Source organism: Cyanobacterium stanieri LEGE 03274 (assembly GCF_015207825.1).
GTDB classification, from domain to species: Bacteria; Cyanobacteriota; Cyanobacteriia; order Cyanobacteriales; family Cyanobacteriaceae; genus Cyanobacterium; species Cyanobacterium stanieri_B.
Genome location: NZ_JADEWC010000004.1, coordinates 1 through 57,671, shown reverse-complemented (window position 1 = coordinate 57,671; position 57,671 = coordinate 1). Strand labels below are relative to the sequence as shown.

56 protein-coding genes, 2 pseudogenes and 2 CRISPR repeat arrays (1 of these 60 running past the window's edge) are annotated in these 57,671 nt (G+C 35.7%); of the genes and pseudogenes, 26 read left to right on the top strand and 32 right to left on the bottom strand.

The window, feature by feature from the left end; genetic code table 11:
- The 5 genes from IQ215_RS02890 to IQ215_RS02870 all read right to left on the bottom strand — a co-directional run.
- On the bottom strand, window positions 1-704 hold the 5' portion of the coding sequence (locus IQ215_RS02890; RefSeq protein WP_193799823.1) for a DNA cytosine methyltransferase. 529 nt of this gene lie to the left of the window's left edge; the window shows 704 of its 1,233 coding nt (coding positions 1-704); it begins with the start codon at window positions 702-704; its stop codon lies beyond the left edge, outside the window.
- 130 nt (window positions 705-834) lie between these two features.
- The gene (gene psaB, locus IQ215_RS02885; protein WP_193799822.1) at window positions 835-3,036 is read right to left on the bottom strand and encodes a photosystem I core protein PsaB; all 2,202 of its coding nucleotides are present in this window, start codon (window positions 3,034-3,036) and stop codon (window positions 835-837) included.
- Window positions 3,037-3,293: 257 nt separating this feature from the next.
- Window positions 3,294-5,546: a photosystem I core protein PsaA gene (gene psaA / locus IQ215_RS02880; protein WP_193799821.1), complete on the bottom strand. Its 2,253-nt coding sequence runs from the start codon at window positions 5,544-5,546 to the stop codon at window positions 3,294-3,296.
- Window positions 5,547-5,759: 213 nt separating this feature from the next.
- Window positions 5,760-6,566 carry a Cof-type HAD-IIB family hydrolase gene (locus tag IQ215_RS02875; RefSeq protein ID WP_193799820.1) on the bottom strand — a complete coding sequence of 269 codons (807 nt, stop codon included), beginning with the start codon at window positions 6,564-6,566 and terminating at the stop codon, window positions 5,760-5,762.
- 14 nt (window positions 6,567-6,580) lie between these two features.
- Window positions 6,581-7,030, bottom strand: coding sequence for an ATP-dependent zinc protease family protein (locus IQ215_RS02870; RefSeq protein WP_193799819.1), 450 nt, complete (start codon window positions 7,028-7,030; stop codon window positions 6,581-6,583).
- A 93-nt stretch (window positions 7,031-7,123) separates the two neighbouring features.
- Here IQ215_RS02870 and IQ215_RS02865 point away from each other — a divergent pair, with 93 nt between their 5' ends.
- Window positions 7,124-7,858, top strand: coding sequence for a sirohydrochlorin chelatase (locus tag IQ215_RS02865; RefSeq protein WP_193799818.1), 735 nt, complete (start codon window positions 7,124-7,126; stop codon window positions 7,856-7,858).
- A 464-nt stretch (window positions 7,859-8,322) separates the two neighbouring features.
- Window positions 8,323-9,081 carry an alpha/beta fold hydrolase gene (locus IQ215_RS02860; RefSeq protein ID WP_193799817.1) on the top strand — a complete coding sequence of 253 codons (759 nt, stop codon included), beginning with the start codon at window positions 8,323-8,325 and terminating at the stop codon, window positions 9,079-9,081.
- 186 nt (window positions 9,082-9,267) lie between these two features.
- Here the strand turns inward: IQ215_RS02860 and IQ215_RS02855 are convergent, their stop codons facing one another.
- From IQ215_RS02855 to IQ215_RS14460, 6 genes are all read right to left on the bottom strand, one after another.
- A complete protein-coding gene (locus IQ215_RS02855) occupies window positions 9,268-10,332 on the bottom strand; it encodes a mannose-1-phosphate guanylyltransferase (protein ID WP_193799816.1) in 1,065 nt (354 codons plus the stop codon).
- A gap of 180 nt (window positions 10,333-10,512) precedes the next feature.
- Window positions 10,513-10,767, bottom strand: coding sequence for a Txe/YoeB family addiction module toxin (locus IQ215_RS02850; RefSeq protein WP_193799815.1), 255 nt, complete (start codon window positions 10,765-10,767; stop codon window positions 10,513-10,515).
- 5 nt (window positions 10,768-10,772) lie between these two features.
- On the bottom strand, window positions 10,773-11,030 hold the full coding sequence (locus tag IQ215_RS02845; RefSeq protein WP_193799814.1) for a type II toxin-antitoxin system Phd/YefM family antitoxin: 258 nt from the start codon (window positions 11,028-11,030) through the stop codon (window positions 10,773-10,775).
- Between the two features lie 181 nt (window positions 11,031-11,211).
- Window positions 11,212-12,591 carry an MATE family efflux transporter gene (locus tag IQ215_RS02840; RefSeq protein ID WP_193799813.1) on the bottom strand — a complete coding sequence of 460 codons (1,380 nt, stop codon included), beginning with the start codon at window positions 12,589-12,591 and terminating at the stop codon, window positions 11,212-11,214.
- A 142-nt stretch (window positions 12,592-12,733) separates the two neighbouring features.
- Window positions 12,734-13,615 carry a lipoyl synthase gene (gene lipA / locus IQ215_RS02835; protein ID WP_193799812.1) on the bottom strand — a complete coding sequence of 294 codons (882 nt, stop codon included), beginning with the start codon at window positions 13,613-13,615 and terminating at the stop codon, window positions 12,734-12,736.
- Window positions 13,578-13,712 carry a hypothetical protein gene (locus IQ215_RS14460; RefSeq protein ID WP_277815519.1) on the bottom strand — a complete coding sequence of 45 codons (135 nt, stop codon included), beginning with the start codon at window positions 13,710-13,712 and terminating at the stop codon, window positions 13,578-13,580. Before IQ215_RS14460 ends, lipA begins: the two co-directional genes overlap by 38 nt.
- Before the next feature lie 151 nt (window positions 13,713-13,863).
- On the opposite strand from IQ215_RS14460, the gene IQ215_RS02830 reads away from it, so the two are divergent.
- Both IQ215_RS02830 and IQ215_RS02825 read left to right on the top strand, forming a co-directional pair.
- Window positions 13,864-15,192 (top strand): FAD-binding oxidoreductase, encoded by a 1,329-nt coding sequence (locus tag IQ215_RS02830; protein ID WP_193799811.1) that lies wholly within the window; start codon window positions 13,864-13,866, stop codon window positions 15,190-15,192.
- 90 nt (window positions 15,193-15,282) lie between these two features.
- Window positions 15,283-17,424, top strand: a complete 2,142-nt coding sequence (locus tag IQ215_RS02825) for a caspase family protein (RefSeq protein ID WP_193799810.1) — start codon at window positions 15,283-15,285, stop codon at window positions 17,422-17,424.
- A gap of 18 nt (window positions 17,425-17,442) precedes the next feature.
- Here IQ215_RS02825 and IQ215_RS02820 read toward each other — a convergent pair whose 3' ends face one another.
- The 3 genes from IQ215_RS02820 to IQ215_RS02810 form a co-directional block, all read right to left on the bottom strand.
- Window positions 17,443-18,087 (bottom strand): class I SAM-dependent methyltransferase, encoded by a 645-nt coding sequence (locus IQ215_RS02820; RefSeq protein WP_193799809.1) that lies wholly within the window; start codon window positions 18,085-18,087, stop codon window positions 17,443-17,445.
- 101 nt (window positions 18,088-18,188) lie between these two features.
- Entirely contained in the window at window positions 18,189-19,472 is a 1,284-nt protein-coding gene (gene glyA, locus IQ215_RS02815) for a serine hydroxymethyltransferase (protein ID WP_193799808.1), read from the bottom strand.
- Between the two features lie 63 nt (window positions 19,473-19,535).
- Window positions 19,536-19,679, bottom strand: a complete 144-nt coding sequence (locus IQ215_RS02810; protein WP_206688485.1) for a hypothetical protein — start codon at window positions 19,677-19,679, stop codon at window positions 19,536-19,538.
- 85 nt (window positions 19,680-19,764) lie between these two features.
- On the opposite strand from IQ215_RS02810, the gene dndE reads away from it, so the two are divergent.
- The 5 genes from dndE to IQ215_RS02785 all read left to right on the top strand — a co-directional run bounded on the left by dndE (window position 19,765) and on the right by IQ215_RS02785 (window position 27,092).
- On the top strand, window positions 19,765-20,190 hold the full coding sequence (gene dndE / locus IQ215_RS02805) for a DNA sulfur modification protein DndE (protein WP_193799807.1): 426 nt from the start codon (window positions 19,765-19,767) through the stop codon (window positions 20,188-20,190).
- A gap of 62 nt (window positions 20,191-20,252) precedes the next feature.
- Complete coding sequence (locus IQ215_RS02800) at window positions 20,253-20,822, top strand: DUF3172 domain-containing protein (RefSeq protein ID WP_193799806.1); 570 nt, start codon at window positions 20,253-20,255, stop codon at window positions 20,820-20,822.
- 98 nt (window positions 20,823-20,920) lie between these two features.
- Window positions 20,921-22,789, top strand: a complete 1,869-nt coding sequence (gene glmS / locus IQ215_RS02795; protein ID WP_193799805.1) for a glutamine--fructose-6-phosphate transaminase (isomerizing) — start codon at window positions 20,921-20,923, stop codon at window positions 22,787-22,789.
- Window positions 22,790-22,889: 100 nt separating this feature from the next.
- On the top strand, window positions 22,890-26,825 hold the full coding sequence (locus IQ215_RS02790) for a restriction endonuclease subunit S (protein WP_193799804.1): 3,936 nt from the start codon (window positions 22,890-22,892) through the stop codon (window positions 26,823-26,825).
- Between the two features lie 96 nt (window positions 26,826-26,921).
- Window positions 26,922-27,092: a hypothetical protein gene (locus IQ215_RS02785; RefSeq protein WP_193799803.1), complete on the top strand. Its 171-nt coding sequence runs from the start codon at window positions 26,922-26,924 to the stop codon at window positions 27,090-27,092.
- A gap of 69 nt (window positions 27,093-27,161) precedes the next feature.
- Here IQ215_RS02785 and IQ215_RS02780 read toward each other — a convergent pair whose 3' ends face one another.
- From IQ215_RS02780 to IQ215_RS02770, 3 genes are read right to left on the bottom strand one after another with little or no spacing between them, the layout of a single operon-like run.
- Window positions 27,162-28,346 (bottom strand): 5-methylcytosine restriction system specificity protein McrC, encoded by a 1,185-nt coding sequence (locus IQ215_RS02780; protein ID WP_193799802.1) that lies wholly within the window; start codon window positions 28,344-28,346, stop codon window positions 27,162-27,164.
- The gene (locus IQ215_RS02775; protein WP_193799801.1) at window positions 28,327-29,952 is read right to left on the bottom strand and encodes an McrB family protein; all 1,626 of its coding nucleotides are present in this window, start codon (window positions 29,950-29,952) and stop codon (window positions 28,327-28,329) included. The genes IQ215_RS02780 and IQ215_RS02775 overlap by 20 nt, the downstream gene beginning before the upstream one ends.
- A 3-nt stretch (window positions 29,953-29,955) precedes the next feature.
- Window positions 29,956-31,038 (bottom strand): DNA cytosine methyltransferase, encoded by a 1,083-nt coding sequence (locus IQ215_RS02770; RefSeq protein WP_193799800.1) that lies wholly within the window; start codon window positions 31,036-31,038, stop codon window positions 29,956-29,958.
- A gap of 147 nt (window positions 31,039-31,185) precedes the next feature.
- On the opposite strand from IQ215_RS02770, the pseudogene IQ215_RS02765 reads away from it, so the two are divergent.
- The 9 genes and pseudogenes from IQ215_RS02765 to IQ215_RS02725 all read left to right on the top strand — a co-directional run.
- Window positions 31,186-31,545, top strand: a pseudogene (locus tag IQ215_RS02765) (TniQ family protein); the annotation flags it as partial.
- A gap of 3 nt (window positions 31,546-31,548) precedes the next feature.
- Window positions 31,549-32,817: a TnsD family Tn7-like transposition protein gene (locus tag IQ215_RS02760; protein WP_193799903.1), complete on the top strand. Its 1,269-nt coding sequence runs from the start codon at window positions 31,549-31,551 to the stop codon at window positions 32,815-32,817.
- A 27-nt stretch (window positions 32,818-32,844) separates the two neighbouring features.
- The gene (locus IQ215_RS02755) at window positions 32,845-33,528 is read left to right on the top strand and encodes a hypothetical protein (protein WP_241735236.1); all 684 of its coding nucleotides are present in this window, start codon (window positions 32,845-32,847) and stop codon (window positions 33,526-33,528) included.
- Window positions 33,529-33,552: 24 nt separating this feature from the next.
- Window positions 33,553-33,690: pseudogene (locus IQ215_RS02750) on the top strand (IS701 family transposase); the annotation flags it as partial.
- Between the two features lie 316 nt (window positions 33,691-34,006).
- Window positions 34,007-34,465, top strand: a complete 459-nt coding sequence (locus IQ215_RS02745) for a hypothetical protein (protein ID WP_193799798.1) — start codon at window positions 34,007-34,009, stop codon at window positions 34,463-34,465.
- 207 nt (window positions 34,466-34,672) lie between these two features.
- Entirely contained in the window at window positions 34,673-34,990 is a 318-nt protein-coding gene (locus IQ215_RS02740; protein ID WP_193799797.1) for a hypothetical protein, read from the top strand.
- Window positions 34,991-35,243: 253 nt separating this feature from the next.
- Window positions 35,244-36,455 (top strand): hypothetical protein, encoded by a 1,212-nt coding sequence (locus tag IQ215_RS02735; RefSeq protein WP_193799796.1) that lies wholly within the window; start codon window positions 35,244-35,246, stop codon window positions 36,453-36,455.
- Between the two features lie 261 nt (window positions 36,456-36,716).
- Window positions 36,717-37,373 (top strand): hypothetical protein, encoded by a 657-nt coding sequence (locus IQ215_RS02730; RefSeq protein WP_193799795.1) that lies wholly within the window; start codon window positions 36,717-36,719, stop codon window positions 37,371-37,373.
- 55 nt (window positions 37,374-37,428) lie between these two features.
- A complete protein-coding gene (locus tag IQ215_RS02725; RefSeq protein WP_193799794.1) occupies window positions 37,429-38,166 on the top strand; it encodes a pentapeptide repeat-containing protein in 738 nt (245 codons plus the stop codon).
- 257 nt (window positions 38,167-38,423) lie between these two features.
- Here IQ215_RS02725 and IQ215_RS02720 read toward each other — a convergent pair whose 3' ends face one another.
- Window positions 38,424-38,753, bottom strand: a complete 330-nt coding sequence (locus IQ215_RS02720) for a hypothetical protein (protein ID WP_206688484.1) — start codon at window positions 38,751-38,753, stop codon at window positions 38,424-38,426.
- A 705-nt stretch (window positions 38,754-39,458) separates the two neighbouring features.
- On the opposite strand from IQ215_RS02720, the gene IQ215_RS02715 reads away from it, so the two are divergent.
- The 7 genes from IQ215_RS02715 (at window position 39,459) to cas2 (ending at window position 46,155) form a co-directional block, all read left to right on the top strand.
- Complete coding sequence (locus IQ215_RS02715; protein WP_193799793.1) at window positions 39,459-40,031, top strand: NYN domain-containing protein; 573 nt, start codon at window positions 39,459-39,461, stop codon at window positions 40,029-40,031.
- A 12-nt stretch (window positions 40,032-40,043) separates the two neighbouring features.
- Window positions 40,044-40,406 carry a hypothetical protein gene (locus IQ215_RS02710; protein WP_193799792.1) on the top strand — a complete coding sequence of 121 codons (363 nt, stop codon included), beginning with the start codon at window positions 40,044-40,046 and terminating at the stop codon, window positions 40,404-40,406.
- A 15-nt stretch (window positions 40,407-40,421) separates the two neighbouring features.
- Window positions 40,422-40,625: a hypothetical protein gene (locus tag IQ215_RS02705; RefSeq protein ID WP_193799791.1), complete on the top strand. Its 204-nt coding sequence runs from the start codon at window positions 40,422-40,424 to the stop codon at window positions 40,623-40,625.
- Between the two features lie 25 nt (window positions 40,626-40,650).
- A complete protein-coding gene (locus IQ215_RS02700; RefSeq protein ID WP_193799790.1) occupies window positions 40,651-41,133 on the top strand; it encodes an E2/UBC family protein in 483 nt (160 codons plus the stop codon).
- Window positions 41,134-41,322: 189 nt separating this feature from the next.
- Entirely contained in the window at window positions 41,323-42,753 is a 1,431-nt protein-coding gene (locus IQ215_RS02695; RefSeq protein WP_193799789.1) for a HesA/MoeB/ThiF family protein, read from the top strand.
- A 135-nt stretch (window positions 42,754-42,888) separates the two neighbouring features.
- A CRISPR array of direct repeats spans window positions 42,889-43,442; the repeat unit is 36 nt; unit sequence GTTTCCAACTAATCCCATGTAACCCCATGGGTAGGG.
- Between the two features lie 386 nt (window positions 43,443-43,828).
- Window positions 43,829-45,874, top strand: coding sequence for a CRISPR-associated endonuclease Cas1 (gene cas1 / locus IQ215_RS14355; RefSeq protein ID WP_193799788.1), 2,046 nt, complete (start codon window positions 43,829-43,831; stop codon window positions 45,872-45,874).
- Window positions 45,875-45,882: 8 nt separating this feature from the next.
- On the top strand, window positions 45,883-46,155 hold the full coding sequence (cas2, locus tag IQ215_RS02685; protein ID WP_193799787.1) for a CRISPR-associated endonuclease Cas2: 273 nt from the start codon (window positions 45,883-45,885) through the stop codon (window positions 46,153-46,155).
- Between the two features lie 279 nt (window positions 46,156-46,434).
- On the opposite strand, the gene IQ215_RS02680 is transcribed toward cas2, so the two are convergent.
- From IQ215_RS02680 to IQ215_RS02655, 6 genes are all read right to left on the bottom strand, one after another.
- The gene (locus tag IQ215_RS02680; RefSeq protein ID WP_193799786.1) at window positions 46,435-46,869 is read right to left on the bottom strand and encodes a hypothetical protein; all 435 of its coding nucleotides are present in this window, start codon (window positions 46,867-46,869) and stop codon (window positions 46,435-46,437) included.
- Window positions 46,870-47,023: 154 nt separating this feature from the next.
- Window positions 47,024-47,527, bottom strand: coding sequence for a hypothetical protein (locus IQ215_RS02675; protein WP_193799785.1), 504 nt, complete (start codon window positions 47,525-47,527; stop codon window positions 47,024-47,026).
- 240 nt (window positions 47,528-47,767) lie between these two features.
- Entirely contained in the window at window positions 47,768-48,190 is a 423-nt protein-coding gene (locus IQ215_RS02670) for a hypothetical protein (RefSeq protein WP_193799784.1), read from the bottom strand.
- Window positions 48,191-48,229: 39 nt separating this feature from the next.
- Entirely contained in the window at window positions 48,230-49,546 is a 1,317-nt protein-coding gene (locus IQ215_RS02665; protein ID WP_193799783.1) for a serine/threonine protein kinase, read from the bottom strand.
- Between the two features lie 186 nt (window positions 49,547-49,732).
- The gene (locus IQ215_RS02660) at window positions 49,733-50,290 is read right to left on the bottom strand and encodes a hypothetical protein (protein ID WP_193799782.1); all 558 of its coding nucleotides are present in this window, start codon (window positions 50,288-50,290) and stop codon (window positions 49,733-49,735) included.
- A 37-nt stretch (window positions 50,291-50,327) separates the two neighbouring features.
- A complete protein-coding gene (locus IQ215_RS02655; RefSeq protein ID WP_193799781.1) occupies window positions 50,328-50,894 on the bottom strand; it encodes a hypothetical protein in 567 nt (188 codons plus the stop codon).
- Between the two features lie 269 nt (window positions 50,895-51,163).
- A CRISPR array of direct repeats spans window positions 51,164-51,488; the repeat unit is 36 nt; unit sequence GTTTCCAACTAATCCCATGTAACCCCATGGGTAAGG.
- 232 nt (window positions 51,489-51,720) lie between these two features.
- On the opposite strand from IQ215_RS02655, the gene IQ215_RS02650 reads away from it, so the two are divergent.
- On the top strand, window positions 51,721-52,269 hold the full coding sequence (locus IQ215_RS02650) for an HD domain-containing protein (protein WP_193799780.1): 549 nt from the start codon (window positions 51,721-51,723) through the stop codon (window positions 52,267-52,269).
- A gap of 137 nt (window positions 52,270-52,406) precedes the next feature.
- On the opposite strand, the gene IQ215_RS02645 is transcribed toward IQ215_RS02650, so the two are convergent.
- The 8 genes from IQ215_RS02645 to IQ215_RS02610 all read right to left on the bottom strand — a co-directional run.
- Window positions 52,407-53,114: an NYN domain-containing protein gene (locus IQ215_RS02645; protein WP_193799779.1), complete on the bottom strand. Its 708-nt coding sequence runs from the start codon at window positions 53,112-53,114 to the stop codon at window positions 52,407-52,409.
- 444 nt (window positions 53,115-53,558) lie between these two features.
- Window positions 53,559-53,930 (bottom strand): nucleotidyltransferase family protein, encoded by a 372-nt coding sequence (locus tag IQ215_RS02640; protein ID WP_193799778.1) that lies wholly within the window; start codon window positions 53,928-53,930, stop codon window positions 53,559-53,561.
- 83 nt (window positions 53,931-54,013) lie between these two features.
- Window positions 54,014-54,514 (bottom strand): dual specificity protein phosphatase family protein, encoded by a 501-nt coding sequence (locus IQ215_RS02635; RefSeq protein ID WP_193799777.1) that lies wholly within the window; start codon window positions 54,512-54,514, stop codon window positions 54,014-54,016.
- A gap of 136 nt (window positions 54,515-54,650) precedes the next feature.
- Complete coding sequence (locus tag IQ215_RS02630) at window positions 54,651-54,890, bottom strand: hypothetical protein (RefSeq protein ID WP_193799776.1); 240 nt, start codon at window positions 54,888-54,890, stop codon at window positions 54,651-54,653.
- A 232-nt stretch (window positions 54,891-55,122) separates the two neighbouring features.
- Window positions 55,123-55,347, bottom strand: a complete 225-nt coding sequence (locus tag IQ215_RS02625) for a hypothetical protein (RefSeq protein WP_193799775.1) — start codon at window positions 55,345-55,347, stop codon at window positions 55,123-55,125.
- 711 nt (window positions 55,348-56,058) lie between these two features.
- Complete coding sequence (locus tag IQ215_RS02620) at window positions 56,059-56,448, bottom strand: hypothetical protein (RefSeq protein WP_193799774.1); 390 nt, start codon at window positions 56,446-56,448, stop codon at window positions 56,059-56,061.
- Between the two features lie 159 nt (window positions 56,449-56,607).
- Entirely contained in the window at window positions 56,608-56,826 is a 219-nt protein-coding gene (locus IQ215_RS02615) for a hypothetical protein (RefSeq protein ID WP_193799773.1), read from the bottom strand.
- Between the two features lie 188 nt (window positions 56,827-57,014).
- On the bottom strand, window positions 57,015-57,671 hold a 657-nt coding region (locus tag IQ215_RS02610; RefSeq protein WP_241735235.1), incomplete at its 5' end, for a DUF6939 family protein.

Sequence of the window (57,671 nt, the reverse complement as noted above, 5' to 3'; positions counted from 1 at the left end):
CTAAATCCCGAATAGTCTAATGTTTCGGCTTTAATGCCTTGATTAGTACCGATAAAAGCAGGGATTAAATTTAAATCACCGATCGCACTTTGTACATCATTAAATTCCCCTGTTTCCATCGGATAATTAAGGGGAATCATATCCCCACGACTTCCTAACAAAATTAGGCGTTTTCGTTTCTGAGGTGCTCCAAAATCACTGGCATCCATAATCTTGGGTTGAGGTACAGTATAACCAATATTATTAAACTCTTCGATTAACTGCTTTAAAAATTGCTGATGTGTTCCTGTCAACATTCCAGGCACATTTTCAAATATAAAATATTTTGGTTGTAAATCCCTAATCACTCTCAAATACTCGAATACAAGGGAGTTACGAGGATCATCTAGTTGACGTTTTCCCATCAACGAAAAACCCTGACAAGGAGGCCCCCCTGCCACCAAATCAAGTTCTCTTTTTCGGAGTATATCTTTTAAAATCCCTGTATCTAATTGAGTAATATCTTGGCAAATGGTTTTAGTATAGGGAAAATTCAGATGATGAATTAAAGCATGAATAGGATCAATTTCCACCGCAGCGACAATGTCAAACCCTGATGCTTCTAAACCCAAGGACATTCCCCCACACCCTGCAAATAAATCAATGGCAATGGGTCTTTTTCTTAGTGGAGAATTGATAATTGATAATTGAGAATCAAGAGTCATCTAGTCCATGGGTAATTGTTAAGCAGAAAATTAATTGTCCATTGTTAATTGTCCATTGTCAATTGAAGAAAAAACCCCCTACCGAAGTAGAGGGCTAATTTTTAATCACTTATGGGGGCAAATTCAAGTTTTAACCGAACTTACCAGCTGTAGAAGCAATCAAGAAGGCTGCGTAGGTAAGGATGTAACCGATAGTAAAGTGGGCTAAACCAACCAAACGAGCTTGTACGATGGACAATGCAACGGGCTTGTCTTTCCAGCGAACTAAGTTAGCTAGAGGAGTGCGCTCGTGCGCCCATACGATAGTTTCGATCAACTCTTGCCAATATCCACGCCAAGAGATTAAGAACATGAAACCAGTGGCCCAAACGAGGTGTCCAAATAAGAACATCCAAGCCCAGACGGAGAGGTTATTAACACCATAGGGGTTATAACCGTTGATTAACTGAGCGGAGTTCGCCCATAGGTAATCTCTGAACCAACCCATGAGGTAGGTAGAGTTTTCGTTGAACTGGGCAACATTGCCAGTCCATACACCAAGGTGTTTCCAATGCCAGTAGAAGGTTAACCAACCGAGGGTGTTTAACATCCAGAACATAGCGAGGTAGAAGGCATCCCATGCGGAGATGTCACAAGTACCGCCACGGCCAGGACCATCACAAGGGAAGGAGTAACCAAAGTCTTTTTTGTCGGGCATTAGTTTAGAACCACGAGCATCTAAAGCACCTTTGACCAAAATTAAGGTGGTGGTATGTAAACCAAGGGCGATCGCATGGTGTACTAAGAAGTCACCAGGACCGATGCTGAGGAATAAGGAGTTAGTACCACTATTGATAGCATCTAACCAACCAGGTAACCATACTGCGCTAGAAGTAGAAGCGATACTGTCAGGGTTAGCAAGTAAGGCGTCAAAGCCATAAAGAGCTTTACCAGAAGCCGCTTGAACAAACTGAGCGAATACAGGTTCGATGAGGATTTGTTTTTCGGGAGTACCGAAAGCAACCACTACATCGTTATGAACATAAAGTCCGAGGGTGTGGAAACCTAAGAAGAGGGATACCCAGCTGAGGTGGGAAATGATCGCCTCTTTGTGTTCTAGCATACGGGCTAAAACGTTATCTTTGTTAGCTTCGGGATCGTAGTCACGTACAAAGAAGATTGCACCGTGGGCAAAAGCACCAACCATTAAGAATCCAGCGATATACTGGTGGTGGGTGTAAAGGGCCGCTTGGGTGGTGTAGTCCTTAGCAATGAAAGCGTAGGAAGGTAGAGAGTACATATGTTGAGCCACCAAGGAAGTTACAACCCCTAAGGAAGCTAGGGCTAAACCTAACTGGAAGTGTAAAGAGTTGTTAACGGTGTCATATAAACCTCTATGTCCTGCGCCTAATCTTCCAGAAGGAGGATTGTGAGCAGCTAAGATGTCTTTGATGCTGTGACCGATTCCCCAGTTAGTGCGGTACATATGACCAGCAATAATGAAGATAACTGCGATCGCCAAGTGATGGTGTGCAATGTCAGTCAACCATAAAGACTCGGTTTGAGGATGGAAACCACCTAAGAAAGTAAGGATTGCAGTTCCTGCACCATCAGCAGTTCCGAAGGCATGGTTAGCAGTGTCAGGGTTTTGAGCATAAACACCCCAATTACCAGTAAAGAAAGGAGCTAACCCAGCAGGGTGAGGTTTTACACTCAAGAAGTTATCCCAACCTACATGGATACCACGGGACTCAGGAATGGCTACGTGAACTAAGTGACCAGTCCATGCTAAAGAACTCACACCGAATAAACCGGCTAAATGGTGGTTTAGGCGAGACTCAGCATTCTTGAACCAAGAAAGGCTAGGACGGAACTTAGGTTGTAAGTGTAACCAACCAGCAAACAAGAACACAGCAGAGAGGATTAAAAGACCTACTGCACCACTGTATAAGTCTTGATTTGTGGTCATACCGATGGTATAAAACCAGTGGTAAACACCAGAGTAAGCGACGTTTACGGGACTAGATGAACCAGCTTGAGAGAAAGCATCGATCGCACCTTGACCGAAATGAGGATCCCAAATCGCATGGGCGATGGGACGTACGTTTAAAGGATCTTTGATCCACTGCTCAAAATTGCCTTGCCATGCTACATGGAATACGGTACCGGAAGTCCAGAGGAAGATAATCGCCAAATGACCGAAGTGAGAAGCAAAAATCTTTTGATAGAGGTTCTCTTCGGTCATACCGTCATGGGTTTCAAAGTCATGAGCGGTAGCTATTCCGTACCATATCCGCCTTGTAGTTGGATCTTGGGCTAAATCTTGGCTAAATTTGGGAAATTTAGTTGCCATAGCTTTTTCTAGGAAGTCTCCTGTTACACAATGAGGGTCAACGTTTTATTTTGTCGTTGCTCAATTTTGTTTTTTTGCTCTTGCCCAGAGCCTATGAGGATAAGTCCGGGCAAGTTTTAAAGTGTTTTTTTTAATCTTGTTGAAAATGATTTACATCATCATCAACCTCTAATTTAACTTTTAAAACGGCTTCATTTGTTATTTTATAACCTATTTAACCGTCCCTTTCCCCACAATTGTAGAGAAAGTTTACATTCTTAACCTACGGCGAGGATTCGACAGAGGAAGAATGCCCAGGTAGTTACAATACCTCCTAAGAGATAGTGAGCTACCCCAACCGCACGACCTTGAACGATGCTCAAAGCACGGGGTTGAATTGCAGGGGCTAGATTGAGTTTGTTATGAGCCCATACAATGGATTCAATTAATTCTTGCCAGTAGCCACGTCCACTGAATAGGAACATTAAGCTGAAGGCAAAAACGAAGTGACCTGCGAGGAACATAATTCCGTAAGCAGATAGAGCGGAACCGTAAGAGTTAATTACGTTAGCGGCTTGCGCCCATAAGAAGTCTCTTAACCAACCGTTGATGGTAATAGCACTTTGGGCAAAGTTACCACCAGTGATGTGAGATACGGTGCCATCGGGAGCTACACTACCCCATACATCAGATTGCATTTTCCAGCTGAAGTGGAAGATAACAATGGATAAAGAGTTGTACATCCAGAATAGACCTAAGAACACATGATCCCATCCGGATACTTGACAAGTACCACCACGACCAGGACCATCACAGGGGAAACGGAAGCCAAGCTCAGCTTTATCGGGGATAAGTCTGGAGCTACGGGCATAAAGTACACCTTTGAGAAGGATTAACACGGTAACGTGAATGGTGAAAGCATGGATATGGTGAACCATGAAATCAGCAGTTCCTAAAGCAATGGGCATCATAGCCACTTTGCCACCCACGGCCACTACATCGCCACCAAAAGCGTAACTAGCAGGACCAGAAGCGAAAGGAGCGGTGCCACCGGGGGCTACGGAATGAAGGTTTTGAATCCACTGAGCAAATACAGGTTGTAACTGAATTGCACTATCAGAGAACATGTCTTGAGGACGGCCTAAAGCTCTCATGGTGTCGTTGTGAATGTATAGACCGAAGCTATGGAAGCCGAGGAAAATACATACCCAGTTGAGGTGAGAGATAATAGCGTCTCTATGACGTAATACTCTATCTAAAAGGTTATTAACATTTTTAGCAGGATCATAATCACGAACCATGAAGATGGAAGCGTGAGCTCCGGCACCTACAATCAAGAATCCACCGATCCACATATGGTGAGTGAAGATAGATAACTGAGTACCGTAGTCGGTAGCTAAGTAGGGATAAGGAGGCATGGCGTACATATGTTGTGCCACGATGATGGTTAAAGAACCTAGTAATGCTAAGTTAATGGCTAATTGGGCGTGCCATGAAGTGGTTAAAATTTCATAAAGTCCAGTGTGACCTTCACCAGTGAAGGGTCCTTTGTGACCTTCTAAAATTTCTTTCATGCTGTGACCAATACCCCAGTTAGTGCGGTACATATGACCAGCAATAATGAAGAGAACCGCGATGGCAAGGTGATGGTGAGCTGTATCGGATAACCAAAGACCACCAGTTACGGGGTTTAAGCCACCTTTGAAGGTCAAGAAATCGGAGTAAACACCCCAATTCAAGGTAAAGAATGGTTTTAAACCTTCGGCGAAACTAGGATACAATTCAGCCATCTTACCTGCATCGAGAATGAACTCATGGGGTAAGGGAATGTCCGCAGGGGCAACTCCAGCATCTAATAACTTGTTAATAGGTAAAGATACATGGATTTGGTGTCCTGCCCAGCCCAAAGAGCCTAACCCTAGTAAACCGGCGAGGTGATGGTTCATCATGGATTCCACATTTTGGAACCATTCTAGTTTAGGGGCTGCTTTGTGGTAGTGAAACCAACCAGCAAAGAGCATTAAACCAGCCATGACTAAACCACCGATGGCGGTTACATAGAGCTGATAGCTATTGGTGAAACCTGAGGCTCTCCAAAGTTGGAAGAAGCCAGATGTGATTTGAATACCTTGGAAACCACCACCCATGTCGCCATTGAGGATGTCTTGTCCTACAATAGACCACACTTGTTGGGCGCTGGGTTTAATATTGATGGGATCGGACAACCACGCTTCATAATTGGAGAAACGGGCTCCGTGGAAATACATCCCACTTAACCAAACAAATACTACTGCTAAGTGACCAAAATGAGCGCTGAAGATTTTACGAGAAATATCTTCTAGGTCGCTAGTTTGGCTATCGAAATCGTGTGCGTCGGCGTGAAGATTCCAAATCCAAGTGGTGGTTTTGGGTCCTCTAGCTAAAGTCCGATCAAAGTGTCCAGGCTTACCCCATTTCTCGAAAGAAGTAGGTACTGGATCTTTGTCGACGATTACTTTAGCTTTTGCCTCTTTTTGAGGGGTTACTGTCATGAGTGATTCTTCTCTCGACAAATACTTAAACTACTACATTAATCAAGATGATAATGGGTATTTGCTACAGTTGTGGGATTTGCTTAACAATATTTAAAATTTACTTAACAATTGCCATAATTAAGATATAGCTTAACTTTTGGTGACAAAAGTCAAGGCTTTGTTACTTTTCTTTATGTATTCGGTTTTAGTTTTTAAAATCATATTTTTTACCTAAAATTTGAGTTGAGAAATAATATGTGCTACTCCATTATTCTCTACGTTATCGGTGGTATAAGTGGCGATCGCCTTTAATTGTTCTGGGGCATCTCCCATGGCGACACCAATTTGGGCATATTCAATCATGGTATAATCGTTAAAATTATCACCGATCGCCATTACTTGAGAGGCTGATAAACCTAGTATTTTTTCCGTTACATACTTAAGGGCATCTCCTTTATGAACATTGGCGGAAGTTGCCTCAAGGTAAACGGGATTAGATTGGGTTAGGTAAAGGTTACCATTGCTATATCTTTGTTTTAAGTCATCTAATAACGCTCTAATTAAACTAGAATCGGGACTTAGGGCTAATAGTTTAGTGGGAGATTGGCTTAACAAATGGCTCAAATTTTCTACCACATTAACGGTAATTCCTGATCTTTCAATGTAAGAATCGGTTTTTTCGGTTACCTTATCCACATATAATTGATCGTTGAAATAAATGTGAATTTCGACTTCATGCGATCGCAGGTAATCTAATAATTCGAGGGCGATGGTATTATCTAAAGGACGATGGGAAATAATTTCCCCATTAAATGGGTTTTGAATCCAAGCCCCGTTATAGGAGATGATGGGTAAATCTGCCCCAATTTCTTGATGAAAACGATAAGCTGAACAATACATTCTCCCTGTAGCCAGTCCAACTTTTACTCCCCTAGCTTGAACTTTTTTGATGGCCTCGATTACTTCTGGTTTAACTTGATTTGATGCCCCTGCGATGGTACCGTCAATGTCTAAAAATAGTAGTTTAATGTTTTCCATGAGCTTTTATCTATTTATGTAATTGAATGATGAAGAAAAGAATTTCCCGTATCCACTAAAAAGCGATTTTTGACGGCATCTCTACCCAATAACATTCTAAAGCCCATGGAGTCTCGATTTGTCAGGGTAAGGGCGATCGCCCATGAAATATTACCTAAAATTATTTTAGTCTCAATAACTGGTCGAGTTTCAGCAATTCCCCCTGAATTTTTAACGGTGCGATATTCTAATAGGGGCGCTGTGGTAAAAATGGAGGTTTGATTATCTTTTTGGATAGGATGAATTTCAAACTCCACAATGTTTTGATTATCTTTTTCCACAATCTTGACATTGAAAGCATGAAGGGCAGAAGTTTTCGCCCCTGTATCAATTTTTGCCTTAATTTTTGTTACCCCCAAGGTTGGTAAGGCTAAATATTCTCGCCAACCAATTAATGGTAATGATTGATTTTTGCTTGTATTCATGGAATTTTTGAGATAACAGGTTTTAATGGCACGTAAAATAGTTGAAGGTAGTATAAACTTTTGCCAGTGTTTTATCAAAACAGTAACGATTCAATGAATAATAATCATACAGGCTACTTATTAGTGGCGCATGGTAGCAGAAATCCTCAATATCGAACTTATCTTAATAATCTTGCTGATTTAATCCGTCAAAAATTAACCCAAAAAGGTATCCCAAGTCATCTTGATTCCTGTTATTTGGAGTTATCATCTCAATCTTTAGCCGATAAAATAACCGAATTTGCCTGTTTTTGTCACCAACATAAATATAATTCCATTAAGATATTGCCCTTGTTTCTTTTTTCTGGTACTCATGTCATGGATGATATACCTGAACAAGAGGCGATCGCCTTTAAAAACATATCAGATCTTGGTATGGACATCAAAATATTACCCCATTTGGGATCTGAAAGCTCATTAACTCAGTTCTTAGAAAAAAAATATCAAAAATATCCAAACTACACTAGACTTTTAATCAGCCACGGTACAAGGCTAGAGAGAGGACAAAAAGAAGCACAATTATTAGCCAAAAAAAGCTCTGCTACTTTAGCATTTTGGTCTATAAATCCTTTTTTTGATCAAGTTATCATTAATTTAATTAAATCGGGGGTTGAAAATATCGTTATGCTTCCTTATTTCTTATTTCCTGGTAAAATTACAAGGGCGATCGCCGTTAGAGCAGAAGAAATAAAAAACGAGTACAATGATTTTAATCTGCGAATTATAGAACCCTTGGGAGCTAACTCCGAATTAGCAGATTTAATAACCGAAAGCCTCCTCAAAGAATAATCATACCCTTTTTTTATAATTCTTCTCGCACCCTAAAGAGACAAAAAAATATCATCTTTTTATAATAGATTACTCGAATCCTATACACTTCATCACACTGTGGGGGTGCGAAAATACAATCTATTTATTTATAACGAATTATCCGAATTTGATATAAAACTCCCCATTAGACTTGTTGTGAATTAAATATCTGCGTATCTGAAACCCTTGTCAAATAAGGACGAAACTTGGCAAAAAACCTATTTCGCAACAACTCTATTGATGATCACTTTAAGCTAATTCATTCTCTCTCTTGGAATAATTAATGATAATTACTTGCAATAATGTTTTAAATAGGATAAGCTAAGTTTAGCTTCCATAAACAAGAAGCTAGATGAATCGGTTACTTGTTTTAGGCAGGATCGTAGGTCTTGCTTAAAACCTTTTTTAACATTGCAAAAGTATTGTCATTATAATTGAGAATTATGTTCAAGCATCCTGATGTATTATGGTTAAACACCAACACCTATTTCAAGCGGTTTAACCTACCCATTATCAAATACCTATCCCGTCAAGTGTCCATTGGGCAATGGGAATATGAACAAAATCAGGATGAAGGATGTTCCTTAGAAGGTGCGATCGCACTTTTAGACGATTATTTAACCATGGTAAAAAAACCAGTACATTTAATTGGTCACAGTACCGCAGGGGTGTTAGGTTTATTGTATGCCCGTAAATATCCAGAAAAAATAAAATCCCTAACCCTTTTAGGAGTAGGGGTAAACCCCAGTAAAGATTGGGTAGAGTATTATTACAACCTGCGCAAAAACTTCCCTTGTCGTCGAGAAATTATCCTAACTCGTTTATCCCATCACCTATTCCACTATCAAAACCATTACTATCAAAAAGCCTTCCTCAATATCCTTGATAAAGCCCTACTATATTCCCTTTCTCCCCACTCCCTCTATGAAACCCCAAATATTACCAAGGGAGGTATCGACAAACCCCTAATGGTGTGCGGTAGCTCGGAAGATGCTATCATATCCCCCCAAGATATGGAACAATGGCAACCCTACCTAAAAAAAGAAGATTATCTTTGTTTAATCAATCAAAGTAGTCATTTTTTTCATTATCTATCTCCCCAATGTGTAGGGCAACAAATCCTTAAATTTTTAAATGCTACCTCAGACGATATTTTAAAATCTGAACTAGACAAAAAAATTCTTGATTTAGGTAGATATTAATAAGGTATCAGGTGTAAATAATAGATTAATTATAACCACAAGAAATAGTTAATATTTACCTACTAAAAACTAACCTGAGGTTTAACTTTTAAAAACCATTAATCTTTCACTTGGTTTATTGATTTATTGTTGTTATAAACCATTTTAGATTGAAAAATAAGAGCTTTTTCAGTTAAAATTATTTCATTATAAAAACTCTTGACTATTATTGTGATCTTGTAGTAACTTTAATGCTTTTTTAATATCTTGAGTTTGATTTTTATTAACCACTAAAGTAGCATTTCTATCTCTAACAATAACCACATCTTCTAAGCCAATAGTCATAATTATTTCATCATCTTCACTACTATAAATAATAGAATTTTTAGTCTGATAATTAACACTACTAGTATTAGTCACATTATCATCATCAGTTTTAGATAACAACCTTTCTAGGGCATTCCAATCCCCCAAGTCATCCCAAGGAAAATCCGCAGGTAATACATAAGCCGAGGCAGTTTTTTCCATCAAAGCATAGTCAATGCTAATTTTTTCCAAATCAAAATATCCTTGCTCTCCCTTTTCCCGTAAAGGTTTCAATATTTGAGGGGCAAACTTTTCCAACTCCTGTAACACAAAATTTACCTCAAAAATAAACATCCCACTATTCCAGCTATAATCCCCTGTGGCAATGAATTTAGAGGCGGTTTCTTGATCTGGTTTTTCGGTAAAACGAGTTACTTTATACACAGGTAAAGCGTTTATTTCCCCTTCCTTTTCCCCCTGCTGAATATAACCATAACCCGTAGAAGGATAGTTAGGATTAATACCAAGGGTGACGATCGCACCTTGGCTTTTGGCAAACTCAATACCTGCTAAAATAGTTTTAATGAAGCCCTCTGGGGAACTAATCCAATGGTCTGCGGGGAAAAAACCTGCGATCGCACCATCACCGAAAAGCCGTTGTACCTCAAGACTAGCCCAAGCCACAGCGGGGGCGGTATCTTTACCTTCAGGCTCAACTAAAATATTTTTTTCAGGTAACAAAGGTAATTGTTGCCTCACATTTTCCGCTACCAAAGCAGAAGTAATCACCATCAAATTATCCCAACCATCCACCAGAGGCAAAAGACGATTAGCCGTAGCCTGTAAAAGACTGATACCACTACCATCAAGACATAAAAACTGCTTAGGGCGGCTACGACGACTCAAAGGCCAAAAACGCTCACCCTTTCCCCCTGCTAAAATTACGGGAATAAATTTCGATTTCATTTTTATAAAAAACTAAATTAATTAATAATACTAAATTCTATAGTAATAATATATTAATCGTGGCGGAAAACAGGGGATAGTTTCTTAAAATTTGTAATTTTAAATTGAGAAGCTGATTATTTCTAATTCAAGTTAACAAATAGGTATATTATCTAATTTTTCACTTTTTTTGACACAACGCTAATAGTGATAACGGCATTGAATAATAATAATTTCATCATCTAATACTTGATAAATTAAACGATGTTCTTGGTTAATACGTCGTGACCATAATCCACTCAAATCAAATTTTAATGGTTCAGGTTTACCAATACCATCAAAGGGATTTCTTTGTATATCTTTAATAATTTGATTGATTCTTTTTAGAGTTTTTTTATCCTGAATCTGCCAATACAAATAGTCATGCCAAGCATCTTCTAAAAAGGAAATTTTCACTAAATTTATTCCTCTTCAATTAACTCATGACTTTGATATTTTCCTTGTTTCAATTCTCCTAGTGCTTTGTAGAGTCGTTGTGCATTTTTTGGACTGCGTAATAAATATAGTGTCTCTTCCATGGCACTATAATCCTCAAGGGACATCATAACTACAGGTTTTTCAGATTGACGAGTAATAATAATTGGCACATGATCTTCACAAACCTGATTCATTACACGACTAAAGTTTTTTCGAGCCTGAGTATAAGTTATTGCATCCATGACATTTAGGAAATATTTTTATTATGATATTACCATTTATGTACTTATTTAGGCGTTGTCGATTTTAGATATGATTTCTAATTTAGGCAGGGAATAGGCAAAAGATAATAAAACTTCAGTTCAGGATAATGGTTGTCAGTATTATTAGGTTTTAGGTGATTGGTTGCAGGTTATAGTTTTATTAATTATCCATTATCAATTGCTTTCCTGCTAAGGTTTGAAATCGCCACACAAAAACCACAGAAGCAATAATTACCCCAATCAAAAGTCCTAACCACAAACCCACAGCCCCCAAATTTAAACCAAATGCAAACCAATAAGCGGAGGTTAAGCCAATGCACCAATAAAATAGGAAACTTAAAACCATTGGCACATGGGTATCTTGTAAACCTTGCAACGCTCCATAGGCAATTTTTTGGACTCCATCAAAGATATGGGCGATCGCAGCTACCCTTAGAATAGAGATAGCAAGGGATACAATGGGCGCATTTTCTGGCTCGAGTACATTAATATATAATCCCACAATTTGCTGAGGAAAAATCAACAGCAACATTACCACAAACATACTCCACAAAGTTCCCACCGTCACACTGACTAACCCTGCCTGACGAATACCCAACATATTCTCTTGCCCAAACCATTTACCAACCCTAGCAGTGGCGGCAAACGACATCCCCAACGGCACCATATAAATAATATTCATAGTTTGAAAAACAATCTGATGGGCGGCTAATCCATCCGTACCAAATTCTGCCATGAGATAACTAACGGCGGTATATACCCCAACTTCAAGGGTAGTAAACACTCCAATGGGTACCCCGATTTTTAGCAATTTCCAGAGTGTTTTTGGTTTTAGCTGATAGAGGCGGGAAAAAAATTGATAATCTTTGAAATGCTCATTGACAGAAAGATAGATAATTAAAGCAGTAAACATCCCCCACCATGTGAGAGTAGAAGCCAATGCTAACCCTGCCAATTCTAAACGAGGAAATCCCCACACCCCAAAACCCAAAACATAGTTACCTAAAATATTAAAACCCGTGGCGATGATGACAATCCCAAAAATTGGACGGGCTTGGGATAGGGCAGAAACTACACCCCGTAACATGGCAAAACCCAACGCAGGAAATAAACCCCACAACATAATATCAAGGTATGTACTGGCTAATGCGATGGTGGTATTATCTAATCCTAATCCCCCTACTAAACTATCAAAGTGAGCTGTTGCTATCATAATGGGGATAGATAGAAGTAAGGATAACCACAACCCCTGTCGGGTAAATTGTTCGATGTCATTTTTATTACCCGCACCATAGGCATTTGCCACTAAGGGAGTAACACCCATAACGATGCCACTGGTGGCTATCATGATGGAAAAAAAGGTAATGGAAGCTAATGCACCAGCCGCCAAAATTTCGTTGCCCAAATGTCCCATCATCACCGTATCAGCGAATCCCGTGGTTAACTGTGCCACCTGTGCACTGGCTAGGGGTATGGCTAGTTTTAGGAATGCTCTAATTTCTGTACGAATACCCAATTTTGGATGATTGGGAATGGTCATGTTAAAAAATCTCCTGTATCCTTTATTGTTATTTTGGCGTTCCTGATTTTAGATATAATTTTTCATTTAGGCAGGGAACAGGGAACAGAGAACAGGCAACAGTAATTGTCCATTATCAATTATCAATTGTACATTACCTTTACTATTCTCCTGCATGGTATGAACTACGCACCAAAGGGCCACTACGAACATGACTAAAACCCATTGTAAGGGCGATCGCCCCTAACTCATCAAATTCTTTTGGAGTCCAATATTTTTCCACAGGTAAATGAGCCAAAGACGGACGCATATATTGCCCGATGGTAATGCGATCGCACTTTATGCCCCGTAAATCCTCCAAAGTAGAAATAATCTCTTCCTTAGTTTCTCCCAAACCCAACATTAAACCCGACTTCGTGGGAATACTATCATCAAACTCCTTCACCAACTGTAACACTCGCAACGAGCGCTCATACTTACCCCCCCGACGCACAGGATTTTGTAACCGTGGCACCGTTTCCACATTGTGATTATAACAAGCAGGTTTTGCCCTCACCACCGTAGCCACCCTCAGAGCCTGTTGATTTTCCGCATCCTTCCCCGTACCAAAATCAGGAGTCAAAACCTCAATTTGTGTCGTGGGGTTAACCTTCCTAACCTCATCCATCACCTTCACAAACCAACTCGCACCCCCATCAGCTAAATCATCCCGCGCCACCGAAGTCAACACCACATAACGCAACCCTAATAACTTTACCGCCTCTGCCACCTTTTTCGGTTCATCCTCATCCAAGCCCATGGGGGCATGACCTTTTTCCACCTGACAAAAAGCACAGCTACGGGTACACACATGACCCATCAACAAAAAAGTTGCCGTACCATTACCATAACATTCTCCACGATTAGGGCAACGCCCTTCCTCACAAATGGTATGAATTTTCCTTTGTTTAACAATCTTTTGCACCCGAGAAATTTCCGACGCTTTACCAATAGGAGTTTTTAACCAACTAGGCAAAGGGGAAGGAGAAGATACCCTTAAATTCATAAATTTCTAAAAAACTACAAAACCGTTGCGCACTCTCCGAGTTTAACATATCAGATTGACACTCCCCACGAATAAATTCGGGGGATTCTTCCTTCATCGACTCATCTTGCTATCACAGGACGAAACAGCAATAGTATAGGTACTCCATCATCTCGGGATAAGGGAAAAAGAATCCAAAAACGTTAAAATGGAAAAGGATAGAACCTAAAAAATAAAAAATCTCTTTAATAAATTAATTTCATATAAAAATGTCCATCAACTATCAAAATATTATTAACGAATTAGAAAATATAAAGACAATAATAGAACCTGAACAACTAAAAAAACTATCCCAAGACTATTATTATTTCAGCCCTATTTTAGTCGATAAATTAGCAGACAAAAGAGCCGATTTAGTAGTGCAACCCACCACAGAAGAAGAAATTTTAAAAATAGCTCAAATGTGTGTTAAATATCAAATTCCTCTAACAGTAAGGGGCGCTGGTACAGGAAATTATGGACAGTGTATCCCCCTCAATGGTGGTATCGTCTTGGATATGACAGAAATGAAAAAAATTCACTGGATCAAAAATGGCAGTGCCTGTGTACAAGCAGGGGTGAAAATGGCAACCCTAGAAAGGGCAACCCGCAAGGAAGGATGGGAATTAAGAATGATACCCTCAACCTATAAAATCGCTACCATTGGTGGCTTTTTTGGGGGTGGTAGCGGGGGCATCGGCTCAATTAATTATGGACAGTTGAGAGATAGGGGAAATCTGCACCGAGTAAGGGTTGTTACCTTAGAAAAAGAGCCAAGAATTTTAGAACTAAAAGGAGATGAAACCCAACAGATTAACCATGCCTATGGCACCAATGGCATTATCACAGAATTAGAAATTCCCCTTGCCTCTGCCTATCAATGGTTAGATGTCATTGTTACTTTCCCTCACTTCATGGATGCGGCAAAATTTGGGCAAGATTTGGCAGATAGTGATGGCATTATCAAAAGGTTAATTAGTGTTCATGCCAGTCCTATTCCTGAATATTTTACAGCCTTAAAAGACTATTTACCAAAAGGGGAAAGCTGTGCCTTATTAACGGTGAGTGAAAATTCATTAAATGCTATTTCAGAATTAGTAAAAGAATATCAAGGAAAAATTACTTATCAAGAAAATTTAGAGAAAAAAAATAGCCTGAATTTAATTGAATTTACTTGGAATCATACCACCTTTCACGCCCGAAATATTGACCCCAATATTACCTATTTACAAACCTTCTTTTTTAGCCTTGAAAAAGTGGAAGAAATGTATAAATATTTTGAGGATGAGGTGATGATACACCTTGAATTTATGAGGGTGGGAGGTAAAGCTATTCCTGCAGGATTGCAGTTGGTAAGATATAGCACCCCAGAGCGATTAAATGAAATTATCCAGTATCACGAAGATAATGGGGCTTTTATTGCCAATCCCCATACCTATATATTAGAAGATGGAGGAAGAAAGCAAATTGAACCTGAGCAACTAAAATTTAAGCAAATGGTCGATCCCTATGGTTTAATGAATCAAGGTAAAATGAAGGCATGGACAGAAAATAATTAATTTCTGGTAAGTGTAGTTACTCCTCAGCAGTAAAAATTATTCATTTAATTTTTTCTAACCAATAAAATATCAATTGCCTACAACCTAATTATGAAAATTAATAGACGTACTTTTTTACAGGGGGCAGGTTTTACTTTTGCCTCATTGGGAGGTTTTTTCGGTGAGACAATTTTACCTCAATATCAATTAAATCGTTATAGTCAAGCCTTGGGGGCTTCTAATTCCCGGAAGTTAGCCCTTTTGGTGGGTATTAATCAATATGCTTCGGGTAATGAAAACTTGAGAGGTTGTGTAACTGATGTGGAGTTACAAAGGGAGTTATTAGTTTCTCGTTTTGGTTTTAACCCTAGTGATATTCTTACGTTAATCAATGAAAAAGCCTCGAGGGAGTCAATTTTAAATGCTTTTGATGAGCATTTAGCAAAACAGGTAAAGGAAAATGATGTAGTTGTTTTTCATTTTAGCGGTTATGGGCGACAGGTGAGATTGAATGAGGGTGATGGCAAGATAGGAGAAAGTTTAATTACCCATGGTAGTAGTTTTAAGGGTGATGGTAGCAATGATGATATTTTATTGGATAGTTTAATTAGTTTATTTCAGACTCTCAAAACTAGCCGTTATACTTTGGTGTTAGATACGAGTTATCAACCTTTTGAGGTTTCTACCACTACTAAGTTATGGTTGAGGTCATATCATGGTGATAGTATTCCTCTTATTAGCGGTAAGGAATTGGCTTTTAATCAGGATATTAAGCAAAAAAATAAGAAGTCTAATTCTTTATTGAGAGGTAAGGATAAGTCTGGGGGGGTAATTTTTACTTCGGCAACGGAGGGTTTGGCAACGGAAATCACCAGTAATAGTTTTAATGCTGGTTTATTTACTTATAGTTTGACTCATTCTCTATGGCAAAGTGTTGCCCCGATTAATAATTTAATTTTAAGTAAAAAGGTGGCAGCAAATATTGCTTTAATTAATGGTGAATTACAATATACTAATATCACTCTAGCTATTAAAAATGATCTATCCCCCTATTATCTGATGGCGGATGAGGAACATCATGGGGATATTGTGATAACTAATGCTAGTAAGGGAAATAGTGTTGAGTTTGATTTGGTTGGTTTGCCTTTATTGGTGCTATTTAATTATGGCATAGGTTCTTGTTTTTCGACGGAAATTGATCTTTCTCAAAATGTTGTAATTCAAGTTAATTCTTTGATGGGAAATAAAGGCAAAGGTTTTGTTTTAAAGGGTGTTGATAAGGTGGAAAGTGGTATGGTGTTACGGGAGGCGGTGAGGGTTATTCCTCGAGATGTTGATTTGATGGTGGGTTTGGATAGTAGTTTACAAAGAATTGAAAGGGTGGATGCTACTAGCGCTTTAACTTCTGTGGGGGATTTTAAGGCGATTAATGTGGGGGATAATTATGCGGATTGCATTTTGGGTAAGTTGACTTCTAATGGTAGTTATGGTTTGTTTTCTCAGGCAGGGGTTTTGTTGCCTAATACCATGGCGAAGACTGCTAATGAGGCGGTTTCTACGGCGGTAAAACGATTGGGTAATGCGTTACAAAATAAGTTGGCTCAAAAGTTGCTTAATTTGACTCTCAATGGTAGTGCTTCTCGTTTACCTGTGAGGGTGGGGGTGGAATATTTTCAGAATAAGCAGGGTTATGTGAGTTATCAAAAAACTTTGCTCAGTAAGGGATTTGATAATGCGTCTTCTAATGTTGGTGCTACTCCCAATATTTCTCAACAAAAGCAGTTGATTAATATTTCTGCTGGTTCTTCTTTTTCTATTTCTATTTACAATGAGAATGATTATGACCTTTATTATATGATAATGGGTTTTAATGCTTCGGGAAGGGCGATCGCCTATTTTTCCACTAAAAATGTTATGGTAAATGCCCGAGAAACTTTTACTATTCCTGATCCACAAAATACCATTAAATTAATTGATAATGGAAATCAAGGCATAGGAGAATTAATAATTATTTGTTCTCAATCTCCTTTTAATAATACTTTTAATCAACTATATAAAAATAGTAAAAATAGTTTAGAAGAAGAATCAATTATCATTTTAGAAAACCCTGCTAGTATTGCACAGTCTATTCTTTTAGATTTACACGAGGGCAGTGGTGTTACTGGGGATTTAGTGGCAAATTTATCAGATGTTTATGCTTTAGATTTAAGTAATTGGGCTAGTTTTAATTTTATTTATGAAATAGGAAGTTAAATATAAAAACAATTTGAGCTATTTTTTCCTTGCATATACTGCATAAAAGGGATCTTTTGCCCCCATACCCAACATCTGTAAAAAAGTAGGGGTTTCAGGTTGTTGTGCAATGACTTCTGGGGTTTCAAACTCTGGCACAGACTGAAAATAAGACTTGGTTAAAAATATCCTTTGTCTGTCGGTGGCATCACGCCAAGCGGTAATGGCTTTTTGGTAAAACATCCGATTGGAAAAACTAAAAATAGCTACTCCACCAGGTTTGAGGATACGGGCAACTTCCATGAAAATTGCTTCGGGGTATTGCAGATATTGAATAGAAACTGTGCATAACACCGCATCAAAATCATTATCCTCTAGGGGTAGTTGTAAGTTACTGTTGAGATTTTGGAGAAAATAATGGTCTAACCTATCATTCTTTTTTAACTCATCCTCATTCATACCATGGCCTTCTATATGGCTAAATTCCATTTCTGGGGGCAGGTGAGAAACCCAACTACTCATTAAGTCTAGTATTTTTGTATGGGGTTTTAGTTCTTGACGATAGAGATTGGTTAATTGAGAGATAAAGTTATTATCAACGTGGGTAACAAAACGAGGATAAGCGTAAAATAATGTGTCTTCGGTGTCATCTAATTTTACTCTTTGGTGGGGTTGTAATAGCATGATCAGAATTTTTTGTTAACAGTCTTAGTTCACTCTTTTAAGAAACAAGGGGCTTAAGCCCCTTGCCTTGAATAATATTCGGTTGCCTTTAAGTTTTTAGATTAGGCCAGAGCAGGTACCGGAATAGTAATGTGAGGATAAAGGGGGAAACGATCGCACAGAGCCTCTACACGGCGCATACAATCGGTTCTAACAGCCTCATCATCAGGGTTTAAGAGGCGATCGGCAATAATGTTGGCAATCTCGGTAAACTCAGCCTCTTTCAAGCCCCTAGTGGTTTCTGCAGGAGAACCCAAACGTAAACCGCTAGTAACAAAAGGAGATTCAGGATCAAAAGGTACAGTATTTTTGTTGGCAGTGATGCTGGTTTCACCCAACAACTTATCAGCTACCTTACCAGTCATACCAATGGAACGTAAATCAACCAAATTCAAATGGTTATCACTACCACCAGAAACCAACTTAAAGCCTCTGTTAACTAACTGAGAACCCAAAGCCTGAGAGTTAGCAATCACCTGTGCGCAATAGGTTTTGAACTCAGGTTTTAACGCCTCACCAAAAGCCACTGCCTTACCAGCGATGACGTGTTCCAAAGGGCCGCCCTGAGTACCGGGGAATACCGCCTTATTAAGTTTTTTACCTAATTCCGCATCACGGGTCAAAATCAAGCCACCACGGGGGCCTCTGAGGGTTTTATGGGTAGTAGTAGTTACCACATCACAATAAGGCACAGGATTGGGGTGATGTCCACTGGCTACCAAACCAGCGATATGGGCGATGTCTGCGAGTAAATATGCCCCTACTTCGTCAGCGATTTCACGGAATTTGGCAAAATCGATAATGCGAGGATAAGCAGAATAACCGCAAATGATTAACTTAGGACGCTCTTTTAGTGCTAATGTTCTGATTTCGTCATAATCTAGGCGCTCGGTTTCCTTGCTTACGCCATATTGACACACTTCAAACCATTTACCAGAAACGTTTACAGGAGAACCATGGGTAAGGTGTCCACCGTGGGATAAGTCCATGCCCATAATTTTATCCCCTGGGTTGAGGAGAGTTAAAAATACGGCAAAGTTAGCTTGGGCGCCAGAGTGGGGTTGTACGTTGGCCATTTCGGCACCGAATAATTTTTTAGCTCTTTCGATGGCTAAGTCTTCGGCTTGATCGACAAAATGACAACCACCATAGTAACGTTTTCCGGGTAAACCTTCAGCGTATTTATTAGTTAACACAGAACCTTGGGCAGCCATTACCGCAGGGGAGGTAAAGTTTTCACTAGCAATTAATTCGAGATGACTTCTTTGGCGTTGTAACTCGTTGGCAATAATTTCCGCTATAGCTGGATCTGTATCGGCTAAATAGTTTAAGTTAGTTTGGCTCACTTTAATCTATGTCTTAATTATATTTAATACTCCTATATATGATAATCCATTGTGGAGTACAAATTAATAAATTAGGCAATAGGGAATGGGCAATGGGGAATGGATAAGAGGGAATATTTTTCCCTCTATGTATTCTTGGGGTGGTTGGGTTTCTGATTGTTGTAGAAATTCCTTGGGGGTAATGGCTTTTGAGATGATTTGACTCATGGCTTTTATGGATCAATTTTGCCAGTGATAATAGTTGTTATTCTATCTATAATTAAATTTTAGTTATTGATTTTCCATAAATAAAGTGAATAGTGTAAAACAGACATCTTCAGGATTGCCCATAGAAAGAATAAAAATATCAAAAAAAGGAAAAGATCAACTAATTAGGCTTAAAAGAATCACCAAAATAGAAAACTGGAATATTCTTTGTCGTTGGGCTTTTTGTCGCTCTATTGCCGAAGAAAATAAACCCACTCCCTACCCAATTCCCGCTGACAGTAACTTAGAAATGACATGGCAAGTATTTGGGGGAGACATGGCAGATATATTATTGATGGTGCTAAAACAAAGATGTCATCAAGATGGTTTAGGATTAGATGATGCTACCCTTAAAGAACAGTTCTTACTTCATCTTCATCGTGGCATCGGTTATTTGGTGGGAGATACAAATCTCCGTAAAATTGAAGACTTTGTTAATTTAGCGGTACAATCTGACCAAGCTATGGAATAATCCGAGGGAGGTTATAATGTTGAAGATGATTATCATAATATAATCAATAAAAAATTACTCCTATGCCACGTAGATCAAAGCCTCCTTATTCCTATTCCGAGCCTCCTTCGCGCCAAAGTCGATATGGTAATACTCCTCCGAAAAAATCTTCGTTCATCGAAGGTTTGAATTATACTATCGTGGCTATTTGTGCGGGGATATTTATGTTAGGTATTGGTTTAGGTATTGCGTTAAGTTCAGGACAAACCACCAATAGTCCAAATATTGCTTCTCGGGAAGTCATTGACAGGGCAGCGCCTAATCCTGAAGTATGTATTCAATTTGGGGCAAGTGCGATCGTTTCTGATATGCGTGTATTTATTACCCTCAACCCTTTTAATGTTTATGTTACTCAACCAACTATGCAACCTGGTTGCGTTTTGAGACGTAATAATTGGTCAATTTTAGAAAAACAAAACCTCGTTAGTAATGAACAAGTTAGACAATGTAAAAATAGAATGAATACCTTTGGTTTTACAGGGCCTTTGGAGGCTTCTCCCAAAATTGAATGTATTTATCAAAATGACTCGGCAGGAAATTTATTTTTAAATCGCCCAGGGGCTGTTAATCCTACGGAAACTGATAATTTTTAAAAGAATTATTTTGATGGTTTTGTTCATCAGACCATGATCATTTCCATTTTTTTTGTTATTGTCTATAATCATTGGACTAATCATTAACGATTAAACTTATGTGCGGAATTGTCGGTTACATTGGAACTCAAAGGGCGGTAGATATTCTTATTGGTGGATTAGAGAAGTTAGAATATAGGGGTTACGACTCTGCGGGTATCGCTACAATTTATGATCAGCAGTTAACGGCCGTCAGGGCAAAAGGTAAGCTACATAATTTGCGCACGAAGTTAGAAAATAATATTAATTATGCTCAAATCGGTATTGGGCATACCCGTTGGGCTACCCATGGTAAACCAGAGGAATATAATGCCCATCCCCATGGGGATAATGAGGGTAGGTTTGCGGTGGTACAAAATGGCATCGTCGAAAATTATCAGGAGTTACGGAAGGAGTTGAAGGAGAAAGGACATAATTTTGTTTCGGATACTGATACAGAGGTAATTCCCCATTTATTAGCAGAATATTATAATCCTGAAGGAGATGATCCTTTTATGGATGCTGTGATGAAGACGGTACATCGTTTGGAGGGTGCCTTTGCGATCGCCCTTTTATGTGCTGATTATCCTGAAGAATTAATCGTTGCCCGTCAAAATGCTCCTTTAATTATTGGTTTTGGACAGGGTGAGTTTTTCTGTGCCTCGGATGTAACCGCCCTAGTGAATCATACTAACGCCGTATTGGCTTTGGAAAATGGAGAAATTGGACGTTTAAACCCCTTGGGGGTAGAGTTATATGATTTTGAGGGTAAAAGGTTACGCCGTAGTCCTCGGGTGTTGGATTGGAGTCCTGTAACGGTTGAAAAACAAGGATTCCGCCATTTCATGCTTAAGGAAATCCACGAACAACCCTCCGTGGTGCGTACTTGTTTAGAGGTGTATTTTAATCCCGATTGGCAACAAAAAGGCACTAAACCTGTTAATCTCAATTTAAGCTCTGAATTAATCGATAATTTAGAAAACATCCAAATCGTTGCCTGTGGTACTTCTTGGCACGCTAGTTTGGTGGGTAAATATTTGTTGGAACAAATTGCCGAGATACCTACTTTTGTTCAGTATGCCTCGGAATATCGATATTCTCCAAGCCCAATTATGGCTAACACCATGACTATCGGGGTTACTCAGTCGGGAGAAACGGCGGACACCTTGGCGGCGCTGGGCATGGAAAGACAAAGACGCTCTGGGTTAGATAAACCCTATCGCCCCCGCATTGTGGGCATTAGTAATCGCCCAGAAAGTACCCTCGGGGGTATGGTGGATCAATTAATTAATACCTATGCTGGAATTGAGATTGGGGTGGCGGCTACCAAAACTTTTGTGGCACAGGTAATGGCTTTTTATGTGTTGGCGTTGGATTTGGCTTGGCAACGGAAAACCATTAGCCCAGAAAGAATTGACCAAATTTTAGCAGGTTTATTGCAACTACCGACGCAAATTGAGAAGATTTTACAAACTCAGGAAGCAAAAATTGAGGAGTTGGCGCATAATTTTCCTGAAACCAGAGATTTTGTTTTCTTGGGTAGGGGTATTAATTTCCCCATCGCCTTAGAAGGGGCGCTGAAGCTCAAGGAGATTAGTTATATCCATGCGGAGGGTTATCCTGCAGGGGAGATGAAACATGGTCCCATTGCCCTTTTAGATGCTCATGTGCCTGTAGTGGCGATCGCCATGGGTGGTAGTGTTTATGAAAAGGTGATTTCCAATGCTCAGGAGGCAAAGGCAAGGGATGCTCGTTTGATTGGCATTGTACCCCAAAGTTATGATGATGAGGTATTCCATGATATTTTAAACGTGCCAGAGGTGGAGGAGTTGTTATCCCCTATTTTGGCGGTGATTCCTTTACAGTTGCTTTCCTATTACATCGCTTCTTTGCGTGGTTTGGATGTGGATCAACCCCGTAATTTGGCGAAAAGCGTTACGGTGGAATAGTTCTAAGAGGCGATCGTCTTTTATGTAATATGGTAATAAAGTTGTATAACTTTTAATAAAGTAATAAAGTTGCGTATTAAAAAATAAAGTTAGGAAATTTGTGATTGATAAAGATAACCTTAAACAAGTATTAATTAATCTTGGATTTATAGCCAGTGAAAAAGAGAATATTTTTTCAAAAGAATTTCCCTTAATTGAAACAATATTAAAAGTAGATTTTAAAAACGAAAAATTAATTTATCCTACCGAAAAAGGTTTTACTATTAGTGGTGAATTTACCACCAGTTTTAAGCAAAAAGAGAATTTTGTTGTTTTTGAATGCGTTTGTAGATTATTTAACAAAGGTTATAAACCGCAACATATTGAACTTGAACCAAAATGGACTGTGGGGCATGGTGCAAGTGGTGGAAGGGCGGATATTATGGTTAAAGATAATTCAGGTAAATCTTTGTTAATTATTGAGTGTAAAACCGCAGGAAATGAATTTGATAATGAATGGAAAAAGACATTAATTAATGGTGGACAAATTTTTTCCTATGCTAAACAAGCAGGAAGCACTCAATTTATTGCCCTTTATACCTCTGATTCGGTAGATGAAAAAGTTACTTTTAACTATTATTTAATTACCCTTAAAGATAATGAAAAACTCTTAGAAGAAATAGCAGATAAAGAGCCATTATCCTATGAAAAAGCTAAACTTTTAGATAAAGAAGACATTTATCAAGCATGGAAAGAAACTTATAATCAAGATTTCGCTACTAAGGGAATTTTTGAAGATGATATACCTGCTTATGAAATCGGTAAAACTAAATATTCTTTAGCGGATTTAACAACTATTAACAGTAATGATATTCAAGGAAAATATCATCAATTTGCAACTATTTTAAGACAACATAATGTATCTGGGCGTGAAAATGCTTTTGATAAATTAGTTAATTTATTCTTGTGTAAAATTGTTGATGAAACTAACAATCCTGATGAATTAAAGTTGTACTGGAAAGGTATCGCTTATGATAGCTTTTTTGAGTTGCAAGATCGTTTACAAAAGTTATATCAAGAAGGAATGAAACGGTTTTTAGGGGAAGATGTAACTTATATTGACAATGAATCAATTGATCAGGCTTTTCGATTTTTCAAAAATGATCCTGATGCAACAAAGGATACTATTAAAAAGTATTTTCGTCAATTAAAATTTTTTACTAATAATGATTTTGCTTTTATTGATGTTCACAACGAAAAATTATTTTATCAAAACTCAGCGGTACTTTTAAAATTAGTGCAAATGCTTCAAGATATTCGCTTGAAAACAGAAGAAGAAAATCAGTTTTTAGGGGATATGTTTGAAGGTTTTTTAGATCAAGGTATTAAACAATCAGAAGGGCAATTTTTTACTCCAATTCCTCTTGTTAAATTTATCCTTAAATCCTTACCTTTAGAGCAAATTATTACAGAAAGTGAGGAGATACCGAAAGTAATTGATTATGCCTGTGGTGCTGGACATTTTCTTAATGAATACGCCCAAGAAATTAAACCCATTGTTGAAAATAACAAAAAAAATGACCTTGAAAAATACTATCAAAATATTGTCGGTATTGAAAAAGAATATCGTCTTTCTAAGGTAGCAAAAGTTTCGGCTTTTATGTACGGACAAGATGAAATTAATATTATTTATGCTGATACTTTGGCAAATATTCCTAATATTAAAGAAAATGATTACTCTATTTTAGTGGCAAATCCTCCTTATAGTGTGAAAGGTTTTTTAGAAACTTTAGAGGAAAAAGATCGGAAAAAATATCAACTTATTGAAACTATTGAAATAAAAAGTTATCCTAATAATAATAGTATTGAAACTTTTTTTATTGAAAGGGCAAAACAATTATTAAAACCTGGTGGGGTAATGGGTATTATTGTACCTTCTTCTATTTTGACTAAGGGTAAGGCTAAAAGTACCTCGAAATCAACTAATATTTATGTGGCAACGAGGGAAATTTTACTTAAATATTTTGATATTATTGCTATTGCGGAGTTTGGTAGTGGTACATTTGGTAAAACTGGCACAAATACAGTTACTTTATTTTTAAGAAGAAAAGCCGAAAATCCTGCCCCTTGTGAACATTTTTTGAATCGGGTTAATAGTTGGTTTAAGGGTGAAGATAGTAAGAATAACATTTTTCAAGATGAGTATTTAATAAAAAAATATTGTCATCATTTAGGGTTTAATTTTGATGATTATAAAATATTTTTAGCTGGAGAAATTAATGAGCAACTCTTAAATCATGATATTTTTAAAGAGTATAAAAAAGAGTTTGATAAATGGACAGAAATTAAAAATCTAAAAAAACAAAGGGCTTTTAAGGCTTTAACTGAGGAAGCTAAACAAGAGGAATTAAATAAAAGATTTATTATTTATGTTCAAGATGTTGAAAGGGATAAACTTTATTATTTTGTGTTGGCTAATCTTAATCCTCAAAGGGTTTTAATTATTAAAAGTCCTTCTAAAAATAAGGAAATGAAAGAGTTTTTAGGCTATGAGTGGAGTAGTGCTAAGGGTAATGAGGGAATTAAATATTTAGGTAATGTTACGGTTGAGGAAGTGACGGAAAATGAGGAAGAAGATAGTAATAATTTAGAGGAAGAAGATAAACGAGTATTAAGTAATTTGTTTAATTTAGATAAAATTAATACACCTCTTTATGATCCTCAAAATAATGATAATTCAGCAAAAATTAACTTTTTAATTAAGCAAAATTTTCTCAGTGAAACTGTGAATATTCCTGATAGTTTAAGTAGTTTTGTGACTTCGGCTCTTTTAGTGGATATGTTAGATTTTTCTCGCCCTGATTTTAATAAGTCAATTAGTTTAACACCGAACAAAAAAAGCATTACTTTTGATACAAAATGGGACTTGTATAAATTAGGTGATATTGTTGATATTAAAATAGGAGGTACACCTTCAAGAAGTAACTCTAGTTATTTTAGGGGGGATAATCTTTGGGTATCAATTTCGGAAATGAATGGTCAAATAATAACTGATACTAAAGAAAAAATAACAGATCAAGGTGTTAAAGATTCCAATGTTAAATTAATTCCCAAAGGAACGAGTTTACTTAGTTTTAAGTTGTCTATTGGAAAAACAGCGATCGCAGGTAAAGATTTATATACAAATGAAGCAATTGCTGGTTTAATTCCTTTCGAGAAAAATCAAGTTCTTGATTTATTTCTGTTTCATATATTTAATGCTAAATTGATTGATTTAGAAAATGTGGGTTTAAATACATTTGGTAAAAGTTTAAATAGTGGATTTTTAAAAACAGATGTCAAAATCCCTTTACCCCCCCTCGAAATTCAAGAGGAAATAGTTAAAGCCTGTCAAGCTATTGATGAAGAATTTGAGAAAGCAGAAACTATTATTAAAAGTGAGAAAGAAAATATTGAAAAGTTAATTAAAAAAACAAGTAACAACTCAAAACTTATAAAAATAAGTAATATTATTGATATAAATACAGAGAGTTATGATCCAACAAATGAACCAAAAAAAGAATTTATTTATGTTGACATTGACAGTGTTGAAAAAGGAACTGGTATTATTTCTTTTAGTAAAAAAATTATGGGTGAAAATGCACCATCAAGGGCGAAAAGAATTGCCACGATTGGTTCAACAATTATATCTACTGTTCGCCCTTATTTAAAAGGATTTGCATATATTGATGAACAACCTGAAAATACAATTTATTCTACAGGTTTTGCAATTTTAAAATCTAAAAATGAAAATATTTTTATTAATAAAATGATATATTTATTGTTTATGTTTTCTAAGGATTTAATGGAACAAATGGAAATAGCAATGCCAAAATCATCATATCCAAGCATCAATAAAGAAGATATTGAAAATTTTAAAATTTCAATTCCTAGCATTGAGAAACAAAAACAAACTATCTTTGAAATTGAAAAATGTGAGGCAAAAATTAAAGAAGCTAAAAAAATAATTAACGGTATTGCTAAGAGAAAAGAAGCGGTAATTTATCAATATTTGTAGCTAAATTATTAACTTTATTGATGTTAGCTTAGTGGTAAAAAAAACAAGGGAGATTTCAGGGATTATTTTCCCCTTTCTTTAATATTTTTATATAATATGGTGCGATCTAAATATTATGATTTATCAGCTTTAAGCATAATTAATCCTGAAATAATGGACAAGTTTAGTGATTATCTTTCTCTTTCCTTAATGCCTTGTGGCTTATTAACAGAGTGCGATCGAGTTTTGCATTGGTTAGTGCAAAAATTTATTGAGGATAATTATTAATCTCACAGATAATAAAATAGAAGATAGTCAAGAAAATATATGTCTAGTTATTAAATCAGAGAAAATAACTTACCCATATTTGAAAATTGGTTCAATATTTTCGATAAAATAACTTTGGGCTTTATTCACATTAAAAGTTAATGATTGAGTAATATCAATTCCCAACGCATAAATTCTAATTTTCTCATCAAAAACAGGATTAATTATCACAGGTTCAACATTCTGATAATAGGGATAAATTAAAACTCCTGTATCACTATTCAAGGCTTTACAATAAGTATAAATTTGGTAAAAATCTGCATTGATGACAGCACGATCAAAATTTTTATTTTTTATGTCAATAATAACTGCATGACTTCCCTGATAAATTATGTCAGGTGCGATCAAAATTTGTTTTTGATTTTGCCTTTTATAATTTGCCACTTTAATTGAATCTTTATATTTAACAGTATCTTTAGGGAAACTTTGTTGAAGCAAATTTACCATATATTTTTCGAACAAAAGATTACTATTAATAATTAAACTAAAAGATAAATCATTCCCTATATTTTTATAAGACATATTTTGCAAAATTAAACAAGCAAACTCAAAAGCATTTGCTAAATATTTTTCTTGTTTGTTAAAATTTAATCTAATATTTTTTAATCTCTTAACTCTAATAGATTCATTACTGATATAGTTAAGAGTTTTTGTTATCTCAAATTGTTGATAATTTGGGAAATTAGCTATTAATTTTTTATATGCCTTTTTTATAACTCTCATAACAAAATAATCCATTTCTATCTTTTGAGTATAAGTAATGAAATAAGGCTCAATTCCTAATTTAATTCTCAAAAATGATTCAAAAAAATTAACATTGCCTTGTAAGTATTGACTGATAATTTGTGTATTTTTGTATTGAACAGGAATACCTTGCTTAACTAATTTTTGTAAATTAGCTAAAAATTGATCAATAATAAACTTAGAAATATCAATATTTTTATCATAACCTAAACTATTATTCTGAGAATCTGCTAATTTATCATTTAAAATTAATCTTAGATAGTCAATATTTGTTAGATAATTAATGGAAGGCTCAATAATAATTTTCAAATTTTTTGTAACTATTTTACCAACATAACCTTGAGGTATAATTAAATAATTACTATCTAATAAATGCTCTGAATTTAATGATTTTAGCAAGATATTTAAATCATTCAGATCGTGATTATTTACCCATATTTTTGTACCTGATTTAATCTTTAGTATCTTCATTTAAAAATTCTTTAATAGATTCTTCTAATTCAGATGGTGATGTTAAATATATTTTCTTACCCAAAATATTAGGAATAACACTTTTATCCCCATGAGCATATTCAACTAACATCGGAATTATTTTATATTGGATAATTTCATATAAATCTTCTGATATCCAATTATAAAATTTGCCTTTTGTTTCTAAACTTTTAATAAAATAAGAATGACCTATTTGATAGTCTTCAGTATTAAAATAATGTTTGATATTGTTATTAATTTTTTGCAGAAAATCACCTAGTAAATGTTGATCATTAAAGGTAGATAATTGGTCTATTAACTCATAATCTGGTTGCATTTCTATAAATAAAAATCTTCTCCTAATAGCAAAATCTACCAACGCAATACTTCGATCAGCAGTATTCATTGTGCCAACAATATGCAAATTTTCAGGGATAAAAATAGGGTAGGTATCTCCACTATCTCCTAAAATTATATTTATTGTTTTGTCTCGATCTAAGGCATATAATAATTCTCCAAAAATAGCACTAATATTTCCTCTATTTATTTCGTCAATTACTAATAAGTATTTATGCTTATCTTTATTTTTCTGATCTTGTTCTATTTTCCGCAATAACTGAATTAAAATCCCTTCTACATATTCAACACTATTATTTTTAATCGTTTTTCCAATAACAAAATCTTGATAAGAATAGTTTTGATGAAATTGAATTTTGACTGTTTCTTGATATTTTGCCGAAAGTTGATCAATTAAAAAAGATTTTCCTGTACCCGGTACGCCTGTTAAAATTAACTGTTTATGTTTTTCTAATAGACTATAAAGTTTATTTTGATCAAATTTCATATAATTGTTTAAATATGTTGAATCAGATGCTAATTGTATTTTATATTCTTGATTAATATTTGATGATTTATCTTGTTTTTGAGTAAATTTAACTAATTTATCAATGTTTAAATATTGACGATATTCTTCCGCTTTAGTTTTTTCTTTACTAAATTTTAAGATAATCGACTCTTGTAAATTAAAAAGTTTTTTAGCTAAATCATAATTAATTTTATAATCTTCATAAAAGTATTCTCTTATTTGTCTGATATTAACATTTTCTTCTTCAAATTCATAACTTCTATATAACCAAACACTTAGAGCATCTAAAGGATATTTTTGCTCATACATATTTAAAATATTTTTGAAAAATACATTTTTTAGTCGATAATTTTTTTCTTTTCCTTTTTCTAAAAGATGATCACTAATACTATTATCGATAGTGTCTTTAACACGAGAAAAAATTTGATTAAAGTTACTTTTCGGATTATAAAATTGTCTATTTGACTCAGAAAATCTTGTAAAAAACAAACACCATTGAGTTTCTACTTCTTCTATTTCCAGATCAAAACATCCACCCAGTTCATAAATAATTTTTTGTCCTAAATCTTTGTTACTATAAAGTTTAGTTGAATCAATCCAAGTATCACTATTAATACCTAGTTTAGATAAAAATAAATAAATCGGTAAAGTATCAATATTACCTTGTTTACCTCCAATATATTTAATATTAGATAATTGATTAATTGCGTTAAAAATAGTATCTTGAGAAAAATAAGGCATTTTTTAAATATCTGAAAAATATTGTAATTTAATACTTTTTGCTAAGTGAAAAGCTAATCGACAAGGCACAGCATTTCCAATCATTTTATATTTTTGAGCAGTAGTACAACCGACAAATTTAAAGTCATCTGGAAAAGACTGAAATCTAGCGATTTCTCGCACAGAATAACGTCTATTTTCGAGGGGATGGAGAATGCCTGAATGTTCGGGAGTAGCAGCGGCTGTAATTGTTCCCATAATTTCATCTAAATTAAATCTACGATAAAAATTGGGTGATCGATATTTTTTAATATTCTGTCTTATTTTTTTTAATCTATCTGGTAATTCTTCATCTGGAACATTTTTCCATGAACCACCAGGAGGGATAAATTTAGCCAAGTGTAATGCTTGGGGTGATAAATCCCAAACATCTTTTTCTTCATCTAATGGTAAAGGTTTTTCTATAATTTCTTTAACAACTAAATTAGCTTTTTTAAAAATAGGAAAAGGAAATCTGTAAGCTAAACTTAAATCATTCCGAACTCCCAATAAAAAAACCCTATATCTATTTTGGGGTACTTCATAATCAGAAGCATTTAATAATTGAAAATATAGCTTATAACCAATTTTTTTAAATTCTAAAGCAATTCTATCAGGCATTTTTAAGCCATTTTCATCTTTAGCAGATAAAAAACCTCTGACATTTTCAAACACAACTATTTGGGGGTTTTTTGCTTTTATTGTCTCAATAACCTGTTGAAATAAACCTCCTCTTTCATCATTAACGGAGTTTCTATTTCCAGCACTTGAAAAAGGTTGACAAGGAATACCCGCTAAAATAACATCGCAATCTGGCAAGGTATTTTTATCAATCTCTTTAATATCTTTAATTGTTATTTCTCCCAAATTTTTTCGATAGGTTTTTTCTACCGCAGAATCAATATCATTAGCAAAAACTATATGATAACCTGCTTGATGAAATCCATAATCAAAGCCTCCACAACCGCAAAAAAGACTAATAACTTTGGGCTTAGTCGTAGGGATCTGCGTAATAACATTAGTATTATCAGATGTAAAAAGTTCAAGCTGACCTGTTGCTAGAGTCATTGTGTTGTCATAATTGGTTAAGTTGGCAAAAAAAGCTAATTTATATTATAAATCTTGATCGAACTGATCAAATAAAATTTTAAGAAAATATATACACCATAAGTTAAACATTGAGAATTTAATTACCAAAAATACAGGAATACTCTTTATAACTTTTATGCCCCTTTTATCCCCCCTGAAAGGGCTACACAAATCAAAGAATCAATGAAATCCAATTACGGAGGAAATATTCATACCCGTATCGGACTTTCGGCAAGTAATATTTCCCAACCTAAATATTTCTGTTTTTGTCCTCAATGTTTACAGGAAGATGAGGAAAAATACGGGGAATTTTATTGGCATCGCATTCATCAACTATCTTGTGTGTTAGTTTGTCCAACCCATAATATCTCATTACAAAATAGCACCCTACTTTTTCAACAGTTGAATCAACATCATTATCAGGTAGCGAATCGTAAGAATTGTATTTCTGACAACGTAGTAAAAAAATACTCCCCACAAAATTAGACCATACTATTTAACTTAGCTCGTGATGTTCAATGGCTGTTAGATAATCCTCAAATTTCCCGTCCTTTGAACTGGTATTATCAGCAATATATGAATTTGTTGATGTCAAGAAATATTGCCACAGCATCCAAAAGAGTTAATCAGAAGAAATTGTTTGATGAATTTTTGTTTTGCTATGGACAGGATATTTTGAGTTATTTAGACTCTTGTATTAGTCTCGATAATCAAAGTAATTGGCTATTCAGTATAGTTAGAAAACACCGCAAATCCTTTCACCCCACACGTCATATATTGATGATGAGGTTTCTTTGTGGTTCGGTACGAGAATTTTTTGAACGAACATCATCGAAATATAAACCCTTTGGGAATCCTCCTTGGATTTGTTTTAATGGTGCAGTTGATCATTACTTACAACCTGTGATTGAAGATGTTAAGTTGAGCCATTGCCTAGAAAACAAAAAACCTCTAGGAACATTTACTTGCAGTTGTGGAATGGTTTACAGTCGAACGGTATCGAAATCAGAGCAATCTGATGGTTATAGGCCCAATCAAATCATCACTTATGGGGATAGGTGGCATCAAAAGTTACAGGATTTAGTAGAGAATAAAAATTTAGGATTAAGAGCAGTTGCTAGAGAATTAAAGGTAACCACTAGGACTATTAATCGCTATGTGAATAAGTTTGGTTTAAATGCTTCATGGCAATCAGAAACCACGAACTTTTGCCACGTCAATGAGGCTCAACAAGCTGATAATAAGGCACAAAATAGACAAGATTGGTTAGAATTACAAAGACAGTATCCTGACGCAACAAAAACTCAACTGAGAAATATATCTCCTGCCCTATATGGAAGATTGTATAGGGGCGATCGCCCTTGGTTAAATAATAATTCACCCTTTTTACAAAAACCGTCTGTATCAGTAAATAAGAGAGTGGATTGGGGTAAAAGAGATCAAAATATCAAAATTCAGGTAGAGAAGGCAGTTCAAGATATTTTGCAAGAGGAAAAACCCCAAAGAGTTACCCTGAGAAAAGTGGGTATTATGACGGGATTAAAGGCACTTTTAGAGCATAAATTGGATAAATTACCCCTGACAAAAACCTATCTACAAGAAACTGTCGAGTCAGTGGAAATGTTTCAGGATAGAAGGATAGAATGGGCGATCAAATTTTTGGAACAACAGGGGGAGGAAGTAAAATCATGGAAAATCATGCGAATAGCAGGATTAAAAAATAATTGCATAAAAAGAGTAGAGAACATTTTATATTAGACACAGTAACAAAAGTGACAAGAAAAAATGGGATCAGTAACAGGTACGGTACAAACTCAAACCAATTCATCTCCTCAAGTTGGGGCGATCGTATCCTGTCGTCAACGACAATGGGTAGTGTTACCTTCAGATTTACCTAATCTCATTCGTTTACGCCCCTTATCAGGCAAGGAAGAACAAGTGTGTGGAATTTTTACTGGCTTAGGGGAAGCTGTTGAACCTGCCATATTTCCCCCTCCATCCCCTGAAACATTACAAAATCATGAATCAGCAAAATTACTCTTAGATGCCTCCCTATTGAGTTTGAGAAGTGGAGCTGGACCATTTCGTTGTCTAGGACGTTTATCCGTCCGTCCTCGTCCTTATCAGTTAGTACCGTTATTAATGGCATTAAGACAAAATACTATTCGTTTATTAATTTCTGATGATGTGAGGGTCGGGAAAACCATTGAAACGGGCTTAATTATGCGGGAGTTATTAGATAGAAGAGAAATTAAAAGAATTGGGGTACTATGTCCCCCTCAATTATGTGACCAATGGCAAAAGGAACTGAAAGAAAAATTTCATATTGATGCAGTGGTAATTCGTTCGGGAACAGTATCAAAATTGGAGAGGAATTTACCATCAGGAGACAGCCATATTTTTAGTTACCATCCCCATGTCATTCTTTTGTCACTTTCCGAGAGAAAAAGTGGCAAAATAAAAAGATAGTAAAAATGAAAAGCAGTTATGGCAATGGATATAGCGGAACAAATCAGGCAACATTTACCTCGAAATCCCACAGAAACAGTTCCCCTCATTGATGACTATTGTTCGTTTTATCGTTCTTTATTTTCCGATGTGCGTAATTATGAATATTTTAAATATTTACACTATACTAATTATGGAGTAGCTTAAGTGATAAAAAAAGATGATCACGAAGTGGCAGGCTACGTCATTTCATGAAATGATATAGTGCGATCGCACCTTAGAAAGAGGCTTTTCTTGCCCTAGCTTATCTTTGTAATTGTCAAGAGTTGAGGAAAATTTTGCAAAAAATCCTTGACGAAATCAGAACTTATAGTTATATTAATTATGTGGCTCAAAAAAGAGCAAAACCTAACAGGTTCGTAACGCATTGTTTTTCCTTTTTTCGATTTATCCTAACCCAAGGGGTTAGTGTGTCTAAGAATAAAAGGAGGTCAACTCAATGTTAGGTTTAAGATTTCAAGCGGTAGCATCACAATTAAGAGTATTAGCTTTCAGAGCTTCTGATTTGAATGCTGAACACTTACTCTCTGTAGCTGAACAATATTTACCTAAACGTGTCACATGGGCAAAAAATAAAAGACATGATTTTAGTGATGCGCTTGTACTTTGGGATGTGTTAAACATTGATGCCGTCATTGAACTAGAAAACCAAGATGGTAAATTAGTTCGTGTGGGTATTTCTTTGTTAGAAAGTGAACAAAAAGGGCGAGATCGCATTTATGACCTAAAAAGTCGTCGTTGGTATGGTATTCGTGAAGCGTTAAAAATAGAACAATATTGGGTATTAGCAGTAAAATGGAAAGATTTTCCCAAAAATAGAGGAGAATGGATTGATATTCTTTACCGTGAAATTGACACTGCCGTTGATCATTCTGGTTGTCGTTTAATCATTTTGTAGAATCACCCAAAGGGGTTTCCCCCTTCCAAATTAGGGGGGATTAAATAAAGTGTCGCCCCCTTCCCTTAGCCCCGTGCAAATAGTACCTAAGAAAAGAGGCTTTCCCGTGGCAGTTTATCTTAGTGATTGTTTAGGTTATCTTTGCTGTTATTCCCATCCCTAGCCACGGGTGAGATGGGATATTTTGGAAACTGTTTTTGAGGATTTATGAATAAAATATCTAGAAATCTTTCTATCGAAGAAGTTCATGAGCGTATGGTTCAGATGAGTTCGCAACTTGCTGGCATGAGTTCTATTTTACATCACTTACTTTTGGACGATTTGAAAAAGCATCCTGTAGATGTTTATTTACGTTTTTATCTGAATTTAAGAAATATGAGGCAATATATGTCAGAGGTAAGCTATTGGATCATGGAAAATCATCCAGAATGGTTTGTAGAGGAATTTCCCCAAAATCCATTTTTTCAGAAATTGCTTGACGAAAAACAGAAAAACTCACCTGAAATTAAATCAAACAAAGAATAGAACTTAATCACCTTCAAATCGAACCCAAGAAAAAGACCTTTTCTTGGAGTCATTTATCTTGGTAAGTGTTCCAACGAAAAGAGGTCATAAGATATGCTTGATTAATCAATAAAAATTAAGTTGCCTTCCCCTCGGAAGGGGCTTAATACTTACAGGAAAACCCTCCTCATTTCTTTTCCCAAGCCATAGGAAGATACCCATTCCTCAGCAATGTTTAACTGTATTTGTTGATAAAAAGCAGGAATAATTGATAATGAAACAAGAACAACAACAGCAACACACCGAAAACAACTACACCGAATTATCTAAACCTGAACTTCTCATTAAATTTGTTGAACAAGATCCCAGTTGTGCTGAAGTATTAGAACTCACCCAAGAAGGCAAAAAATTAACTCCCCAAGATCCATCATTAGCCGAAAAAATAAGCTCTGTTTTAATCGCCAATCCTAAAGACTATTATGGTAATGCCTATGTCACTGATGAGCTAAAAAAACACGCCAAGATTACCGCTAATACCAACAGTTTTGCGAATATAATTGACTTTGTTTCTAATGCACCCTTTTACTTTTTCTGTTTCAAATTTTTAGGTAATTTTCCCGCCGTTATTTTAGGATTATTAATTGATGTTGGTGTTCTTTCTTTTTCCAATATAACTGCTAGTACCGTGGCTAATCGTACCAAAAAAAATCGTGGTTGGGCAAATATTGGTATCTTTGGCATGGTTAGTATTAGTATTCTTAAAACCCTTGTTTCTGGTATTGGTGTTGAATTACTTAATAATCCCACTGGCATCCAACAGCAAACCGTTGATTATTTAGTTGCCGAACAACGTGTCAAGGTTGAAGATCTCAACAATTCAGATACTTCTAAGTATGAAGAAGCTGAACAAAAATGTCAACAAGGAACACAGGACTTACAGAAAATGACAGAAGGAGATAGAAATTATGACGCACTCTATCAAGATGTACATGGTTTATGGAGTGAGCGCAATAAGGATTGGAGTAATGCACCTAAGGGTCAAAAAATTCCTTTATGTATTGAAGCTAAGATTTTAGAACAACAACATTATGCGGTGTATGAAGATGCCAAAGAAACTTTAGATCAAAAATTAAGCATTCGTGCGCAAAGAGGTAATGATTTAGCTTTTTTAAGAGACGAATTTCCTGAACTATATGAATTTCATTTTGATGAAGAGGGTAATTTAAGATCTGCGGTAACTCAAGTTTCCATGGCAACCCGTAGTTTCTTCTCAAAATTACTTAATGGCGAGTTTGCTGATTTAGGTTTGGGTTTATTTTTCTTCTCTCTTTCTGTTATCAGTAGTGCCGCTGCTGTTTTTATTACTATCAAATACGCTAATCGTGAAGATGTTTTAAAATCCCGTGATGAGGATTTTGCCCGTCAACGTGACATTGAGTTAGAGGAAATTTATCATCAATTACTCGCCCGTGATAAGGAGGTATAAAAGCGATCGCCTTTTCGCCCCCTAAATCCCCCAATAATGTGGGACTTTGTGTGGGATCAAGTGGTGGGCAATGCCCACCCTACATTAACTTAAATGATAGAAAACCTTTCCCTGTTCCCCATTCCCTAACCCCATGAGTAAATTTTAGAATGAATCAGTTTTGGCATAAGAAAGGGGTTGTTCTTGGGGTTGCCTATATTATAAGGGTGGCCCCCGAGGCTATGGATTAAATAATCTTTCTAAAAGAGGGTAGTAAAAAAGATGAATCATGTTTCTTTAGATAAATCCGTAGTAGATACCAGTAATATTGTTATTCCTTCTTCTGTCAAGAATAATGCTTCTGATATTGCTTTGTACCAAGAAAGATTAGTTAGAAATTTTATTGCCTATGTGAAGTTAACGGGGGATTGTAGTTATCGAAATTTATTAAATTCTTATCAATTACAAGAGGAGGAGGTTACTGCTGAACAACAGGAAGATTTTTTAAGTGATGTAGAGGATAAGGTTGCTGTAGTTTGTCTTAATATGAAAGATATTATTAAACAGTTTGCTGAGGGTGTTGTTGCTAATAATCAGGAGGCAAGTATCAGAAATAGCCTCGAAGGTGTTACCCCTGCTAGTCCTGCACCTTATCTAATTACTACTTTAAAGGAGGAACATAAAAAACTATCTTATTGTTTAGATTCTGTTATCAATATTGCTAAAACCCTCGATGATAAATCCCTTGGGCAATTTATCCGTGATTTAACTTATTTTCATCAATATATTCAATACCATGCTCAACCTACTAAGATACAACATGATTTAAGTCAAATTGCTGATTTATCTTTATACCTCAGACGTTTAAATGAATATTTAGATATGATTCCTGAAACTGTTGATAATGTGATAGATGCGATCGCCCGATTATCTGAATAAAAATTTTTCTGATTAAAGATTAACCCATAGTAAATAACATAGGAGCTAAATTAAGATGGTGGATGTATTAAGAAAACAAGGCTTATGGTTCAAAAAAACTATTAATCAACAGCAATTAGAAGAACTATATAACCAAGGAGAAAGGGATTTTCGTGGCTGTAAATTTATGGGAGTTGAGTTAGGATCATTCTTAGCAGATATAGATATAACCCATTCTGACTTGCGCTTTGTGAAAGATTTACGGGATGTGTTGATGAATGCTAATTTGATGAAATTAAATCTCGAGGGTGTCAATTTAGAAAAAGCCAATTTAAGTCGTGTAGTTTTAGCTAATACCAACCTCAAAAAAGCCTTATTAGTGGGTGCTGATTTAAAAGGTGCATCCCTAACAGGTGTTAAGTTACAAGGTGCTAATCTCAGTTTTGCGAGGTTTACAGAAGTAGAATTAAGTAAGAGTAAATTACAACGGGCAAATTTAAACCATACTTTTTTACAGGGTGCTAATTTATATAAAGTCAATCTTCACGGTGCAAATTTAGCCCATGCCGATTTACAACAGGCTAACCTTAGTTTTGCTAATTTAACCGATACTAATTTAACTTGGGCAAATCTACAAAAATGTAATTTAAGTAATGCCAAGTTACACCGTACCAATCTTACTAATATTGATTTACATTCTGCCTATTGGAATAATATCAAGTTTCATAAGGTTAATGGGCAAGGGGCAAGGTTTTCTAATCATTTAGAATTGGAAGTTTCTAAGAATATGGGAAATGTGGAGCGTGATTCTTAGATAACCTGAGTTCGGGATAATATATTCTAGTTAAGGCGGGAAACAGGGAACGGAGAATAGTTTTTTACTAATGATTATAAACATTAAGTTTTAAGGATTATGAGAAGCCCAATTTTAAGTTAATAATTGACACTCAACCATACTAATAATAATCCCGCATTGGGGTTAGATATTGTGATTCTCTCTCACCCCGAGGAGTGATTCAAAATTGGTTTTCCCTCACTCCCAACCCCTCTCCCAAAGGGCGAGGGGAGAATTTAACTGTCTATTATTATTTTCTCGTGGCAATCAATACAATTTTTTTGGCAATTACGACGACTGCGAATGCAACCATATTCACTAAAGCGTTTACTGTGTTTGTGTACGGTAGGAAAGGCTATCAGATAAAAGGGAATTTTAGTTAAATAAAATAGTATTCTGCCTCCTTGATGAAGTATATCCCACATTTCTCCGAAGTTGGGTTCGTGCCAAAATTCTTTCACTTCGTCTTTGAAAGCCTCTATGTGCACCCTTAAACTAGTGGGATGACATTCATCGTAAATTTCCATTCCTCGATGATAGTCTTTGAGGATTTTTATCACTGACATTTTTTCTTATTCCCCTATCAGTTGATTTTCTTTAAGGTTGCTTAAGGTGCCACAATATGATCATCTACGATAATCACATTAACTTATTTTATTATTAATTTTGATCTCTCCTTAACCTTGAAAGGGGAGTTTTTTTGTGTTTCTTATTATCATTCGCTACAGAGTCAGAAAACACCCCCAAAATCTAAATGATTAAAGAGATGTTTCCAACTAATCCCATGTAACCCCATGGGTAGGGGATATCGAAGCTTTGATTACGTTTTCTCCCGCAGATGGTTTCCAACTAATCCCATGTAACCCCATGGGTAGGGTCTTCGATTCAGAGGCATTACACTACAAGAGTTTTAGCCTTTAAATCTACACAATAGTAATAATAACACAAAAAATCAAAATTGCACAACAAAAATAAGAACCTGAAACCTATACAGGGCAAGGCATCGACACAATAAGATGAAATAATGGGCATTTGGGGGTTTTTCGTTATTGTGTAGATTTTATGTTTTGCTCCATAGCAATAATAACTATTAAGAGACACTGTAAAGCACTCTTGATAAGGCTTTAGGGATATTTTGAAAACCATAAAACCAGTCTTTGTTATCAAAACAAGTGAAATCTAATGGAAAACAAATATTTTTAGGAAAACCCCTTTTCCTATGGGTTGTTGTAATTGAGAAACAAAAAATCAATAAATAAATTTATGAATTGATGAAAACCACAAGAAAAGTCATGATTTTTGCCGATAGCGATAACATCACCATCGCTGCTCAAAGTTTTAATCGAAAACTAGACTGGCAAAAAATAAAAGACTATCTAGCAAACCCAGAAGAAGGAAGAGAATTAGTCGAAATGGTAATTTATGTTGGTTTACCCCCAGCTAGAGAGCGTTTTGAAGAACAACGAAAAAGTAAAGAAAAACTGGTTTATTGGGCAAAAAGTAACGGCTTTGTCGTAGTTACCAAGGAAGGAAAAGCCAAAGGCAACGAATTTGAAACCAATATAGATGTTGTCATGGCAATTGATGCCCTAGAATTTGCCCTCGAAGTTCGCCCCGATATAGTAGTACTACTCACAGGGGATTCCGACTTTGCCTACTTGGTAGAAAAATTGAGAAGACGAGGAATTAGGGTAGAAGTAGCCGCCATTGGGCAAACTTTGGGGAATGAGTTGAAAAACTCTGCCAACAGTTTTATTGACTTAATTCCTGTTTTTGACCAATTTAATGCCCAAAATAATCATCAAACATATCACCCCATCGGCAACACAAATATTTTTAATTAGGGGGAAGAAATTATGCAAACTATTAACGGTAAATTAATTATCGAACCCTCCCAAGACTCCAGAAAATTAGACCAAAAATGCAGTGATATTCTTGTTAAGTCAGAAAACTTAGAACATATCCTTAATCAGCAACAACATCACATAGAATCCCTTCAGAAAAAAATTCATCACCTAGAAACAAGTAACCTAAGCACAATTCAAAAAGATATAAAACTGTTAAGAAGTAGTATTAATCGTCAATTTTTGACAGTTAATGTAACCGTAATATTGGGTTTTTTAGTTATCGGAGCAATCTTAATATCCTCGCAAAAAAGGAATCATCAATGGGAAGCTAATCCCACCATAGAAATTACCAATCCTGTAGTTAATAATTAAGGAGATAAATAAATTATGAGAGCAATTGTTAATGGAAAATTAGTGGATTTACCTAATGGTGCTACTGTAGAAGAACTGAGAAAAAAATTACCAGAAATTGGTAATGATGATGTTATGGAAGAAGGTTTTAAAGGTACTAAACCCCTCAAGGAAAATGAAGCCCTCAAGGAAGGTTCTAAGGTTTGGACAGTTCCTAAAATTGTTAAAGGATTTAAGTAATTATAGAAACAATTAAACTGGAATAATGACTATTACACTTATCTCTAACAACTCCCCCTTTCAACCCCATCCAAGAATTAACTCCGAACTACAAATACTCGAAAAAGTAGCTAAAAATATCATAGTCGGCAGAAAACAAATTGATCATAAATCATACACCGCCGTATTAGTAAAAGGAATGCCCCTATCATCCAACAAATTTAAAGTTTCTAACACAGATATTCTCTTTTTATTACCTCCAGAATATCCCAAAATTCCCCCCATTGGTTGTTACTTAAACTATCCATGGAAAACCATCGGCGAAGGAGATCATCATTTTACCCAACAAAGCTATTATGGAGCGCCTTTTCTCAGTGAAGAAGGATGGTATTGGTATTGTGTCGGTTTAGGGGGAGGTTTTCATCAAGAAAGATGGATGAATGCTTGGCGCCCTAGTCATCATCCCGAAAAAGGACATAATTTAGCCACACTATATATTACCGCCAAACACGCCATTAACACTGATTAACTATCATCAGGTGATGCATACTAGGGCGAGTTTAAATAACAATAAGAAAGTTTTTTCTTACTAATAATTATCCCAAATTATTAAATGGTGGGCAATGCCCACCCTACCATTTTCACTAGAAAATATTATTCCGAACTCAAGTTACTTGATTATTCTATATATTTGACCTAATTTATACAATTTATAATCATGAAAATATCCCTACATATTCCCCCTCAAATGTGGCAAAAAATTCGCTATTCTATGCTCTACTTAAAACCTGAAGATGAAGAGGTGATCAGTTTTATATTTTGTGAAAAGCAATTCACTGATAATATAGTTAGATATATTCCTAAATATTGGGTTGTGCCAGACCAAGATTGTTACGAATATCAGTCTAGTATTGGCTTAGTAATGAAGCAACATTTTCATCACTATTTATTAGAAGAATATTTGCAAAATCAACAATTAAATGTAGTTCATATTCACACCCATTTTGGAGACCAATTACCTGATTTTTCCTATGTAGATGATCGTCATGAATCTGATTATGCCAGATTTTTAGGGGAAAATTTTGCTCACCAACCTGACTTAATATCAGGAGTATTTGACGAAAACTTAGAAAAATATCAATTTCGTCTTTGGAATAATCAAGGAACAGATTTTGAACCCATCGAATTTTGTAATTCTTGGTTAAGCATCGATGAAAATAATATTTCAGAATCACCAGAAATATCCCCCATGTTTGCCCGTCAAAAGGTATTTGGGAAAGGATTTCAAACACAACTAAATCAACTCAAAATCGCCTTAATTGGTTGTGGAGGAATTGGGGCAGTATTTGCAGAAACTTTGGCGCGTTTAGGGGTTAAAAATTGGCTGTTAATTGATGATGATAATTTAGAATTAGTTAACCTCAATAGAACTCCAGGGGCATCGGAGGAAATGGTCAATCAACAATGGTCAAAAGTAGATTATGTTAAATATTTACTGACCAAAATTTATCCTGATGATGGGAATTTCATTACAGCAAAAACAACTATTCAAGCCATCGAAAATATAGAACAAATTATCGATTATGATTTAATAGTAGTGGCGACAGACAATCATCATTCAAGACAAATCGCCCAAGAATTAGCCTTAAAATATCAACGCCCTTTTATGTCTTTGGGTACTCATATTGACATAGATTCTGATGGTATTCCCAAAATGTATGCTCGGATAACCATTCCTCCCCTCGGTGGTGGTTGGTGTTTGATGTGTGGCAATATGATTAATTTACAGCAGTCGGCTTTGGAAACAGCAGCGAATTCTATCACTCAATTGGCAAATTCTGCGGGTTATCTTGATGATGTGGAAGCTCCTGCGGTATTTTGGTTGAATAATATATGTGCTAGTACTACGGTTGGAATTCTTCATGGGGTAATAGCTGGATTTGTCAATGTGGATGAGGGTTTAGATTGGGTTTACCATTTTCCTTCGCAACAATGGTTAAAGACTATACCTGAACATTTACACAATGAAAATTGCTTATTTTGTACGGTTACTCCTCTTTCAGAAAATGATTTTTGGGAGCAACATAGTGATGATTTTTGTTCCACTGCCCAAGAGTCATATTATGATACAAACTATTTTGATGAGTAACATCGATACATAAATATTTTTAGCTATATCATTTTAGGTTCTCCTTACTCAAAGAGTCGGGGGGTTTTTTTTGTATTTAATTATCTATCACAACAACAGGAGAAAAACCCCCAAAACCTAAATGGTTAAGGAGGTGTTTCTAACTAATCCCATGTAACCCCATGGGTAGGGTTGGAGAGAATTCCAAAGTATAGTTGAAGTACTTGAAAGTTTCCAACTAATCCCATGTAACCCCATGGGTAGGGGTATCATTGGTGGGTTAGTTGTTGCTTTGAGCGGAGTCGCGTTTCCAACTAATCCCATGTAACCCCATGGGTAGGGAAGAGAAGCACTTAAAAAAATACTCGATAACCGATGGTTTCCAACTAATCCCATGTAACCCCATGGGTAGGGAATGAAATGTACAGTAACAACAGCAGACGGAAAAGTTTCCAACTAATCCCATGTAACCCCATGGGTAGGGAATACTCTGGAAGACTGGGGATCTGTTGGTGGTGTTGTATTGTTTCCAACTAATCCCATGTAACCCCATGGGTAGGGGTTTACTGATTTTAATAATTTTATTCATCCTGTTTCGTTTCCAACTAATCCCATGTAACCCCATGGGTAGGGAAGAATTAATACAACATCAGCTTTGCGTGGAGTAAACAGTGGTTTCCAACTAATCCCATGTAACCCCATGGGTAGGGTCTTCGATTCAGAGGCATTACACTACAAGAGTTTTAGCCTTTGAATCTACACAATAATAAATATAACACATAAAATCTAAATCGCGCAACAAAAAATAGGTCTGAAACTCATACAGTGCAAGGCATCGACACAATAATACGAAATAATGGGCATTTGGGGGTTTTTGGTTATTGTGTAGATTTTATGTTTTATTCCATGGCAATAAGAACTATTAAGAGACAGCGTAAAATAGTCATGATAAGGCTTTGGGGATATTTTGGAAGCCATAAAACCAGTCTTTGTTATCAAAATAAGTGAAATCTAATGGAAAACAAATATTTTTAAGAAAACCCCTTTTCCTATGGGTTGTTGTAATTGAGGAACAAAAAAACATTAAATCTTGGAAATGTCGGATATAGATATTGTTGATGAATTTTTGGACTTTAATAATTTTGAAACCGCTTGGCAGAAAGTGGCAAAAAATAAGGGATGTGCTGGGGTTGATGGAGAAACGATTGATAAATTTACTAGTCGGGAAGAAACGAATCTTCATCAACTGAGAAATGAGGTGGCGAATAACACTTATCAACCCCAACCCTATTTACAAATTTTGATTCCTAAAAATGATGAGAGTTGGCGAGAGTTAAAAATACCCACCGTCAGAGATAGAATTGTACAACAGGCATTGTTAAATATTTTGAGTCCTATAATTGAAAAAGATTTTAGCGATGCTAGTTTTGCTTATCGTCCGAATATTTCTTATTTGGATGCGGTGAAACAGGTGGCACACTGGAGAGATTTGGGTTATCAGTGGGTTTTGAATGCTGATATTGTGAAATATTTTGATAATATTGATCACCAAATTTTATTGGGAGTGGTAAGAAATTGGATTGATATTCCTGGTATTTTGTGTTTGATTAAAGGGTGGCTTTGTGTGGGGTGTGTTGGTAAACAGGGGCTGATAATGACTGAAAAAGGGGTTTCTCAGGGTGCTGTCATATCTCCTTTGTTGGCGAATATATATTTGAATGAATTTGATAAGGTTATTTCGGCTTCTGATGTGAAGTTGGTACGTTATGCGGATGATTTTTTGGTGTTATCTTTGTCTCGGGAAAGGGTGATGGCATCTTTTTCGGAGGTAAGGCAAAATCTTGATTTGCTGGGTTTAAAACTTCATCAGACTAAAACACAAATTACTAATTTTGATGTGGGATTTCGTTTTTTAGGACATGGTTTTTTGGGGGAGGCAATTTTTCCCCTTGATTCTGTTAAGAGTAAGAAAAAAAAACTTCATTTAGATAATAGTGTAGGGTTTAATTCTTCATCTTTTGATGGTTTGATGGGTGGTAATGGGAGTAGTTTTGAGAATATTCCTGTGGGTAATGGGGAAGAAAATGGTTTAAAGGTTGGTCAAAATCGTAACCAAAAAAGAAATATATGGAATGGGGAAATGGCTACTTTATATTTATTGGAACAAGGTTCATCGGTTTTTAAGGAGCATTTTAGATTTATTATTTATGTGGATAAAACTCCATCTTTGGAAATACCGATAAGGGAGATTGACAGGATAATTGTTTTTGGCAATATACAGCTAACTACTCAGGTAATTCATGCTTGTTTGGAGGCTAATATTTCCATTGTTTATGCTAGTCAAAGGGGTTTATATCGGGGTCATTTGTGGAATGAGGATTCGGTTAATTTGAGTTTACAATTATTGCAAATTGAACGCCATAAATGTTCGTCTTTTCAATTTGATGTTGCGAGGGAGATTGTGGCGGGGAAGTTGAAAAATTCTAAGCAGTTATTGTTACGGTTGAATAGGAGGCAGAAAAAAGATGTTGTTCAAGAGGCGATCGCAGGTATTAATGCTGATTTAAAATCATTATATTTAGTGGAGAATATAGATCAATTAAGAGGTTATGAAGGCATCGGAACGTCTCGTTATTTTTCTGGTTTGGGGACGTTGATTACTAATGAAAATTTTACTTTTAATCTGCGTAATCGTCAACCGCCAAGAGATCCTATCAATTCTTTGTTAAGTTTTGGTTATACTTTATTATTTAATAATGTGTTGTCTTTAATAATTGGAGAAGGTTTGTCTCCTTACTTTGGTAATTTACATTATGGGGAAAGAAAAAAATCTTATCTCGCTTTTGATTTGATGGAGGAGTTTCGCTCGGTAATTGTTGATACGATTGTGATAAAAATGGTTAACAAGGGTATTTTTAGCCCTGATGATTTTGAGGTACAATCTGATACTCAAGGGGTTTATTTATCTGCTCAAAAAAGGAAAGTTTTTCTTAATCATTTTGAAAATCGCATGAATGAATTAGTTTCTGATTATAGGGTGCGATCGCCCATATCTTACCGTCAAATAATTCAATTACAAATTAGATCTTATAAAAATAGTTTATTAGAGAAAGAAAAGTATAAATCTTTTGAGAGAATTTGATAATAAAAATGATAGTAATTGTTTACGATATTCCCGATAATAAAAGACGAAATTCTTTATCAAAATTTTTAGAAGGGTATGGTAATCGAGTCCAGTTTTCTGTATTTGAATGTTTTTTAACCCTAGCAGAAACCAAAGAATTATATATAAAAATTGAAAAAAAAGTAAAACCAGCAGAAGACAATGTAAGATTTTATTGGATTTCTCGCCATGGCACCTCAAAAATTTTAACCATCGGTAGTCAACCACCCCAGCCACCTCCAAAGTCTTATATCGTCTAAATAGGGTTTGTTGAAAAAGTGGGGTCATAGAGGCAGGGAATAGGGAATGGGCAATAGGCAATGGTTTTCATGTTTTATCTGATTGGTGCAGTATCTCTAATTGTTGATTTTTAACTGTGTTTTTGTAAAAAAAACATCATTTTTGTGTATTTTTTGACAGTTGTAGTGTGCTCAAATCTTTGATATTTCTAGTTTCTGATTTATTCAGCAGACCCTAAATATTTGGATAGGTTGAAGGGATGATAACTAGATAGTTACCACCACCGTCACCGTCAAGAATTAGCCGTTTTGAGAGGGGTGAATGGGGCGAGGAATAAGTTCAATAGTAGGTTTTTCAGTTTTTTTAGGTTGAGGTTTATCAGTTACTTGGGGTTTTTTGGCTTTTGGAGATTGAGATTTTTTAGCTAGTTGAGGTTTTTTGACGAGTTTAGGTTTTTCGGTTTTTTTAGGTTGAGGTTTATCAGTTACTTGGGGGGTTTCAGCTTTTTTAACTTCAGGTTTTTCGGTTACTTCAGGTTTTTTTGGTGCTTGGGGAATAGTGGTGGTGATTTGGGGAGTAGATTGGTTTTGTTTTTTGTCGTCAATGAGGGTAAGAACAACGGAAGAAGTGAGTAAACCAGTACCAGCGATGCTTAGGGCGTTAATTCTGTTAGCAATACCAAATCCACCAATTAATAAACCAGAAACGGCGGTAACAAGAGCTTGGTTTTTCATAATCTTTTTATTCCTTTGCTTTGAACAATTACTAAGATAAATGGCTTCAAGAAAGCTCTTTTTCTTAGGTTCAATTTTGAAGGTGATTAGGGGACGTACCATGCTACGTCCGTACGGGCTTCTGGTTGCAGGTTTTAAAATGGACAATTATTATCTATTGCCCATTGCCCATTCCCTGTTCCCCCTTCCCCGCCCTAATGAGTACATTATTAAAACAGGATGTAGTATGAGATGATTCCGTGGATTGAGAAAATGTATCATACCAAAACTTTTTCCAATTGACTCCACTTTGATAAGTAAAAAAATCGATCACGGGGGGAAAAATACCATCTTCCTCTTGGTCAAAAGACTTATCAAATATCAAGGGATTTTTTTCCATAGCTTCTTCCCAATGGGAGATTGACACCACAGAAGCTCTATCAAAGGATTCATAATCGTAACAGACTTCAGGGTGAAGCATCCAATGACCTGTATCCTCATGACTACAAATATACATCAGATAGGGTTCTGGATCTCCTGGGGTACGAAAATAACAGGCAGAAACTAAACCATAGGTTATTCCATCAAATGATATGTATGCGTTGTGGGAGTAATGCCCATGGGCGTAAATAACGGTGACATACCAACAGTCATGTACTAAAAGTTCATCGTTTTCCATTATTAATTCTCCTGATTACTACTACGTTTAAAACAAATTTATTGATAAGGTTGGGGAATCTGCTGTGAGGGTATGTATATTGACAGAAGCAGTCCAACATAACTGTTAAATTAACCTCAATTCGGGATAAGGATGTGAAGAATTAACAATTGACAATTGACAATTATTTTATGGCCCATTGCCTATTCCCTATTGCCTGCTTTAACTAGAAAATGTTATCCCGAACTCAGGTTAAATTAACTAGGGTTCAATCAAATACTTTTCCTCTTCCTGATATTTTTTAATTAATTGTCTGCGTCTGATATATGGATAAGCCAAAGTACCGACCAAAGAACCTCCACTGATAAATAAAATAAATACTAGGAGTGGAGGGGAGTAGGGAACATAATAAGTAAGGCTCAAACTAGCGGCCGTAATTACTGTTAAAGTCGGAAAAATTATCGCTCGATTGGTTTGAAATTCATTATCGATAAAGGCTTTATAAGTCTCATAGGCTATCCAACCGATGGCCATAGGAATTACCGCAACTATCAATAAACCAAGAGCTAAGATTAATAAACTTATGGCAAGTTTAACAATGAAAACAATTATAGCGAAGACAATAGATATTAAAAAAATAACTATGCCAAGTCCAATTAATCCTACGGCCGCTTCTCCTTCCATGATTTTAATACCTAATAAATTTACAAAAAATAATCGTTTTTATTGCCAAATAGACTCGATCCTATTTCCTACGATTGTAAATACTTCCTCTATCAAAACTAATTGAAGCGGTAAAAATAGGGAAGCAGCGAATAGCATACACAGCCAAAAATAGGGAATAGATTTATTTTCAACGGGGATGGGTGCAGTTTTTATATTGATAGGAATAATATAGGGTTCTTCCGAAGCATTGGAAATAAGTTGTATTTTCCTTTGATATAGTTGTCCTGCCCTTAAATCTCTGGTATCTGTGGTGACTAAACATTTTATTTTGTTCCCTTTAAATACTGGTTCACTAACACTAATCCAACTATGGGCATTTTGCGGATTTGATGCGGTGATTTGTTTGGGGGATGAAAGGCGATCGCCCGGATGATCTACCATAGAGAAACTACCCTGTAACTCAGTATCTGGTACAGAATTATTTAACTCCACAGTAAACTGGACTTTTTCCCCCAACTTTTGAGCCTCATATTCAAAAACCTTAGAAGAGATACGCATTTCTGGCACCCTTACCACATAAAGAGGTTTAAAAGCCTCCAAAGCCAATTGGGCATTAGCAAAACGAGAACTAGGATCAGGCTCTACCATTTTTTCGAGCCATTGGATAAACTTAAAACTATAACGAGAAGCCTTATCCTTAAAATTAATGCGATTAGTGGCAAAATTAACTAAACTACCAATATCCTGAGATTTCGTCTGGGTAATCAAGCAAATAATAGTTGCCCCCAAACCATATAAATCAGACGCTTCGGTTAATTTTTGGTTATGCAACTGCTCAGGGGGCATAAATCCAAACGTTCCCCCCTGCATGGTACTTACAGCCATGGTAGCGTTACCAATTCTGGCTAATCCAAAGTCGATGACGTAGGCATTTAAATCATCATCCACAAGGATATTTTCGGGTTTCAAATCACGGTGAATAATAGACGGGATTCTTTCTTGTAAATATACCAAGATTTCTAATATCTGAGTGATGATATGTTTAATATCCTCTGGGGTAAAACTGCGTAACTTGGACAAAGGTTCTGCATTTTTGTACTCTTGCACCAAACATAAACCTTCACCAGAATCAATTTTATCTAAATATTGAGGAATACCTCGATGATTTAGCCCCCTCAGCACATCGATTTCTCTTTCTATTTCCTTAAAACTATCCCAATTACTACTATTAGCAAAGCGGAATTGTTTGATAATCACAGGGATTTGAGTATCAATCTTAACGGCTTTATAGGTGACTCTGCCCCCTTGAATATTATCAGTTATCTTTTCGACTATCTGATAACCTTTTTCTTCAAAATTGGTATAGTCATTCATGGTGAAAAAGATACATTATTTTTTATATTAACAGTAATTATGCTTTCGGTATCATTTTTTTTTGGAGTGATAAGTAAATTGTAGTTCAACGGAATAAAATACAGCCTTTAAATGGTGGGCATTGCCCACCCTACGGTTACGCACCCCCAAATACTCTCCCATAGGAGAAGGGATTTAAACAACTATTTAACGATCGCACCATACCACCACTCCTTGCACTGTATAACGCCCATTATCTCCCTGACTACGACAAGCCTTATCAAGCCATACATCTTCAAAAATAACCCTCTCTGCACCCACTTGAGTTCTTTGTACATCACGACTGCTATTACCTCCTCCCTGAACAACACCAAGATTAAATCCAGCATTACCTCCTCTACTATTGGTAACATTAATAATAGGTCTATAATGAACACGACAGTAATGTCTTCCATTTCGATAAGCATGACGACCATCACGGGAATAAATACGTCCAGCCCATTGATTTCCTGCGGCGAACACATTACGACAATAACGATCAACATCGAGATGAATTTGGTTACGACCTTGAAAGGTTCTGGTGTTGGCTTTGGCTATGTCGGGGGTGATGGCGGTGGTTAATACGGTAGTTCCAATTAAGAGGCTAGAAATTAATTTTTTCATCATCTTTTGGTAAATATTTATTGCTTTAACAATTACCAAGATAAATAACCTAAAGAAAGGGGCTTTTCCTACTACAAAATCGGTGCGATCGCACAGAGCCACTTCGTGATCGGGTTACTTTCCTACTTCATCATCGCCCTTATAACTGATAAATTTTTTCTAATAGTTTTTTCTCATTAATAACATTGGGCTCTAGCACATCAAAAAATAATTGCTCTTTTACCTCTAATCCTCTTAAAAATAAATCCAGTATATATTTATTATAAAAATCTTTGTAAGTTTTAATTACTTCATATCTTTTTGTTTTTGGTATCTTACAGTTTTTTTTCCAATCTAACCAACATAGGCTATATTTATCTTGTTTATAAAGAGAGTTTAGCCATTGATAGTTATTTTGTAAAAGTTTTAATGTGGGTAATATTTCCTGTTCAAATTCATCTTTATAAACAGAATCAAATATGAATATATCGTGCAGATAATCTAAAAAAGAAGCCTTATAAAAATTAATTATACGCTTATAAAAATATCTTAAATATGTTTCCTTTGCGTTGGTTTCACTGACCAGTTGCTTTAAATTCCTGATCATTGTGATCCTTTTTTTATCTTCTTCTAGTTCCACTATTACATAATTCACAAAAACTTTATCCACAAGGGGTTTTAATAGTTCTTGTTCTTTATAAAAATAATATAGTGAGTAATTTTTCATAAAGCAAATATTTTTAGTAGTCTTAATAATTTATTGTATCTTCCTAAGCGGGGCAAAGGTTAATTTTTCCCTACATTTAAGACTTGATAAAAAATAATTAATTAGGTTGTGTTGACTAAATCACTAATTATAAATATCAAAGATTTGAGCATACTACAAACATAAAAAAGGCAGAAATCGCCATTATCAATTATTTATTCTCCATTAATTATTATTCCCAAACAACACACCACAGAAAACACCCCCAAAACTTAAATTGTAAAGGAGGTGTTTCCAACTAATCCCATGTAACCCCATGGGTAAGGGGTAAAGAAAATGAATGTACGCGAAATTATCCAAGTTTCCAACTAATCCCATGTAACCCCATGGGTAAGGTGCAATTAGTAGTGGCTCTGTAGGTATCAGAGTGTTTCCAACTAATCCCATGTAACCCCATGGGTAAGGTGATTCACAAGCGTATTCAGATCATAAAGATTCTTCAAAGGTTTCCAACTAATCCCATGTAACCCCATGGGTAAGGTCTTTGGCGTTATAAAGACTGCCACCGTTGCACTTGAGGTTTCCAACTAATCCCATGTAACCCCATGGGTAAGGTCTTCGATTCAGAGGCATTACACTACAAGAGCTTTAGCCTTTAAATCTACACAATAGTAATCATAACACAAAAAATCAAAATTGCACAACAAAAATAAGAACCTGAAACCCATACAGGGCAAAGCATCGACACAATAACACGAAATAATGAGCATTTGGGGGTTTTTAGTTATTGTGTAGATTTCGGTCAAAATGTTATGATTTGAGCAAATCAAACTCACTGGTTTAATCAATGAAATATTGGGATCCTGAAATTTACCTCAAGGGATGGAATTTCGCTTCTGTTGCCCATCAACGTCAATTAATGCCAGGTTCTAAGGTACCCTATCTTAATCACATCGGTAGTGTGACAATGGAGGGAATGAGGGCAATTTGTGAGGGTGATGATATTGATAATCCTGATTTACTTATTCAATGTTGCTTGTTACATGATGTGATAGAAGATGCGGGGGTAAGTTATGAAACATTGACTCAAGAGTTTGGTGTATCTGTGGCTGATGGGGTTTTGGCGTTAACCAAGAATAAAAAATTGCCTTCAAAACAAGCACAGATGGAAGATAGTCTTTCGAGGATTATGGAACAACCCATGGAAATTTGGATGGTGAAAATGTGCGATCGCACCTCAAATTTACAATCACCTCCTACCCATTGGGATAAAGAGAAAATTAGTAAGTATCGCCAAGAAGCAATATTAATTTTGGATAAATTAGGCAAGGCAAATCAATACTTAGCCCAAAGACTAAAAAATAAAATTACCGATTATCAACGATATTTATGTTAAGTTAAATCGTCAGATGGTGGGCATTGCCCACCCTACAAAATATTAAAATTTAGTTCTTCCCGAATTGATCATATTCCAATAAAGCCTTATGAGCAAAAGTGCCTCCTTTTCAGAAGACACCCTCACCCCAAAAAAAATTAAACTAATTGAGGTTGTGGGCTAGATTGACGAGGTTTAGTATAACGTTGAATATCGGGTTTAATTTCGGCTAAATCAATAAATTTATCAGCAACACTTTTTAATTGTTTACTAAGACATTCAGAAGTAGAAATAACGGTGACGTGACAACCTTTGGCTTTAACTTTTTCTAGGGAGTAAGTAAAATCACCATCGCCAGAAACTAGAACAATATGATCATTTTCGTTAGCATCAATGGCAATATCTGTGGCTATTTGAACATCATCACCTTTGTTTTTATGATTGCCTTCAGGGAGTTGTTTTTTGAGGGATTGAACTACATTATAACCATTATTTTCAAGATATTTAATAAAGCCATTTTGTTTACGATTAGGACTTTCAAGGACGGCATAATAGTAGTTAAAAATTACATTGTCTTCACCGTTAGCAATATGATCAGCAAAGGCGTTAAAGTCAATATCAAATTTTAAAAGATTAATAGAACCTAAAGTATTGGCGCCATCAATATAAACACGGGTAACAGGTTGAGGATTAACGGTAGGTGCGGGGGAAGGTTGAACATTTTCAGGATCTTTTTTACCAGTGATTGCGATAGTATTAGAGATTAGTAAACCACCACCGACAAAATTAGCAACATCTCCTCTAGCGACTCCTAAACCAGCAACTAATAAACCAGAAATTGCACCAATGAAAGTTTGAGTTTTCATAATCTTTACCCTATTACTTAACACTTTATAAGTTATCGGGTTGATGGTAAGGGGGCTTTCTTATGGCTATTTCTTTAAATGTTTCATTTGGTAGGTAATGCCTACTATAGCGGTTCTAAATGAGTCATGGGAAATTGATCCCCCCTCTTTTTAAGCAGGGTTTTTTCATTGTCGAGGTAGAGTTGAATTTTATTAGTTCAATTCATTGAACGTTTAATATTAGCTTTGTCAATTTATTGCAAAGCGATTTATGGCGTAAAACCGTTATTCCACAATGAAATGAATTTCATTGCTAATAGCGAACGTTAAATAAATTTAACTCAATTTTGCTGAAAAATACTGTTATTTTTAATATTAATTGCTCAAAGTTAAAATTCTCAATAAATTTATCAATGGAACTAATTGTTTATAAAATATCTTTTAAAAAGTCTTTGGTGGTTCTTTTCATAGATAAATAACTTCCTTGAGAATCTGTTCTCCGATATAGGGTTTTAGTCCTTTTTTCATTACTAAATCAACTTTTTTCCCTAATCTATCGCTGAATATGTTTTGTAATTTACAATATTTTACTAATCCAAATCTAGCACTTGGTTTAAAACTTATTAATAAATCAATATCACTTTTTTTTGTTTCTTCTCCTCTTACATAGGAACCAAATAACCCTAGTTCATCGATTTGGTATTCTGTTTCTAGTTTTGCTTTTATTTGTTGAATTTTTTTCTTAAGATGGCCTAGTTTATTTTTTCTATATTGAATATCTAGGATTTTGTTATTGTAGGTTAATTCTTCACTAGAAATTTTATTGATAATTTCCATGGAATATATTTTTTGTTGGTACCATCCACTATATTATAAGTCAAAAATAATTTTACCCCCCCAGAAGATTATTTGATTTTTCATTAAACATAAAATTCTTTCCATACTGCATTGATTAATTGACCGTTGAGGTTGAAAATTTCGTCGGTTAAACGTATTATTTCGATATTGGGTACTGCTTTGTCTCGATCGCCACTTACCCTTTTTATTGCTTCTTGGTAGTCTCCTAATATGGCGGTATAAACTGCGATCGCCATTCCCGCAGAACGACTAACTCCCTGATGACAGTGAATCAAAAAAGTTAGAGGATTATCAGCATTTTCATAATGGGTAGAAGCGAAATCAATCACAAGAAATACCATATCTTTGGTGACGATTTCTTGTCCTAGTTCGTAATTTTCTGCCCAAACATCATCAAATTCTAATCTCAATACTCGGTGGCGATTTTCTTCTTCTTTTTCTACAATCGATGGGGGTGCAAAAACTGTGTAACCGGGGTTCATAATGGAAACAACCACATCTGCATCATCAATATGGTCATCAACTTCAGCAACACCACAAACGATAATATTTAAATCTAACATCAAATTTTTTCTTTAAAAAGTATTGAGGTTTAATGATCTGGAATTAATTTTGGTGTTTAAAGTGCGATCGCTACGGCATCTGCAACGAGCGCACATAGGAATCACACCTTACACCTAATTAAGTAATGGTAAACTTTTAATTAAAACAACTAGGATAATCTGCGGTTTCAGTACGGGTAAGTTTGAGGCGAGTATCCTTCATTATTTCATATTTTTTGATTTCATCCTCTAAGTTAGCAATTAAATCTAGTAATGTTGAGAGTTGTTGACCTTTTTCTTGCATTAAAACTCGATTATGTTTATCGTTGGACTCTAAGGAGTTTAATTCGCTGTAAACATATTCTTGGTATTTTTTGAGTTCTGCAATAAATTCCATAGGTAGAGAGTCCTCTAATAAAAGTTGTGCCGACAAAAATAGATTATTACTTAGGATAGGAAAGGGGGTTTTCTCGACTATCTATCTTAAATAATTTTCGTGGTTCTTAATAGTAATGGTAGATCATCATCCCTCAATTATTCATTAAAAATTGGATTAAGGGCGATCGCCCAGTAGGTCAAGGAAACAAATCCCTGTGTGCGATCAGTCCTAAAAAGTTTATTTTATTGAATTACACATGAACAACAATACAACCTTTTAAATTTCCTTGATAAACAGTGCGACCATCTACATATACTTTGCCATTACCTGGATCATGACTAAAATGGGCTTGTCCTCGAGAGTCAGTTCGTTGTTCTCGTCCCATGCCCCTAAATAAACTATCAAAACTTATGTTAACTCGTTTACCAGTGGCAGGTTTACCGCTACTTCTTGAAATAACTTGTACTGTAATCATTTTTTCCTTCTTTGTGTTCTTTATTTTCAACAATCACTAAGATAAACTGACTAAGGAAAAGAGTCTTTCTTAAGGGCGATCGCACAGCGCTATTTCATGATCGCACACCTCTTCATTTTATGATCACCCTACTCTGTTCATATTTCTCCAAATCTCTCCATAGAAAATACCCCCAAAACCTAACTAGTTAAGGAGGTGTTTCCAACTATTCCCATGTAACCCCATGGGTAGGGCATCTGGTACCATTCTCTTTCGTGACCCAGATAGATTCTTCGTGTTTCCAACTATTCCCATGTAACCCCATGGGTAGGGAGTCGACTTGTATAATAAAGTCAGGTCAAGTAATGGGTTTCCAACTATTCCCATGTAACCCCATGGGTAGGGATAATCAAGACTTTTCCTCGGTTATTCGTGCGCATGTGGTTTCCAACTATTCCCATGTAACCCCATGGGTAGGGTCTTCGTTTCAGAGGCATTACACTGCAAGAGTTTTAGCCTTTGAATCTACGCAATAATAAATATAACACATAAAATCCAGATCGTGCAACAAAAAAATGTATCTGAAACCCTTATGGTGTAATGGATCGACACAATAAAACGAAATAATAGGCATTTGAGCGATTTTCCTTATTGTGTAGATTTTGAGAAAAATTTATTGACAATGACCATTAATGGGGTGATGGGGGCGACTAATCGCCCTTAAAAATTAACTTAAAGCCATTTTTCGTTATTTAGATCCTCCTCAAACTTATCAACATCTTTAAAACCGTAGGATTTTAACTTTTCAAAATAGGGAGAATAATCAAAATTTTCATCATTCCAAGGTTCTATATCCCATACCGCAGATACAACATTTTCTAACCATCTAGGAGGGGGAGAATATCTTTTAAAATAGGCAATTTTTTCCTCAAAAGTCTTAATATTTTCCTCAAACCAATGATAATAAATGGTCAAAAAGTCTTCCCCATAACCCATTCTCCAAAACATACTATAGGGATGAGTATTAGTAAAAATAACCCAAGGAGGAGGCACTTCACCATATTCTTTTAAATATTGATTCACTTCTTTTTGATAATATTCAGACTCAAAAAAATTATCCACTTTTTACCTCTTTTTCCTTTAACAATTACTAAGATATACTGGGCTAAGAAAAGGGCTTTTCTTAATTAGGGAGCGTGTTAAGAAATCAAACCCTAATTAATAGTAAATAATTCTCCTCTCGCCTTTTGGGAGAGGGGTTAGGGCTGAGGGGAACTTAGTTTAAAACTCTGACAAATGATTTAAAGGTTCAAATTTACAGCGGATGGTTTCATCTTCCATTTCAACTTGTAGGCTAAATTTATGCTTTTCGGGTATGGTGACCATCCTTTTATGAAATACGGCGCCCCCAGCATAATCTTTTTTCTCAATTTGATCTCCCCATGAATCCACTTCACCCCCGATATATAATTCTGTGACAGAAACACCCTCAATAAACAATACTTCTGTCGGTTCAATGTCTTCTAAATCAACTGTAACCGTTTTGCCATCTTCTTCTATCTAACATACCCCGGATAAAGCGAATCCATTAGCAGTATAATTCTTCATAAAGTTATTTTCACCCATAATATACAAGTTTTTCGATCATCACCCACCCTACACCCCCTAACACTATCACCACATAAATTTTAAGTTTCTTCTGGGTTAAAGTCGAAACTGGGATAATTACCTTCTACATAATGTTTTATTAAATAAGCATGGGATAGGGGTTTTTTATAATTTTCAACATCACCATTGGTTTCATAATCTAATAAAACTAGGGTTTGAGTTTCAGACATTTTTCTTAATTCTGCTACCAAATCAGCGAGAGGATTTTCTAATACCCATAAATAACTAGGAAGATAGATAAATTTTCGAGCATCAATATAACTTAATAATTTGGTATAACCCACGGAATGACCTTTACATTTTCCAAATCTTCTCACTGTTCTTTTGATTCCTTTCATATCCCGAATTTTCATTTTATTACGATCAACTGCTTGGGTTTCAAATACTTTTAAACCTTGCCAAATACCTTCTACAGATTGACTTGTCCAACGGGGATAAAAAGGAACAGGAATATTACCATGGGGATAAAAAGGACTAAATTTCACCCAAGGGTTATCGCCTTTAGAGGTTACATCAATGATGGTGGCTTCGGGATAGTCTTTTTGGATATTTTCTAAACGACGACGACGACTTTGAACGACAATAGGCATATATTTTTTCCTCTTTGTTTTACCACACTTATCATGATAGGGGCGTTCAAGAAAGGGGGTTTTCTTGTGGGGGGTGGTTGCTGGGGG

What these genes read in the sequence shown, in the direction of transcription:
- IQ215_RS02680 (WP_193799786.1), bottom strand. Translation starts at nt 46,869, where the DNA reads ATGAAAAACCAAGCTCTTGTTACCGCCGTTTCTGGTTTATTAATTGGT.
- IQ215_RS02785 (WP_193799803.1), top strand. Translation starts at nt 26,922, where the DNA reads ATGGTGCGATCTAAATATTATGATTTATCAGCTTTAAGCATAATTAAT.
- IQ215_RS02640 (WP_193799778.1), bottom strand. Translation starts at nt 53,930, where the DNA reads ATGGAAATTATCAATAAAATTTCTAGTGAAGAATTAACCTACAATAAC.
- IQ215_RS02740 (WP_193799797.1), top strand. Translation starts at nt 34,673, where the DNA reads ATGAATAAAATATCTAGAAATCTTTCTATCGAAGAAGTTCATGAGCGT.
- IQ215_RS02755 (WP_241735236.1), top strand. Translation starts at nt 32,845, where the DNA reads ATGGGATCAGTAACAGGTACGGTACAAACTCAAACCAATTCATCTCCT.
- IQ215_RS02860 (WP_193799817.1), top strand. Translation starts at nt 8,323, where the DNA reads ATGTTCAAGCATCCTGATGTATTATGGTTAAACACCAACACCTATTTC.
- IQ215_RS02645 (WP_193799779.1), bottom strand. Translation starts at nt 53,114, where the DNA reads ATGAAAACTCAAACTTTCATTGGTGCAATTTCTGGTTTATTAGTTGCT.
- psaB (WP_193799822.1), bottom strand. Translation starts at nt 3,036, where the DNA reads ATGGCAACTAAATTTCCCAAATTTAGCCAAGATTTAGCCCAAGATCCA.
- IQ215_RS02675 (WP_193799785.1), bottom strand. Translation starts at nt 47,527, where the DNA reads ATGGAAAACGATGAACTTTTAGTACATGACTGTTGGTATGTCACCGTT.
- IQ215_RS02715 (WP_193799793.1), top strand. Translation starts at nt 39,459, where the DNA reads ATGAAAACCACAAGAAAAGTCATGATTTTTGCCGATAGCGATAACATC.
- IQ215_RS02670 (WP_193799784.1), bottom strand. Translation starts at nt 48,190, where the DNA reads ATGGAAGGAGAAGCGGCCGTAGGATTAATTGGACTTGGCATAGTTATT.
- lipA (WP_193799812.1), bottom strand. Translation starts at nt 13,615, where the DNA reads ATGAATTTAAGGGTATCTTCTCCTTCCCCTTTGCCTAGTTGGTTAAAA.
- IQ215_RS02875 (WP_193799820.1), bottom strand. Translation starts at nt 6,566, where the DNA reads ATGGAAAACATTAAACTACTATTTTTAGACATTGACGGTACCATCGCA.
- IQ215_RS02845 (WP_193799814.1), bottom strand. Translation starts at nt 11,030, where the DNA reads ATGGATGCAATAACTTATACTCAGGCTCGAAAAAACTTTAGTCGTGTA.
- IQ215_RS02865 (WP_193799818.1), top strand. Translation starts at nt 7,124, where the DNA reads ATGAATAATAATCATACAGGCTACTTATTAGTGGCGCATGGTAGCAGA.
- IQ215_RS02695 (WP_193799789.1), top strand. Translation starts at nt 41,323, where the DNA reads ATGAAAATATCCCTACATATTCCCCCTCAAATGTGGCAAAAAATTCGC.
- IQ215_RS02665 (WP_193799783.1), bottom strand. Translation starts at nt 49,546, where the DNA reads ATGAATGACTATACCAATTTTGAAGAAAAAGGTTATCAGATAGTCGAA.
- IQ215_RS02825 (WP_193799810.1), top strand. Translation starts at nt 15,283, where the DNA reads ATGAAAATTAATAGACGTACTTTTTTACAGGGGGCAGGTTTTACTTTT.
- IQ215_RS02775 (WP_193799801.1), bottom strand. Translation starts at nt 29,952, where the DNA reads ATGCCTTATTTTTCTCAAGATACTATTTTTAACGCAATTAATCAATTA.
- IQ215_RS02830 (WP_193799811.1), top strand. Translation starts at nt 13,864, where the DNA reads ATGTCCATCAACTATCAAAATATTATTAACGAATTAGAAAATATAAAG.
- IQ215_RS02630 (WP_193799776.1), bottom strand. Translation starts at nt 54,890, where the DNA reads ATGGAATTTATTGCAGAACTCAAAAAATACCAAGAATATGTTTACAGC.
- IQ215_RS02700 (WP_193799790.1), top strand. Translation starts at nt 40,651, where the DNA reads ATGACTATTACACTTATCTCTAACAACTCCCCCTTTCAACCCCATCCA.
- IQ215_RS02650 (WP_193799780.1), top strand. Translation starts at nt 51,721, where the DNA reads ATGAAATATTGGGATCCTGAAATTTACCTCAAGGGATGGAATTTCGCT.
- IQ215_RS02710 (WP_193799792.1), top strand. Translation starts at nt 40,044, where the DNA reads ATGCAAACTATTAACGGTAAATTAATTATCGAACCCTCCCAAGACTCC.
- psaA (WP_193799821.1), bottom strand. Translation starts at nt 5,546, where the DNA reads ATGACAGTAACCCCTCAAAAAGAGGCAAAAGCTAAAGTAATCGTCGAC.
- IQ215_RS02730 (WP_193799795.1), top strand. Translation starts at nt 36,717, where the DNA reads ATGAATCATGTTTCTTTAGATAAATCCGTAGTAGATACCAGTAATATT.
- glmS (WP_193799805.1), top strand. Translation starts at nt 20,921, where the DNA reads ATGTGCGGAATTGTCGGTTACATTGGAACTCAAAGGGCGGTAGATATT.
- IQ215_RS02840 (WP_193799813.1), bottom strand. Translation starts at nt 12,591, where the DNA reads ATGACCATTCCCAATCATCCAAAATTGGGTATTCGTACAGAAATTAGA.
- IQ215_RS02780 (WP_193799802.1), bottom strand. Translation starts at nt 28,346, where the DNA reads ATGAAGATACTAAAGATTAAATCAGGTACAAAAATATGGGTAAATAAT.
- IQ215_RS02655 (WP_193799781.1), bottom strand. Translation starts at nt 50,894, where the DNA reads ATGAAAAATTACTCACTATATTATTTTTATAAAGAACAAGAACTATTA.
- IQ215_RS02855 (WP_193799816.1), bottom strand. Translation starts at nt 10,332, where the DNA reads ATGAAATCGAAATTTATTCCCGTAATTTTAGCAGGGGGAAAGGGTGAG.
- IQ215_RS02770 (WP_193799800.1), bottom strand. Translation starts at nt 31,038, where the DNA reads ATGACTCTAGCAACAGGTCAGCTTGAACTTTTTACATCTGATAATACT.
- IQ215_RS02820 (WP_193799809.1), bottom strand. Translation starts at nt 18,087, where the DNA reads ATGCTATTACAACCCCACCAAAGAGTAAAATTAGATGACACCGAAGAC.
- IQ215_RS02725 (WP_193799794.1), top strand. Translation starts at nt 37,429, where the DNA reads ATGGTGGATGTATTAAGAAAACAAGGCTTATGGTTCAAAAAAACTATT.
- IQ215_RS02800 (WP_193799806.1), top strand. Translation starts at nt 20,253, where the DNA reads ATGCCACGTAGATCAAAGCCTCCTTATTCCTATTCCGAGCCTCCTTCG.
- IQ215_RS02810 (WP_206688485.1), bottom strand. Translation starts at nt 19,679, where the DNA reads ATGAGTCAAATCATCTCAAAAGCCATTACCCCCAAGGAATTTCTACAA.
- IQ215_RS02720 (WP_206688484.1), bottom strand. Translation starts at nt 38,753, where the DNA reads ATGTCAGTGATAAAAATCCTCAAAGACTATCATCGAGGAATGGAAATT.
- IQ215_RS02705 (WP_193799791.1), top strand. Translation starts at nt 40,422, where the DNA reads ATGAGAGCAATTGTTAATGGAAAATTAGTGGATTTACCTAATGGTGCT.
- IQ215_RS02625 (WP_193799775.1), bottom strand. Translation starts at nt 55,347, where the DNA reads ATGATTACAGTACAAGTTATTTCAAGAAGTAGCGGTAAACCTGCCACT.
- IQ215_RS02870 (WP_193799819.1), bottom strand. Translation starts at nt 7,030, where the DNA reads ATGAATACAAGCAAAAATCAATCATTACCATTAATTGGTTGGCGAGAA.
- cas2 (WP_193799787.1), top strand. Translation starts at nt 45,883, where the DNA reads ATGATAGTAATTGTTTACGATATTCCCGATAATAAAAGACGAAATTCT.
- IQ215_RS02745 (WP_193799798.1), top strand. Translation starts at nt 34,007, where the DNA reads ATGTTAGGTTTAAGATTTCAAGCGGTAGCATCACAATTAAGAGTATTA.
- IQ215_RS02735 (WP_193799796.1), top strand. Translation starts at nt 35,244, where the DNA reads ATGAAACAAGAACAACAACAGCAACACACCGAAAACAACTACACCGAA.
- cas1 (WP_193799788.1), top strand. Translation starts at nt 43,829, where the DNA reads ATGTCGGATATAGATATTGTTGATGAATTTTTGGACTTTAATAATTTT.
- IQ215_RS02635 (WP_193799777.1), bottom strand. Translation starts at nt 54,514, where the DNA reads ATGTTAGATTTAAATATTATCGTTTGTGGTGTTGCTGAAGTTGATGAC.
- IQ215_RS14460 (WP_277815519.1), bottom strand. Translation starts at nt 13,712, where the DNA reads ATGAAGGAAGAATCCCCCGAATTTATTCGTGGGGAGTGTCAATCTGAT.